38 protein-coding genes (2 of these 38 cut by a window edge) are annotated in these 57,671 nt (G+C 51.7%); 18 read left to right on the forward strand and 20 right to left on the reverse strand.

The genetic code is table 11. The features are described 5' to 3' along the window. Nucleotides 1-300, reverse strand: partial view of a RagB/SusD family nutrient uptake outer membrane protein gene (locus EG028_RS10280; protein ID WP_120516603.1) — the 5' portion only. The gene continues 1,200 nt to the left of window position 1, outside the view; the window shows 300 of its 1,500 coding nt (coding positions 1-300); its start codon is at nt 298-300; the stop codon falls past the left edge of the window. A 10-nt stretch (nt 301-310) separates the two neighbouring features. Continuing rightward, nucleotides 311-3,376 carry a SusC/RagA family TonB-linked outer membrane protein gene (locus EG028_RS10285; protein WP_120516602.1) on the reverse strand — a complete coding sequence of 1,022 codons (3,066 nt, stop codon included), beginning with the start codon at nt 3,374-3,376 and terminating at the stop codon, nt 311-313. A gap of 294 nt (nt 3,377-3,670) precedes the next feature. Here EG028_RS10285 and EG028_RS10290 point away from each other — a divergent pair, with 294 nt between their 5' ends. Next, a complete protein-coding gene (locus tag EG028_RS10290) occupies nt 3,671-4,861 on the forward strand; it encodes an ATP-binding protein (RefSeq protein WP_120516601.1) in 1,191 nt (396 codons plus the stop codon). Between the two features lie 61 nt (nt 4,862-4,922). Here EG028_RS10290 and EG028_RS10295 read toward each other — a convergent pair whose 3' ends face one another. Both EG028_RS10295 and EG028_RS10300 read right to left on the reverse strand, forming a co-directional pair. Further along, nucleotides 4,923-5,948: a phytase gene (locus tag EG028_RS10295; RefSeq protein ID WP_120516600.1), complete on the reverse strand. Its 1,026-nt coding sequence runs from the start codon at nt 5,946-5,948 to the stop codon at nt 4,923-4,925. A 15-nt stretch (nt 5,949-5,963) separates the two neighbouring features. Beyond that, on the reverse strand, nt 5,964-8,756 hold the full coding sequence (locus tag EG028_RS10300; RefSeq protein ID WP_120516599.1) for a TonB-dependent receptor: 2,793 nt from the start codon (nt 8,754-8,756) through the stop codon (nt 5,964-5,966). Here EG028_RS10300 and EG028_RS10305 point away from each other — a divergent pair. Then, nucleotides 8,740-9,021, forward strand: coding sequence for a hypothetical protein (locus EG028_RS10305; RefSeq protein ID WP_123864627.1), 282 nt, complete (start codon nt 8,740-8,742; stop codon nt 9,019-9,021). The two genes, EG028_RS10300 and EG028_RS10305, sit on opposite strands and share 17 nt — an antisense overlap. Nucleotides 9,022-9,114: 93 nt before the next feature. Here EG028_RS10305 and EG028_RS10310 read toward each other — a convergent pair whose 3' ends face one another. From EG028_RS10310 to EG028_RS10345, 8 genes are all read right to left on the reverse strand, one after another. After that, entirely contained in the window at nt 9,115-10,698 is a 1,584-nt protein-coding gene (locus tag EG028_RS10310) for a tetratricopeptide repeat protein (RefSeq protein WP_120516598.1), read from the reverse strand. A 175-nt stretch (nt 10,699-10,873) separates the two neighbouring features. Further along, on the reverse strand, nt 10,874-12,331 hold the full coding sequence (locus EG028_RS10315; RefSeq protein ID WP_120516597.1) for a sulfatase family protein: 1,458 nt from the start codon (nt 12,329-12,331) through the stop codon (nt 10,874-10,876). 98 nt (nt 12,332-12,429) lie between these two features. Then, entirely contained in the window at nt 12,430-13,809 is a 1,380-nt protein-coding gene (locus tag EG028_RS10320; RefSeq protein ID WP_241559110.1) for an alpha-L-fucosidase, read from the reverse strand. A gap of 851 nt (nt 13,810-14,660) precedes the next feature. Then, complete coding sequence (locus EG028_RS10325; protein WP_206614439.1) at nt 14,661-16,811, reverse strand: alpha-galactosidase; 2,151 nt, start codon at nt 16,809-16,811, stop codon at nt 14,661-14,663. Nucleotides 16,812-16,938: 127 nt separating this feature from the next. Next, complete coding sequence (locus EG028_RS10330; protein ID WP_120516596.1) at nt 16,939-18,606, reverse strand: RagB/SusD family nutrient uptake outer membrane protein; 1,668 nt, start codon at nt 18,604-18,606, stop codon at nt 16,939-16,941. 11 nt (nt 18,607-18,617) lie between these two features. Next, the gene (locus EG028_RS10335; RefSeq protein ID WP_120516595.1) at nt 18,618-22,064 is read right to left on the reverse strand and encodes a TonB-dependent receptor; all 3,447 of its coding nucleotides are present in this window, start codon (nt 22,062-22,064) and stop codon (nt 18,618-18,620) included. 184 nt (nt 22,065-22,248) lie between these two features. After that, a complete protein-coding gene (locus tag EG028_RS10340) occupies nt 22,249-23,304 on the reverse strand; it encodes a FecR family protein (protein ID WP_120516594.1) in 1,056 nt (351 codons plus the stop codon). A gap of 76 nt (nt 23,305-23,380) precedes the next feature. Continuing rightward, a complete protein-coding gene (locus tag EG028_RS10345; RefSeq protein WP_241559109.1) occupies nt 23,381-24,001 on the reverse strand; it encodes an RNA polymerase sigma-70 factor in 621 nt (206 codons plus the stop codon). An 834-nt stretch (nt 24,002-24,835) separates the two neighbouring features. Between EG028_RS10345 and EG028_RS10350 the strand changes: the two genes are divergently transcribed. Beyond that, entirely contained in the window at nt 24,836-25,093 is a 258-nt protein-coding gene (locus EG028_RS10350; RefSeq protein ID WP_120516592.1) for an HTH domain-containing protein, read from the forward strand. Nucleotides 25,094-25,478: 385 nt separating this feature from the next. On the opposite strand, the gene EG028_RS10355 is transcribed toward EG028_RS10350, so the two are convergent. Beyond that, entirely contained in the window at nt 25,479-26,075 is a 597-nt protein-coding gene (locus EG028_RS10355) for a hypothetical protein (RefSeq protein WP_123864628.1), read from the reverse strand. Between the two features lie 138 nt (nt 26,076-26,213). Here EG028_RS10355 and EG028_RS10360 point away from each other — a divergent pair, with 138 nt between their 5' ends. The 8 genes from EG028_RS10360 to EG028_RS10395 all read left to right on the forward strand — a co-directional run bounded on the left by EG028_RS10360 (nt 26,214) and on the right by EG028_RS10395 (nt 36,635). After that, entirely contained in the window at nt 26,214-28,637 is a 2,424-nt protein-coding gene (locus EG028_RS10360; RefSeq protein WP_120516590.1) for a glycoside hydrolase family 95 protein, read from the forward strand. 156 nt (nt 28,638-28,793) lie between these two features. Continuing rightward, nucleotides 28,794-29,879 (forward strand): sensor histidine kinase, encoded by a 1,086-nt coding sequence (locus EG028_RS10365; RefSeq protein ID WP_120516589.1) that lies wholly within the window; start codon nt 28,794-28,796, stop codon nt 29,877-29,879. Continuing rightward, nucleotides 29,876-30,592, forward strand: a complete 717-nt coding sequence (locus EG028_RS10370; protein ID WP_206614438.1) for a LytR/AlgR family response regulator transcription factor — start codon at nt 29,876-29,878, stop codon at nt 30,590-30,592. The genes EG028_RS10365 and EG028_RS10370 overlap by 4 nt, the downstream gene beginning before the upstream one ends. 23 nt (nt 30,593-30,615) lie before the next feature. Beyond that, on the forward strand, nt 30,616-31,932 hold the full coding sequence (locus EG028_RS10375; RefSeq protein ID WP_120516588.1) for an erythromycin esterase family protein: 1,317 nt from the start codon (nt 30,616-30,618) through the stop codon (nt 31,930-31,932). Nucleotides 31,933-31,976: 44 nt separating this feature from the next. Next, nucleotides 31,977-33,551 carry a mechanosensitive ion channel family protein gene (locus EG028_RS10380; RefSeq protein WP_120516587.1) on the forward strand — a complete coding sequence of 525 codons (1,575 nt, stop codon included), beginning with the start codon at nt 31,977-31,979 and terminating at the stop codon, nt 33,549-33,551. A gap of 26 nt (nt 33,552-33,577) precedes the next feature. Then, complete coding sequence (locus tag EG028_RS10385) at nt 33,578-34,393, forward strand: alpha/beta hydrolase family protein (protein ID WP_120516586.1); 816 nt, start codon at nt 33,578-33,580, stop codon at nt 34,391-34,393. A gap of 41 nt (nt 34,394-34,434) precedes the next feature. Next, a complete protein-coding gene (locus EG028_RS10390; RefSeq protein WP_120516585.1) occupies nt 34,435-35,568 on the forward strand; it encodes a sensor histidine kinase in 1,134 nt (377 codons plus the stop codon). Continuing rightward, on the forward strand, nt 35,565-36,635 hold the full coding sequence (locus EG028_RS10395) for a response regulator (RefSeq protein WP_120516584.1): 1,071 nt from the start codon (nt 35,565-35,567) through the stop codon (nt 36,633-36,635). The genes EG028_RS10390 and EG028_RS10395 overlap by 4 nt, the downstream gene beginning before the upstream one ends. Before the next feature lie 159 nt (nt 36,636-36,794). Here the strand turns inward: EG028_RS10395 and EG028_RS10400 are convergent, their stop codons facing one another. The 6 genes from EG028_RS10400 to EG028_RS10425 form a co-directional block, all read right to left on the reverse strand. Further along, nucleotides 36,795-39,131: a family 20 glycosylhydrolase gene (locus EG028_RS10400; protein ID WP_120516583.1), complete on the reverse strand. Its 2,337-nt coding sequence runs from the start codon at nt 39,129-39,131 to the stop codon at nt 36,795-36,797. A 158-nt stretch (nt 39,132-39,289) separates the two neighbouring features. Then, nucleotides 39,290-39,682: a hypothetical protein gene (locus EG028_RS10405; protein WP_123864629.1), complete on the reverse strand. Its 393-nt coding sequence runs from the start codon at nt 39,680-39,682 to the stop codon at nt 39,290-39,292. A gap of 143 nt (nt 39,683-39,825) precedes the next feature. Beyond that, nucleotides 39,826-40,299 carry a MauE/DoxX family redox-associated membrane protein gene (locus EG028_RS10410; RefSeq protein ID WP_120516582.1) on the reverse strand — a complete coding sequence of 158 codons (474 nt, stop codon included), beginning with the start codon at nt 40,297-40,299 and terminating at the stop codon, nt 39,826-39,828. A 285-nt stretch (nt 40,300-40,584) separates the two neighbouring features. Beyond that, the gene (locus tag EG028_RS10415) at nt 40,585-41,967 is read right to left on the reverse strand and encodes a RagB/SusD family nutrient uptake outer membrane protein (protein ID WP_120516581.1); all 1,383 of its coding nucleotides are present in this window, start codon (nt 41,965-41,967) and stop codon (nt 40,585-40,587) included. A 47-nt stretch (nt 41,968-42,014) separates the two neighbouring features. Continuing rightward, nucleotides 42,015-45,566 carry a SusC/RagA family TonB-linked outer membrane protein gene (locus tag EG028_RS10420; RefSeq protein ID WP_120516580.1) on the reverse strand — a complete coding sequence of 1,184 codons (3,552 nt, stop codon included), beginning with the start codon at nt 45,564-45,566 and terminating at the stop codon, nt 42,015-42,017. A 194-nt stretch (nt 45,567-45,760) separates the two neighbouring features. Beyond that, a complete protein-coding gene (locus EG028_RS10425) occupies nt 45,761-46,339 on the reverse strand; it encodes an RNA polymerase sigma factor (protein ID WP_120516579.1) in 579 nt (192 codons plus the stop codon). Nucleotides 46,340-46,793: 454 nt separating this feature from the next. Here EG028_RS10425 and EG028_RS10430 point away from each other — a divergent pair, with 454 nt between their 5' ends. Next, nucleotides 46,794-47,345 (forward strand): RNA polymerase sigma factor, encoded by a 552-nt coding sequence (locus tag EG028_RS10430; protein ID WP_120516578.1) that lies wholly within the window; start codon nt 46,794-46,796, stop codon nt 47,343-47,345. A 47-nt stretch (nt 47,346-47,392) separates the two neighbouring features. Continuing rightward, nucleotides 47,393-48,526 (forward strand): FecR family protein, encoded by a 1,134-nt coding sequence (locus tag EG028_RS10435; RefSeq protein WP_120516577.1) that lies wholly within the window; start codon nt 47,393-47,395, stop codon nt 48,524-48,526. 11 nt (nt 48,527-48,537) lie between these two features. On the opposite strand, the gene EG028_RS10440 is transcribed toward EG028_RS10435, so the two are convergent. Then, a complete protein-coding gene (locus EG028_RS10440; RefSeq protein ID WP_120516576.1) occupies nt 48,538-48,954 on the reverse strand; it encodes a hypothetical protein in 417 nt (138 codons plus the stop codon). A gap of 285 nt (nt 48,955-49,239) precedes the next feature. Here EG028_RS10440 and EG028_RS10445 point away from each other — a divergent pair, with 285 nt between their 5' ends. The 5 genes from EG028_RS10445 to bglX all read left to right on the forward strand — a co-directional run. Then, on the forward strand, nt 49,240-50,382 hold the full coding sequence (locus EG028_RS10445) for a glycoside hydrolase family 18 protein (RefSeq protein ID WP_120516575.1): 1,143 nt from the start codon (nt 49,240-49,242) through the stop codon (nt 50,380-50,382). Nucleotides 50,383-50,461: 79 nt separating this feature from the next. Then, complete coding sequence (locus tag EG028_RS10450; RefSeq protein ID WP_120516574.1) at nt 50,462-53,002, forward strand: family 20 glycosylhydrolase; 2,541 nt, start codon at nt 50,462-50,464, stop codon at nt 53,000-53,002. A 123-nt stretch (nt 53,003-53,125) separates the two neighbouring features. Continuing rightward, the gene (locus EG028_RS10455; protein WP_120516573.1) at nt 53,126-55,018 is read left to right on the forward strand and encodes a BamA/TamA family outer membrane protein; all 1,893 of its coding nucleotides are present in this window, start codon (nt 53,126-53,128) and stop codon (nt 55,016-55,018) included. A gap of 118 nt (nt 55,019-55,136) precedes the next feature. Beyond that, entirely contained in the window at nt 55,137-56,531 is a 1,395-nt protein-coding gene (locus tag EG028_RS10460) for a sialate O-acetylesterase (RefSeq protein ID WP_120516572.1), read from the forward strand. A 70-nt stretch (nt 56,532-56,601) separates the two neighbouring features. Further along, nucleotides 56,602-57,671: the beginning of a beta-glucosidase BglX gene (gene bglX / locus EG028_RS10465; protein WP_120516571.1), read on the forward strand. Its footprint extends 1,165 nt past the window's final position; only the first 1,070 of its 2,235 coding nucleotides appear in the window; its start codon is at nt 56,602-56,604; the stop codon falls past the right edge of the window.

The raw sequence follows: 57,671 nt of genomic DNA on the forward strand, positions 1-57,671 counted from the left end.
GGTGAAATTATCTATTTCCAGCGCAGGGCTGTAATCCTGCGGTGTGCTGCCTTTGTCCGCATCGTCGCTGACGATGCTGGTGAGCGTGATGAACTGGAGACCGTGCACATCAGGCCCGAAGCCGCCCAGCCACATCACATTGTACACGCCGTTCGTAAGGTCCACGGCCGCATTCGGGTTCGTGCGTATTTCTTCTTCGGTAACCCTGCCTTGTGGCGGAATATCCAGGAAACCATCTCCGCAGCCCGTATACAAAAGTATGGCCGTTAATAGCAGTGGTATATAGATCAGTTTTTTCATGATGTCGCATTTAAAATGTTACGTTCAAGCCTATCGCAAAGGTTTTTGTAGTGGGGTACGGATAAAGCTCTATACCTGCATCCAGCGGGCTGGTGCTGTTCTGTAAAGACAGGAACCCGTCCCGCTTGGTAGCGCCGGATACCAGTTCTGGTGAGAAGCCGGTGAACTTCTTAATGGTAAAGAGGTTCTGCGAGGTCAGGTATATCCTCAGCCGTTCGAATTTTATACGCTCGAGCACTGCTTTCGGAAGCGAATACCCCAGTGTGATATTGTTCATCCTGAAGAAGTTGCCGGATTCGATAAAATAATCTGAAGCGGGCGTGCTGCCCAGCAGTACCCTTGGGTCCGTGGTGGAGGGCCGGGCAGAGGTCCAGCGTTTGTCCGCATAACTGGCTTCTATGTTATCTGTGATCTCGTAACGGAACGCCTTTTTACCATTGTAGATTTTATTCCCCGCGTTGCCATAAAAGTCCACGCTAAAATCAAAACTTTTGTAGTTGGCGCCCAGGTTGATGCCGTAGTAGAGTTTCGGCTGATAACTTCCGGCGTACACACGGTCATCGGAGTTGATCAGCCCGTCCCCGTTTGCATCGCGGTAGCGCAGGTCACCGGGTGCGGCGTTCGGCTGTATCTTCCCGCCGTCTTTATTCAGGTAATTGTCGATCTCTGCCTGGTTCTGGAACACGCCTTCCGCATCCAGCACAAAAAAACTGCCGATAGGCTGGCCGTTGTCGGTTTTGGTGATATTGCCCTGCTGGCCTACGCCACCACGGAACAGCGGCTGGCCCTGGTTGAGGCCCGTCACTTTATTGTCGTTGAGCGTAAGGTTGCCGCCGATGGTATAGTTGAAGTCATCGGAGATCTTGTCTTTCCAGCCCAGGGTAAATTCCCAGCCCTTGTTCACAAAAGAACCGGCGTTCGTGGTGTATTCATTGTCCGGGTCACCCAGCAGGCCGGGTATCCGCACGGTCACCAGTGCGTCGATGGTTTCTTTGTTATAGTAGTTTACTTCACCGGTCAGCCTGCTGTCCATCATGCTGAACTCCAGTCCGAAGTCGTATTCCTGCGTGGTTTCCCATTTCAGGTTCCGGTCTTTAATGTCGGACAGGTTTGTGCCCAGCGTGGCTGTGCCGTTGAAGAAATAAAGCAGCCCGGAGTTGGCCGTGAGTATATACAGGTTGGAAGCGATATTGTCGTTGCCGATGCGCCCCCAGCTGCCGCGGAGCTTCAGGAAGTTGAACAGCTTCTGGTTCTGCATAAAGTCTTCCTGCGAGATCACCCAGCCCAGGCCTACCGCGGGGAAATAACCGTTCCGGTTATCCGAGGGGAAACGCGAGGAAGCATCGTTACGGAAAGATGCGGAGAGCAGGTATTTGTCGTCGTAACTGTAGTTCACCCTCGCCAGTATGGAGGTACGGGCGTATTTGTCGCCGTCCGAAGTATTGGTGGAAGTGTTTGGGTCACCGGCGATGAGATACCAGAGGTCCGTGCTGTTCGGCACATTCCGGCGGGAGCCTTCGATGTAGTCCCCTGCGTATTTCTGTGCGGTATAACCCGCCAGCACGGTGAGGTCATGTTTGTCAAACCGCTGCTGGTAAGTAGCGGTATTTTCCCACAGCCATTCGGTGCCTTGTTCTTTTACGATGGTCAGCTGGCTTTCAGGCCGCTGCTGGTTGCCGCCCGCCACCAGGAAGGTGACTTCGTCGTTGAGGTATTTATCATTGTATTTACGCCTGTTCTGGAAGCCCTGGTTCACGCCGATGCTGGAGCGCAGGCGGAGCCATTTCCAGGGGGAATATTCGAGATAAGTGGTTCCCTGGAGGCGGTTCTCATAGATCTCGTCATTTGTTTTATCCAGCGTCAGGATGGGGTTGCCTACGTTCTGGAAAGCGGAGGTATTGCCGTAGCGCCCGTCCCGCTTGATGGGGATCACCGGCGCGGCGCGGTAAGTATTGGTGTAAATGTCATCCAGTTGCACAAAGTCTGTTTCATTGTGCATGTACGACAGCTGCGTGACGAATTTCAGTTTGTCCTCCACGATGTTCCACTCATTGTTCGAACGGATCGTGAAGCGGTCGTACTGGTTGTTCCGCACAATGCCCTGGTCTGTAAGGTACCCGACGTTGAAGTAATACAGGAACTTTTCACTGCCGCCGGAGAGGGATATATTATGCGTCTGCTGGAAACCTTTCCGCAGCACATCCCCGTACCAGTCTGTATCGGCGCCGAAGTCCGGGATAGTCACCTGCGGGCCTGCATCCGCCAGGAAGGCGGTGTATTGCTGGGTATTGGCCATTTCCACGAGATTGGCGGCCTGGCGCCAGCCCGCGGTCATGTTGTAGCTCACTTCCATTTTGCCGGCCTGGCCGCGTTTGGTAGTGATGATGATCACGCCGTTTGCCCCGCGCACACCATAAATAGCGGCCGAGGATGCATCTTTCAGTACATCCATGCTCACGATGTCCGCCGTATTGATGTTGCGGATGTCGTTGGTAAGAATGCCGTCCACCACATACAGCGGTTCCGCTCCCGCGAGCATACTACCCGTACCGCGTACACGCACCTGCGGTTGCGATCCGGGCTGGCCAGAACTGATGATCTGCACACCGGCCAGTTTGCCCTGCACACCCTGGGTAGCGGTGTTCACCGGTTGTTTGGCAATTTCTTCGCCCCGCACGCTGCCCACAGCGCCGGTAACGTCCCTTTTGCGGCGGGTGCCGTACCCTACCACCACCACCTGTTCCAGTTCGGAAGCGGAGGAAGTCATCACCACATCCACTGTAGTGCGCCCCGCGAGGGCAATTTCCTGCTGCGTATACCCGATGTACGAGAATTGCAGTGTGGCGTTGGCATCGGGCACATTGATGGAATAAGTGCCGTCCGGCTGGGTGACCGTGCCCGTGGAGGTGCCTTTTACCTGGATGGTAACGCCGGGAATAGGTGCGCCGTCACTGCCTTTGACGGTGCCTTTTATGGTAATGGCCTGCATAAACGCGCCCGAACCACGGGCAAGTGTGGCAAGGGGTTGCAGGAATAGCCATAAGAAAACGGAATACAGTAGTAAGCCTGGTTTCATAATAACGTGTTTAAGCTCATCAATATGGGTTGATTGGGTGTAGGGAGAAACAAGACAGGCCCTGGGTTATAAAAGAATTACACCCATGGTGAATCGAATGTTCAATCTGAATGATAGAAAGACAGTAAAGCGGAATTAAATCTGGTTAATAATACACAGCAATTTACGTACCCGCACTGCGGCATAAGGTCGGTAACAACACAAAATGTCGGGCATAAAAGACAGAAAATCAATAATAATGTCTTTTTAAATCGACACAATAAGCTTATTTTTGCCTTTTACAATCGACAGATCATGGAGATTTTAATCGAGTTCCAGGACCGCCTGCTCAAAAGTACTACCAACGATTTTCGCAGATACCTGCATGGGCAGATCAACTGGAAACAACGGATGATTGCCATAAAAGGGCCCAGGGGCGCAGGGAAAACCACCTTGTTCCTCCAATACCTCAAATTTGACCTGGGGCTTCCGTCAACGGCTTTGTACATCACCGCGGATCATACCTGGTTTTACAATCACAGCCTGCTGGAAACCGCAACTGACTGGTATAAAATGGGCGGCAGAACGTTGTTTATAGACGAAGTACATAAATACCCGCAGTGGTCGAGAGAGCTTAAAAATATATATGACGGACTGCCTGATATGCAGGTGGTTTTTTCCGCGTCCTCCGCGCTTGACATCTACCGGGGCGAGGCGGACCTTAGCAGGAGAGTGATCACCTATACCCTGCCCGGCCTGTCCTTCAGGGAATATCTTTCTTTTATCACCGGCAAACAGTTTGATCATATTGCTTTAGCCGATCTTCCCACCCGGCACCGCGATTTTAGCCGGCAGATATTACATGAGCTGCAACCACTGCCTTTTTTTAAGAAATATTTGCAGAACGGATACCTGCCGATCATAGCGGAAGGAGAAGCCGAGTACCTCTTAAAATTGGAGCAGGTCGTAAATGCGATAGTGGATGTTGACCTGTCCTATATCGCTTCTTTTAATGCAGGCACCGCCATTAAGATCAAAAAACTCCTGGCCGTAATAGCGGAATCGGTTCCTTTTAAGCCTAATATCGCTGCCCTTGCGCGAAAGCTGGACATGAGCAGGGATAGTGTTTACCAGTATATCTATCTTCTCAAAGATGCAAGACTGTTGAATGTATTGTCTGCCGAGGGTTCAGGTGTATCCACTTTGCAGAAACCAGATAAAATATACCTCGAAAACACCAACCTCATCCATACGATGACCGAGCGGCCCGAAACAGGTAATATCAGGGAAACCTTCCTGCTCGGGCAGTTATTAAACAGCGGCAAAGTGGTATACGCCCCTCCCGCAGGCGATTTCCAGGTAGGTGATATGGTCATTGAAGCAGGTGGTAAAAATAAAAAAGCGACCCAGGTAAAGGATACACTTCAGTACATGATAGCCGCCGATGATATTGAAACCGGCATCGGCACACAGGTTCCCTTATGGCTGTTTGGTTTTTTATATTAAAAAGAAAAAGCCGCTCCATAGCTGAAGCGGCTTTCTTTATACAAAATTATCTCCCCCCGGCTTATTTCATCCGTCCTTCGATATCTTTCCAGTTGTAATAATGGAACACTCTCCCGTTGCTCATCGCTACAAATAATCCCCCGGGGAATTTACCGCCGAATGTCACCGGCGTAATGTCAGAGCCATCGCTTTCCACGGTGGACACTGGTACTTCGGCAACAAATTCGTTGGCCCCTTCTCTTTTGAAGATCATGAATGTATTCGCCTGCTGGTTGGACACCAGGAGGTAACCGGTGCTGTCCGTAACGGGGTAAATGGAAATTCCTTCGTGGTCGGATGTGAATCCCTGCTGACCGATGAAGTTCAGCTCGTGGTTGTCTTTTTTGTCGGGGTCCGCGTAATATTTGCGCACGCCAACGGTTTCATCTGAATAATAAACAAACCCCAGCTTGTTGTCCACCGCGATCGCTTCCACTTCTTTTTTGCCGCTGTATTGGCCGAATTTTCTCACCACGTCAGCTTTGAAGTTTCCGCGACCGTCTTCCTGCAGGCGGTATTGCCAGAGGTATCCATCGGCCGGGCCTTCTTTTCTGCCCACAATCACAAATACGGCTGAATCGGTAAGGCGGGTATAGGTAGCGATACCCATCGGGTCCCCCTGCTGCTCGCCGGCGAATACGGGGATGCCGCCATTGTCCAGGGGCTGAAAATCGGGCAGGCGGAATATCCTCATCCTGCGCGTTTCCCTTTCGGTGAGCACCGCAATGTCCACCAGCTGGCCGTTTACGGGCACATCATATGCAATGTCCACATTGTTCGGCCGTTGCAGTTTTACTGATTTACGAACGATCTTGCCGTCCAGGTCAAAGGCGTACAGCGCGCCGTCACTGTCCTTGTCCGTGCCGATGATCAGGCTTTTCAGGGTATCCTTCCGGTTGATCCAGATAGCGGGATCGTCCGTATCATGACCCACCGGTTCAGTCACCAGGGCCGGTTTCAGCGCATTTTCCGCTACGGGCGCATGTTCGTTGCACGCCGCGGATACCAGCGCCAGGGCAATATATGTCAATGTTAATCTCGTCATCATACTGATTTATGCAATTTACAGATCGAATTTAAAACCGAAGTTGTACCGGGGGCGGTAAAACTCTTCCTGCATGGTCCTTTCCCGGATGCCCTGGAAATAACGCAACGGCTGGTTGGTGAGATTGTTCGCCTCGCCGAATACACGCAGGTTTTGCGTCAGTTTCACGGAAGCGTTCGCATCCAGGAAAAACTGGCGGTCATAAAAACGGTCCTCAAAATCAGATCCGCCTAATTCATCGAGATAAGAAGCGGCGTAGTTGCCGGAGATACGGGCGGTGAAGAATTTGTTTTCGTAAGACAATGAAGCGTTGAACATATGCGGGGCGGTGCCGGGCAGGGTTACGCCGATGCGTTTTTCACCGTCGCCGTTGTACACGCCGTCCGCTTCGGATTTGGTATAGGTGTAGTTCACATAAATACCAAAACCTTTGGCGAAGCCCGGCAGGAAGTCCAGCTGGCGCTGCAGGGCTACTTCAAAGCCGTAGACTTTTACTTTGTTGCCGTTGCGGGCCTGTTTGTACGCCCAGGTATCGCCATCGGGGATGGGATTGTTCAGCGTGGGATAGTCCGCCGCAAATTTCGCGGTGCTGTATTGCTGATCGCTGTAGGTGTAAATGAAGTCTTTGATGTTTTTATAGAACACGCCTCCGGAGAGGATGCCCACCGATTTGAAATACTGCTCCGCCATAAAATCGAAGTTGGTGGCGTATGCTGCTTTCAGGTTAGGATTGCCCGCGCTCAGTTCTTCATCATCCGCCACGCTGCTCACATACGGCGCAAGGTCGTAATAGTTGGGGCGTGCAATGGATGTGGTGGCTGCAAGGCGCAGTACCAGGTTTTCAGTGGCGTTGAACTTAAAGGTGATGCCGGGCAACACGTTCAGGTAATCGTTTTTGATGGTACGCTGCCCGGTGAGATTTTCTTCATCTTCCACCACATTTCCTTCGTATTCGGTGCTGGTGTTTTCAAACCGTACACCGGCTATGAAAGACAATTTGGAGGTGATGTCCTGGTCCCAGCGGATATATCCTGCCGTAATGGTTTCTTTGGCTTTGTAGTTCTCGGCCAGGTATTCGGAGGGGTCGGCTTCTTTGTTGAACAATGCGGGATTGTTCAGGTCCAGGCCACCGAGGAAATCCGGGGCGATGAAAGAGCCGGGCACATATTGTTTACCGGGCTGGAAGTTGTGACCGTCCCAGAACACCCTGGGCATTTTGTCCAGTGTTTCAAATTCGGTGATGGGCTCGTACTCAAAGAAATTGTTATCTCTTTTTTTGTCTTTCAGCCTCAGGCGGGCGCCTACGCGCATACGGCCTTTCTGCTGCGGGATCACGCTGAGCGGGAAACGCAGGTTCAATTTCAGGCCCAGCTCGCTTTCGCGGGTGAAGTCGTTGTTTTCGGTCACGGAGTTAAATTCGTAATCGGCGTCCGTGATGCCGGGGGCGCTTACCATCGGGCGGCGGGGATTGGCGAGGTTCAGCGTGAGCGGAACGTCTTCGGCTTCGTATTCAATGTATCTTTCGTGCGCGGCTTTTTCGCTGCCGGCGGAATAAGTGGCGCTCCAGTTCAGGTCCAGCTTGCTGTTCAGCAGGTGATCGCCGCGGAGGGAGTAGTTTTGCAGGCGTTGTGTTTCCAGCCTGCGGTTTTTCCCGCGGTTGCCGCCGATGCCGCCTTTGTTTTCCTTGCTCAGGCTGCCTGTGTAACCGGTAATGTTATCGTCCGCGTCATACTCGGGCTCGATGTCGTTATAACCTTGCGCGTAGCGGTTTTCACGATCGTCTCTCCAGTTGTAGATAGCATTCAGGTAAATGACGTTGTTCGGGTTAAAACGGTAATCCAGCGCGCCGGAAATGCTTCTGCGGATACGTTGTACGTAGTACTGGCGGATGCCTAGCTCTTCCGTGTAAACGTTCCCAAAATCGTCTTTCGCCCATACAGGCTCTATGTTGTCCGAACCGTAATCGTTGTTGTTATAGGAAGCGCTTAATACGGCGCCCAGTTTTTTGTTGAAGAAGCGGTTGCCCAATACGAGCGCACCGTTGTAGATCGGTTTCTCGCGGATGGGGTTGTAACCGGTGGACAGGGTGGCGGATACGCGCGGGCCGTTTGGCGCGGCGCGGGTCACCAGGTTCACGGAGCCGCCGATGGCGTCCGCGTCCATGTCCGGGGTGAGGGTTTTGCTCAGTTCAATGGTCTGGATCATGTCCGAGGGGATCAGGTCCATCTGCACGTTGCGGTTGTCGCCTTCGGCGGAGGGTATACGGTCACCGTTGAGCGTCACGGAGTTCAGCTGCGGCGCGAGGCCGCGGATGATGATGTTCCGGGCTTCGCCCTGGTCGTTCTGCATGGTTACGCCGGGTATCCGTTTGATGGCGTCGCCGATGTTACCGTCCGGGAAGCGGCCGATCTGGTCCGCGCTCACTACGTTGGTCACATTGGGATTGTTTTTCTGCTGGTTCAGCGCTTTGGCCTGGCCGCGCAGGCGGTCCCCCACGATCAGTACTTCTTTCCCTGCAATGCCGCCGGCGTCGAGGCCCAGCTCTACCGCCTGGTTTTTGCCGGAAGTAACGGTCACTTCCTGGGAGATCTTTTCATAACCTATATAGGTCACCTCCAGGGTATACTGCCCGGCGGGTACATTCAGGAACTCAAATTTCCCCTGCTGGTCGCTCACCGTGTAGTGATTACCGGGACTGAGCTTCAGCGTAGCTCCCGGGAGGGAAAGACGCTGTTTTTTATCCATAATATGACCGGTCACCAGCCCGGTGCCCTGGGCAAAGCCGAGGACGCTGATGCAGCACAAGATCATTACAGATAGAATTTTTTTTATCCGTGCAACCTGTCTTTTTAATTGCCGGATAGAACCTCGCGGTTTATCCCCCTGTGCGTTAAAATTTATTACGCTCGGTTTCATTGGTATCTTTTTTATTGGTTTGGATAACACCGGGAAAAAACGGCCGTCATTTTTCCCGATGCCCAAAGATGCGCATGAAGTGGCCCGGCAGGCAAATTTTGAGCGTATACAAAAAGGAAACAGCGTTAACAGCTGCGTGAACAAAGCGGCAACAGCGTGAACAGAAGGTGATTAAGTGACTGATAACCAATATCAAGTTGCGTAACAAAATGTCTGTTAAGAAAATATTACCGTAACATTAAGCGAACATTACTCACAGCGACTGAATAAAGATGCTCAGGCTTTCTCCCTGCCTTAAATTCAGCTTTTTACGCAGCCGGTAGCGTACCACCCGCAGGCTGTCCTGCGATATCCCGAGGAGGATAGCAATATCGTTCGAGCTTAAGTTCATTTTCAGGAGCGCTACCAGGCGCAGGTCGTTTGCCGTGAGCGTGGCGCAGTATTGTTTCAGCTTATCGAAAAAGGACTGGTGTATCTGCTCGAATATACTCCTGAACTCATCCCAATGTTGGTCGTGGTTAAAGTTCTGGTGAATAAGCTGTTGTAATTGTTTGAGCTGTTTTTTCTGGTCACGGCGGTCGTCTTTTACCATTTCTTCCAGCTTAAGGTGTATTTCTTCCAGCAGCTGGTTTTTCTGGATAATGTGGAGGGTATGGGTACCCAGTACCTTTGAGCGCACTTCCAGCTCCTGCTTCAGGTTCTGCTCCTGCATCTGCAGCAGCTCGGTGCGGGTGCGGAACTGCTGCTGCTCCTGCATGCGCAGCAGGGCGGCGTTCCTGATCTTGAGGCGCTGGCGGCTGATGATGAGGACGCCCAGCGCGGCCAGCAGCAAAGCCCCGATCACCAGGGCGATCGCTGTTTTGCGGGTATTTTTGAGATTTACGATCTCCAGGTCCTTTTTGCCGGTGTCGTACATGGTCTGCAGGATGGAGAGCTGTTTGCTGCTTTCCCGTGAATAAATAGTAAGCAGGTTCTCCCGGCTCAGTTCCAGGTAATAAAACGCGCTGTCGTTCCGGCCGAGGAGGTTGTAGGCTTTCGCAATGTCCCGGTAGGCGCTGCTCAACTGGTATTCTTCGCGGGTTTCCAGCGCCAGGTCCAGCGCATTGCGGCTGTAAGCCAGGCTTTCCTGGTATTTGCCGGTTTTGCGCAGGATGTCTCCCAGGTTGTTGTAGATCTCTATCGTGGCGGGGCGGTCCCCGTTCTGAAGGTTCAGCTCCAGCGCCTGCCGGAAGTAACGGTAGGCGGTATCGTATTGCGCCAGGTCTTCGTGGATGCTGCCCAGGTTCTCGTAGATCTTGGCCATGCCGGTGCGGTTGTCCGTATGACTGAATATTTCCAGGGCTTTGTGCTGGTAGAAGTAGGCGCTGTCGTAATGCTGCTGCTTTTCGTAGAGATGCCCGATGCGCCCGTTGGTCTGAGCCATCCCGTTGCTGTTGCCGGCCTGGCGGTAGAGGCCCAGCGCCTCGTCGTACTGGCGGCGGGCCAGCTGGGGCTGGCGGTTGTAATAATAGAGGGTGCCGATATCGTTGAGATTGTCCGCCAGCAGCTGCCATTGTTTTTCTTTCCGGTAAAGTTTACCGGCCTGCAGGTGATAATCCAGCGCCTGCGGGTAATACCCGAGATGATAACACTGGTTGCCCATCCGGCTCAGCAGGCGGGCGGCGGTGAGATTGTCATTGCGTTCGAGCGCGCGGTCCAGGGAGTCTTTCAGCGCAGGGAATTCCGCATCGGCAATAGTGGCAGGGGCGCCGGCGCGGGAGATCATCATAGGCTCGTCCGACTGTGCAAAGACGCGCAACACGGGCAGCAGGAGGAAGATGAGGGCGATAGGCTTCATCCTGCAAAGGAAACCTTCTAATATTATGGAATTGTTAAGCAACCCCGGGGCCATAAAAAGGGGCCGCCAATGCTGACAGCCCCTTTTTGATGAACTAAGTTATATTATCAGCCTTCCGCCGGTACCACTTTACGGCGAATGGACAGCCCTGCCGCAAGCGATATCACCGGCTCATTTAATTCAATACTTTCCCCGGTTCCCGGTTCTCCGTCCCCTTCACATTGGTCAAAGCATCACCAAGTGTTTTACGGTAAGTATCCGCCAGCGCCGAAAGGTCTTTCACCACTTCCGGGAATTGAGCCTGTACATCCAGCGTTTCTCCCGGGTCCATGCTCAGGTCGTAAAGGCCCAGTGGCACATCCACATTCGGCTGCGCGCCGGGGAAGCCGTCGTAACCGGGCAGGTTCAGTTTATAGGTGCGGCCTTTGTGGGGGAACACCAGTTTAAAATTCCCCTTCCGGATCGCCTCCAGCTGGTTATTGCCATAATAATACACGAAATGGTCGCGCGGATTAGCCCCTTTTTCGCCGTTTAACAGCGAAAGGATACTGATGCCGTCTATTTTGTTTTTGGGCAGATTTGCGCCGCAAACGGTCGCTACGGTAGGCAATACGTCTATGGTGGATGCTACCTTGTTCGTCACCGTGCCGGCGGGGATATGCCCCGGCCACTGCATGATGCAGGGCACCCGCTGGCCGCCTTCAAAACTGGTGCCTTTGCCTTCGCGCAGCCCGCCGGTGCTGCCGGCATGGTTGCCGTAGTTCAGCCAGGGCCCGTTATCACTGGTGAAGATCACCAGCGTGTTTTTGCTCAGACCGTTTTCTTCCAGCGTTTTCAACACCTCGCCGATGCTCGCGTCCAGTTCCTGCATCAGGTCGCCAAACAGTCCCGCCCCGCTCGATCCCTGGAATTTTTTAGATACCGCGATGGGTACATGCGGCATACTGTGCGCCAGGTACAGGAAAAACGGTTTCTTTTTATTCTCCCGGATAAAGCTGCACGCGCGTTCTGTGTACAAAGCGGTGAGCCCGGACTGATCCTCCAGCGTGCGGATGATCTTCCGCGTTTCGTTCCCGTCTATCAGCGGCAGCGGCGGATAGTTTTTCCGGCCGTTCTTAGCGGTATCCGCATAAGGCACGCCATCATAGTTAACAGGCCACATGTCGTTACTGTAAGGCAGGCCGAGATAGCTGTCGAAGCCGTTCTGCAACGGCAGGAAAGGCGGTTTGCTGCCCAGGTGCCACTTCCCGGCCATACCCGTCGCATATCCCTGGTCCCTGAGCAGTTCCGCGATCGTTTCTTCCCCGTTCCCCAACGCAAATTTTTCGGTGGGAGACAACGCGCCCCGGATGCCGATGCGGTTCGGATAACAGCCGGTGAGCAATCCCGCACGCGATGCGGAGCATACGGCCTGCGCCGCGTAGAAGTTCGTAAAACGCATACCGTTCGCCGCCAAACGGTCCAGGTTGGGCGTCTGGTAAGGGCCGCCGCCAAAACAGGCAGGGTCGCCATATCCCATGTCATCCATAAAAATGATCACCACATTGGGTTTGGGAGCTTTGGACGGTATAAAACTGTAGACGGCCACACCTGTTGCGGCCAGCAGGCAGAATGCCAGGATTTGTCTGATCATACGGGTTATTTAAAAAGGAAAAGCTGCCTCAAAAGTAACGGCGCCTGTTAGCTACCCGTTTACTTTTGAGACAGCCCGTCTCACAAAATACAAATTTATTAATCCGCCAGTATAAGTTCTATCACCGGTATCTCCACATTGGGTTTGATCACGGGCAGGCTCAGGTTCAGGTCATTTTCGCCCAGCCCGTTAGTCCGGTAGCCGTAGCCGGAGGGCGCGCTGAAGCGGATCTCGGAACCGTCGTGCAGGAACTGTGCGTATTTGATCTTGCCTTTATAACCAGGCAGGGTGAAGTTTTGCAACGGATAATCCAGCAGGTGCACGTATAACCTTTTGGTAACGGGATTGTAGGTGATCAGTGAATTATCAGGACGGGCATACTTTTCAGGCGCCTGTGTGCAGCCGTAGATCGAGCGGCTGTTCACTTCCATCCATTCTCCCATCCCTTTCAATGCGCTCTCCGCGCGGTAGTCGATCTTGCCGCGGGCGGTGGGGCCTACGTTCAGCAGCACATTGCCGCCTTTGCTCACGGATTCTATCAGCAGCACCAGCAGTTGTTTGACGTCTTTCCAAGTGGTTTCGTCGCGGTAATAACCCCATGAGCCGGAGAAGGTCTGGCAGGTTTCCCAGGGCACACGTTTGCCGTTTTCAGTAGGCCATGCGGCTACTTTGTATTGTTCGGGCGTTACGAAATCGCCGCCGTCTTCATAATCTTTCAGGTCCAGGCGGTCGTTCACGATAATGCCGGGCTGCAGCTGGCGTACCATTTTAATGAGCGACTCGGAGCCCCAGTCTTCGTGGCCCTTACCGTTTTTGCCGGGATAAGAAAAGTCCAGCCACAGGATGTCGATCTTCCCGTAATTGGTCAGCAGCTCGCGCACCTGGTTGCTGAGGTAAGTACGGTATTTGGCCATGTCCTTGCCTTTGTTCAATGCGTCGTATTCGGCGTCGCTTTTTGCGCGCTGGGGATGACTGCGGTCTACGGTGAAGTCCGGGTGATGCCAGTCTATCAGCGAATAATAGAAACCGATCTTAATGCCTTCCGCGCGGAACGCTTCCACCCATTCTTTGATCAGGTCTTTTTTGATCGGGGTATTGGTGGATTTATAGTCGGTGAATTTAGAATCGAAGAGACAAAAACCTTCGTGGTGTTTTGTGGTGATCACCGCGTATTTCATCCCCGCGGCTTTGGCCTGCCTGGCCCATTCCTTCGGGTTGTACAGGTCCGGGTTGAAGTATTCAAAATATTTCTGGTACGCGGAATCGGTAAGCTGTTCCCTGTTTTTCACCCATTCGTGGCGGGCGGGCAGTGCGTAAAGACCCCAGTGAATGAACATCCCGAAGCGGTCGTTCGTCCACCACGCCAGGCGTTTTTCTTTTTGCTCCGGTGTTTCCGGGAACAATTTTTTGCCCTGGGCGGATACATTGAGGGCAAACAAAGTGCAGAGTAGCAACAGAAGGCTGTTTCTTTTCATCATATAAGTTTTAACCAAGTACAAGGTAATAGGAAACCCCTGATGGCATTGGTAGGATTTTGCCCGTGGTTGTTGCTATTTGAAATAACCTATGCAGCAAAAATACCCTTTACGCCCACACGCTCCCGAAATATGGGACGGGCTCCCCTGAAATCCGGGATGAGCTTCGGTAAAAGCCGGGACGAACAGCCAGACACCCGCATCTTTATCCGCCGTTCCTTCGCCCATCCTTCGGTGATCCTTCGGCCATCCTTCGGTTAAACACCCTCAAACCCGTACCACGAGCGAACACAACCGAAGGATCACCGAAGGATGGCCATTCAATCTCCCTTCAGCGGGCCTGCGAAAAAACATACCCATCCTTCGGTGATCCTCCGACCATCCTCCGGCGATCCTCCGACCAAAGTACCTCAAACCCTTGCTACGACCGAACACGGTCGGAGGATGGTTGGAGGATGTCAGTAGGATGTCAGTAGCCTTGCCGGGCAATCAGGGATAAATAACATTGATTTTGAATCAGTTACATAAATGCCAATTTACGGCCCGGCTTTATTCTCCAATACGATTATCCGCCTGGTTATACCAACCCTTCGCGTCATTGCGAGATGCAGCGCGGGGAGTGTGCAGGAGCCGCGACGAAGCAATCTCCCAATAATGGAGTACTTTACTTCAATCAAGGAGATTGCTTCGTCGCCCCCTCCCTCTTTGGCCCTGCGGCTCCTCGCAATGACGGCTTTTCCTGTATCGGGTAGGAACTAGCGGAAAATCATTTTTTCAAAAGAACGAAGGGCTGGCCTAAAAGCACCTTTTTGCTTTTTAGCCAGCCCCTTGTTCAAAGCATTATTTCAGGGATCTTATTCCACCACCAGCCAGGTATACCCCTGTGCCGGTATCGTCACTTTCACTTTCGCTTCATATTCCCGGTTGAGCGTGTACTTTTTCGGCGTTCCTTCTTTTTCGCGGATGGAAGCCTGTTTGTCCAGGCCGGTGTAATACAACGGCAGGGCCACTTCCCTTGTCACCGGTGTGGTGAGCGGGTTGTAAAGCATCGCCAGTCCTTTGTATTTCCCTTTGGGATCGGTGTGTAAGATGCCGTCCCAGTCGCGGCCGTCCGCGCGGCGGAGGTGTATGATGTCCGCATTGAGGATGTCACGGTATTTTTTGTACCAGCTGATCACCCGTTGCACAAGGGCTTTGGTGGTATCTGTATCGTACAAACGCGGACCGCGGTAACATGCCTGTACGCCTGCGCCGTAGTATTGCATCATCAGGTTCTCGTAAGCATGCAGGTGGTCTTTCAGCGGCTCCAGCGTGGCGGCGGCCCCGCCGCCCTGGTATTGCGTGAGCGGTACAAAACCCCAGCCCATGGCGGGTGTTTTTTCCCAGGTGCCGTCAAAGATGTTCTGGCGGTTCAGGATCACCTGCTGCTCACGCGGCAGGGAGAAGTTCACTTCGCGGTAACCCAGCCCGATCTTGTGCGTGCCGTCCAGGAAGTACCAGTCCGGCGCATTGATATATACGTCCATCTCGTTCAGCTCGCGGTAAAACTTCTTTTGCTGCTCCATCTGCGTCCATTGCGAATCGTCCAGGCCTTTGTGGCCGGGGTGGGTGGTGGATGCGCAAAGATCACCGGGATATGGGCCGTCGTTTTCGAATATATCAAAGCCGGTACGGCTGATAAAAGATTTTATTTTTTGGAGGTAAGCAATGCCCCATTTGCTGCCCAGGCAGGGCGCGTGCCCGCCGAACATGGCGCCGCCGGGTTTACCGGTCTTCGGGTCTATCACATCGTCTTCGTCGCTGATGCGCCGGCTGCTGAACAGGGAATAACCGCCCAGCAGTACATTTTTTGAATGCGCATAATCCGCCAGTTCTTTGAACTTCTGAATGTTCGCCGCGCTGGTGTCTTCCATATTCAGCCTGCTCCCAAAACTAAGTATCACGCCTTCGTAACCGGTGGCGGCGCACTGATCTATGACGGCCCGTACACGTTCAGGCTCGGTACTGATGAGGTGCATAAAGATGGGATTCTCCGTGGTCCATGGCGCGATGGTGCGGTACATGGCCCGTTGTGCGAGGCCGTTCCTTTCCCTGTCGTAGCTGTCCAGCAGCAGTTCGTAAGTCCGGATGGAGGAATAATCCTCTCCTGCCGCCACGCTGATGTTCACGCCTTGCACGGGATATACTTCCAGCAGGCAGGGCGTGGTGTAGTTATAGTTTACCTGCGAGCGGTAGGTACTGTCTGCTTTCCAGTGTGTGGTCTGATCGCTGAGATTGGCTTTCATGGCATTGTTGAAAGCATAATTACTTTCGATATAAATGCTGTGCGGCGTAGCCATCTGTTCCACTTCGCCCACTACGGCGGATTCTTCTTCGGGTGTGGCCAGCACTTCGTTCACCACCTGGTCCACCCGCAATGCGGCGCCGGAGCCGTTCCGGATGCTCACCCATTTGCATACGAGCGGAATACCGTCGTATAATTCATAGTTCACCTGCACGGTCACATCTTTCAGCGCGGGCTGGCTGGACGTATAGATAAAGCTGAGCGTTTTACCGGAAGGTTGTTGTTTGTTCAGCGCCCAGCGTTTGGGTTTCCAATGCACATATGGCGCGATGGGTGTAACGGTATGGGATGAATACCGGAAGTCCGCTTCATTGTTTTTCATCTCCGGTAGCCAGGCGGGCAGCAGATAAGCCTGTTGCGGCTGGCCGTAGAGCCCGCCCACGTTGTAGGTTTTACCGTTGAGGGTGATGCGCGCTTCCGGTTTCACAGCGCGCAACATTTGTTCCCCGCTGCTGAGGTTACGAAAATCCGTGCAGGCGGCGTTCGGCGCCAGCACAAAGCTGCGGCTCAGCAGGCCGTTGGAGATTGTCACTGTTTTGCCGGTTTCGTTCACGGCGACTTTGTAACCGGTGTTGTTCACCAGCCAGTCCTGCTGGGCAAATCCGGTGGCGGTTGCCAGCATACATCCGGCCAGGAGCGCCAGTTTCTTTTGGATCATCATGCGTGTAAATTACAGTTTTTAAGTAGACGTACAGGTATAACAGGTAATGGGAGAAAGGCCGGCGAAGGTGTAGATCGGAAAAAAGGAAAGGGGCGCCGGACAAGCGGCACCCCGGAAAAATGGACAATTATTGTAACGGATCGAAGGTGCCGTCTTCCCAGCCCAGTGTTTGCAGGAGCTTCGGGTTGTTCCGGATCTCCGTGCGGTTCATGGGCGCGAAATAAATGTTTTGGTTAAACACGATGTCACCCGCAAGGTCCACATCCACGATCTCGTAGGTGAAAGTGAGCGGGGCGTCGTTTGTTTTGGTGCCTGCCAGGCCGTGCCTGCGTTTGCCGTTCAGCTGCGTGTGCAGCATACGCCAGCGGCGCAGGTCCCAGAAACGTTTTTGTTCAAATGCGAATTCAACGAAACGTTCTTTTTGCAGGCGCGTACGCATAGCGGGCACGCCCATTGCGGCATCCAGGCCATAGAGCCCATCCGCGCCGGCTTCTATCTTTGCGCGCTGGCGGAGCAGCTTCAGCACATCGTAGGCCTCCGCGGTGCGGCCGGTTTCGTTGGCAGCCTCAGCAAGGTTCATCAGCACTTCCGCATACCGCATCTCGATGAAGTCCGTGCCGGAAGCGGTGGCTTCGGAGGCAGTAAGATTTTCATTGATGCCCTTGCGGGAATAATAACCGGTAGCTGTACCGTTCGAGGCGCCGAATGCGTCGATGCCCGAGTTTTTATAAGTCCACTGGGGGCGGCTGAAAAACTGATCGCCGTTGTATACGATGGTGCCGCGGAAACGCGCGTCACGGTTGGCCCAGAGCTGCTGTTTAGGTGTGGCTGCGTCCGGGTCCTTACCATTGGCGAGCGGGTAGGCGTCCACCAGTTCCTGCGTGGGTTTGTTTTTGCCCGTGCAGTTCAGCGAGACTGAAATGGGGCGCACACAGGCGTCGCGGTTCTGCGTTCTGCCCGGTGCATTGAAGCGGATGGCGAACACTACTTCTTTATTCATTTCATCCAGGAAGAGGTTGCGGTAATCTTCGTAAAGGCCGATGCCGTATTTCGCGAGTGTATCCGCCGCGGCTTTGTTCGCCTGGTAAGCCTGCTCCCAGCGGTCCGCGAGATTGCCGGGGTTAAACTGCGGGCTGGCGTAATAAAGCAGCACCCTGCCTTTGAGGGCCATGGCGGCACCTTTGGTGGCACGGCCTTTGTCTGCCTGGCCGTACGTGCCCGGATTTGCGGCAGAGCCGGAATAATCTTTCGGAAGTACCGCCGCTGCTTCGTCCAGGTCTTTGATGATAAACGCGATGCACTCGCTGGTTTTGTTGCGCGGCACATTCAGGTCGTCCTCCAGGGTCTGCGCGGTGGTGACGATAGGCACGCCGCCAAACCGTTTCACCATTTCGAAGTACTGGAAGGCGCGGATAAATTTCACTTCACCGGTAAGTCTTGCTTTCAGGGCAGCGCCCAGCGCGGGATTGTCGGCCGTGTTTTCCAGGAAGGAATTGATCTTCCGGATATTGGCATATGGCCAGTACCAAAGCGGGTTGTTGTCCGCACTCATGGTGCCGTTGTTCACGGCGGTACGCTCATGCGATTCATCCGCCCAGCCGGAGAGGTCCGCGTTCCAGTTAGGCACATCTGTGTAGATATTGTTCACATACGCCGTCATCAGCTGCGGGTCCGTCCACACCGTCTGGTCCGTAATGGCGCCAAGGTCTTTTTTATCGAGCACGCTGCTGCAGCTGTAACCGGCCGTGATGGCGGCGCCCAGCGCAAGCGTGTATATTATGATCTTTCCTTTCATGTGTTCAGTTTTTAAAAGCCAAGGTTCACACCAATGTTCATGCTCTTCATAATCGGGTACTGGAACGCCCCGAAGTCCGTCTGGAATTCAGGGTCGTAGAGGTCCACCTTATCCCAGGTGAACAGGTTGTTGCCGGACACATAGAAGCGGCAGCGTTCTATCTTCAGCCTGTTCAGGATGTGCTTAGGCAGGGTATATCCCAGCTCTATGAACTTGAGGCGGAGATAACTGCCGTCGCGCAGCCAGAAGTCCGAACCGGGGCCCTGTGTACCGTTCTGCCCGCTGATCTTGGGGTATGCGGCATTCACGTTCTCCGGCGTCCAGTGGTCCGCCCAGAAGCTGAGCACCGCCTGTTCTCCCCACTGGTCGCGGTTGGGGAACATGATCTTGCGGCTGGTAACACCCTGGAAGAGGAGGTTCATATCAAACCCTTTCCAGCTGAAACCGCCGGTAACACCAAAGATCACGTTCGGATCGATGCCTTTTTCTGAAAGCACCACACGGTCGTAATCGTCCACGATGCCGTCGGGCTTGCCCGCCGGGCCGTTCACGTCCCGGAAGATGATGTCTCCCACTTCAAAGTTGCGCGCACCGTATTTGGGAAGGCCCTGCAGGTCTTCCGCCGTGCGGGCGATGCCATCCGCGTAATAACCGGTGATATAACTAACGGGCTTGCCTGTACGGATATCAGGATATTTGGCGTTTGCGGCTTCGAAGTATTTCTCCACCTTGTTTTTGGTGTAACTGAAGTTGATACCCGCGTAATAGTTCACCTGCCCGATCGTATGATCGTGGCGGAGCGATACTTCCAGCCCTTTGCTGTTCACCTGCGCGGCATTCACCTGCGCCAGCGGTATGCCGAAGGTGCCGGGTATCACGGTCGGGTTATTGACGAGGATGTCTTTTGTCTGTTTGAAGAAATAATCCACTTCGGCGCTCAGCAAACCGTTCCACAATCCTGCTTCCAGCCCGATGTCCGTGATCGTCACCGTTTCCCAGGTGATGTCCGGGTTCGCGTAACGCACCGGCGCGATGGTATTGCTTACTTCACCGAAAATGGCGTTCGTGCCTTTGTTGAAGGAGGAATACCACTGGCTGAGGCGGCGGTTGTCCCCGCCATCGTTGCCCAGCTGGCCGTAAGATCCTCTTAGTTTGAGGTTGCTCAGCGCAGGGATGGCATTTTTCAGGAAAGGCTCTTCGGATATCCTCCAGCCCGCGGACACGGAGGGGAAAAAGCCCCAGCGGTTATCGGGCGGGAACACGCTGGACGCGTCGTAACGGAAGCTGGCTTCCAGCAGGTATTTGTCTGCATATTCATAACTGGCGCGGGCAATGTAAGCGGCGCGGCCGTCTTCAGCCGCGGTGCCGTCCAGCGAGCGGCGGGCGGGATCGCTGTCTGTAATGAAGAGCTCGTCGATCACGGCAGACATCGGCCGTTCTCCTTTTGCCCAGAAATTATCCGAGTTGGATTCAAACTGCTCGTACATCGCGAGTACGGAGAGGCCATGTTTGCCGAACTTTTTATTGTAGCGGAGGCTTGCGTTCAGCGTGTATGCATCATACTGGCCATAAGTGCGCTGCAGGAAATTGTAAGGCAGCTGCGCGGCGGTGAACGATTCGGTCACGTGGTCCCCGATGACGTGACTGTGCTGCCCTTCGCGGTTGTGCCGGTAAAGGGTGTAGCTGGTATATTTTGTTTTGGTGAGGGCGCCGCTGCGGTTGTAGTTGTAGCCCACTTCAGCGGTGAGCCCTTTCAGGAAAGGCGCTTCATAAGTGAGTTTCAGCTGGCCATTCAGCAGGTTCTGGCCTTTTTTGAGATAACCGCCCTTGTCTATCACTTCCTTCGCATGCCAGTGGTACATGGAGCCGTCCGGCAGGCCGTTCACATAAGCGGGGCTCATGGGCGGCTGGTTGAGGATGCCGCGGTAGAAATCTTTCATCTCGGCGTTCTCCCCGTCCCAGGGCCAGTACGGGCGCTGTTCGTTGCGTATGTTTCCTTCCAGGTTCATGCTCATCTTCAGGTTGTCCGTCAGTTTGATATCGAGATTGGAGCGGAGGTTAAAACGTTTGTAGTCGATGTGGTCAAACACGCCGCTTTCGTAGTAGTAGCCGAGGGATACAAAATAGTTCACACGGTCCGTGCCACCGTTCACGCTCAGGTTGTGCTGGGTGAGCTTGGGGTCTTTCTGCACGAGTTTGAACCAGTCCGTATTGATCCTGCCGGACTTGTATACTTCCAGTTCATCGGGTGTGAACCAGCGGGGGTCTGTTTCGGGGACGTTCTGCGTGCGCAGGCCATCATTCTGATAAATGGCGTGCTGGTAGCTGTTCAGTCTTTCCGGGATGCGTGTGGGCGAAAGAGTGCCGGCATACGCTGAATAGCTGAATTTAGGCGCGCCGTTCTGCCCGCGTTTCGTGGTGACCATGATCACCCCGTTGCCGCCCCGGGAGCCGTAAACGGCCGCGGAAGCAGCGTCTTTGAGCACGGAGATGGTCTCTATATCATTCGGGTCGATGGCGTCGAAGTCTGCTTTGATGCGTACGATCCCGTCTATTACGTAGATCGGGTTGTTTGCACCGGCTTCCAGTGTGCTGCGGCCCCTTACCTGTACGGGGGAACTTACGCCGGGGATGCCGCTGGGGCTGTAGGCGAACAGGCCCGTGAGGCGTCCGGCGAGCGCGTTGGAGATGTTGGACACCGGTACGTTGGAAATATCTTTTCCTGAAATGGCGCTCACCGAGCCCGTCACATGCGCGCGTTTCTGCGTGCCGTAACCTACCACTACCACTTCATTCAACCCTTTCTGATCTTCTTCCAGCACCACGCCTGTCTCGGACTTTCCGTCCGGTGTAATGGTTTTGGGCAGGTAACCGATAAAAGAAAAAAGCAGGCTGGCATTGTCCGGGATCGTAAGCTCGTATATCCCTTCCCCATTGGTAACAGTACCTGTGGCACTGGCCTTGCCGGCGTTTCCCCCGAGCTGTACTTTTACCGTCACGCCGGGCAGGGGCTCGCCTTTGGCGTTGGTCACTTTACCGCGCACGGTCTTGTCCATCACCGCCTGGCCTTCCGGCGTGATCACCACCAGTTCTTTCCCCACCAGTTTGAAGGTAAGAGAGGTGTTTGCCAGGATGCTGTTGAGCACGTCGCGGAAAGGTGCGTCCGTATATTGCAGGCTCACCCTTTTGTCCGCCGGCAGCGTCTTTTCGCTGTAGAGGAAACGCAGGCTGGTTTTCTTTTCCAGCTCAGCAATAGCCTTCCCGACGGTGACCCCGTCCAGGGCGAGGGTCACCTTAACGTCCTGCGAATACACGCCGGCGCTCACTTTCATACAAGCCAGGAAAACGATCAGGAAAGAAAGCTTCATACAAAGGAGTAGTTGTTTCCGGGAGACGCCGGGCCAGGCCAATACAGGCATGGCACGGGCTTTCCCCGCATGAAATCGTGGTTTTTTCATAAATTCACCGTTGAATTAAGTTAAACAATTGGTATAGGGCCGGCCTATCCGCCGGCCTGCTGATTGAAACAATTCGGCGGAGGGGGTTGCAGCTCTCTCCGCTTTTAATTTCAGCGCATCGTACAGTTTCTACGTGGTGTTAGTCATAATAGTCAGTTTAAAGCCGTTAGCCGGCTGATCCTGGTTAATAAATGGTTACAATACCGGAGGCCGGTTCCCGGGTTATACGATAACGGAAAGGATGAATCAGCTGCATGGCTTTCAGCGCTTCTTCCAGCGATTCGCCGGCGAAGGCGCCCGTGAGGCGGAAGTCTTTCAGCTCTTCGCGCTCAAACCGGAACTTCACATTATACCAGCGTTGCAGACGTTTGGTAAGCTCCTCAAAGGATTCGTCGCGGAAAGTGAGACGGTTCTGCACCCAGCCTGTTTCCACGTACACGGCGGTGTCTTCCACCGGCAGCGGCTCCAGCGCGGAAACGGAGAATACTTCAGGGCCTTGTGGCTGGTTGCCCGCAGGGCGGTTGAATATGGTAAGTTTTTGTTTTGGTTCCAGTAAGATCTTCCGGTTTGCCTGCCCTGGCAGCAGCACTTCAATGCTGCCGCGGATGAGCGTAGCTTCGGCGAACCGTTCATCGGGATAAGCGCGCACGTTAAAAGCGGTGCCCAGCACATGAATGCGCAGCTTCGGCGTCTCGATCACAAACGGCCGTTCCGCATCTTTCGCCACATCAAAATAGGCTTCGCCGCTCACCTGTACCTCGCGGACGCTACGTTTGTTCATATCATTATCATACACCAGTTTGCTGCCGCTGTTCAGCATCACCACAGAGCCGTCCGGCAGGGTGATGCGGGTGCGGGCGCCGTAACGGGCATGTACCTCGCTTATGTGCTCACGTTCCGCCAGCGGAGCTTCTTCTTTTTTGCCCCAGTGCAGCCAGGAAAAACTCCCCAGCATCAGCAGCACTGTAGCGGCGGCCGTCATCCAGGGCCAAAGTTTGCGCTGCCTGGCCGGTTGTGCTTCTGTTTCGTCCAGCATGCCCCACTGATGCCGGAAGGCCTCTTCCGCTTCAGCATCCGCATCGTCCCGCGGCGGTGCCGGCCACAGGCTGCCCATTACTTCCATGGTGAAACGTTCCTCAGGGTGCCGGCGCGTCAGTTGCTCCAGTTCCTCAAGCTCCTCCGGGGTGGCTTCCCCTGCTATTTTACGGCTCATCAGTTGCCATATCCTGTCTTTGTACATGTGGTTTTACAGCCCGTTTATATCTATAAGGACAACGGGAAAAGAAGAATCTACCAAAAGGAAGGAAAAAATATTTTCAGCCCTCGGTACGGGGCACGGGGCGGCGGGTCATGTCCAGGTGAATGGCCTGGCTGATCTTTTTAAAGGCAATGGCCATCTGGTTGTCTATCGTGTTCACGGAGATATCTAGGATGCTGGCCACTTCTTTGTATTTCAGGCCGTCTTCGCGGATGAGTTTGAAGATGAGCTTGCAGCGGGGCGGCAGCTGGTCTATGGCGGAGCGCACGCGGTTCACCAGTTCCGCGGAAATAAATAACTGTTCCGGATCCATGGCAAGCGGGCCCATGCTCACGCTTACGTCGTCCAGGCTGAGGGTGGCCTGGCGGTGCTGTTGTTTGAGATAATTGAGGGAAATGTTCCGGGCGGATACGTAGAGGTACACACGGATATTGTCTATGCCCGGCAGCTGCCCACGGTTTCGCCAGATGTTCACCAGCACGTCCGCGGCGATCTCTTCGGCCTGTTCGGGAGATTTCACGATGGCCAGGGCAAACTGTTTCAATGGTTTGTAGAACCAATGGAACAGCCGCCTGTACGACTGCTGGCAACCAGCTGCCGCGATCTGCCGCAGGCACATGTCTAATTCTTCACCGCTGTACATAAAGGCTCTTGCTACGTGGATGTGTGTGTAGGGCAAAATAGTAAAACCGGTCTGGCGGGGCGTATAGTATTTGCGCGAATAGTGATCTGATTTTAACGCATTCAGTTAAAGCGGGTTAGAGGCGGTATTGGCCGGTAAAGTGTAAAAAACGCATTTGTTAACGCGTAAAAAGTAGCCGTTGGGCCACTGCCCTGCAAATTGTTAAAGGCATCACCGTTAACAACTGATTAACATAAATGATGTTTCTTTGCAATTATACTTGCAACGATATTCTAACCCCAATTTATCCAAATAGCAGAGCGCCTGCGCATCTTATAGTCCAATTTAACTTGAGTAATCCGGCCGCCTGTCCCACAAGGGAAGGCGGCTTTTCTTTTCCTTGTAATGCTGTACTGCAATGCTTTATGTGAAAACTGAGCGGGTGGAAATGCGGCGGGTTCATGCCGGAAGAACGGATTCAGCGGGATCGTGAAAACTTGTTAATACCTATTTGGGGTTACCCTCTGGGTAGCCTCTTATTTTGTTAATGATAACGAAAAAAATGACATTTCTTTAACACTGCATTAACATCAATAAGGAAACTCAAACTGTAATATTGACCTCAGATTTTCGCTCCAAGTTAACCATCAAAAAGGCAACCATACTTCTGAGTGGTTGCCTTTTTATCAAAGTTCCGTACTGAAAAAATAATGCAGTGTGGTATGTTAACTTAGAATATGAGCCATTAAGAGAACAACATTAGAGTTAACCAAATTTAAATACATGCGTATGTCAATTACCGTTACATTATGAACAAGACACAGTGAATAATTTCCGGACACAGCCTGACATAACTATTTTTCCAATTTAGCTAAACCCCCAGTTGATCCAATGCCAAAGCGTTATTTTGAAAGACTACAGACCATCGACTACCTTATCCGCATCAAAGGCACGGGTAAACCCGCGCAATTAGCGAAACGCCTGCGGATCTCCGAACGCACACTTTATGAGTTCCTGAAACTCATGAAAGATCTTGGAGCGCCTATCGAATACGACAGGTATAAGGAAAGTTATTATTACGGAGAAAAAGGCGGCTTTAATATCAAGTTCACCAAGTTGCTCGCCGGTTTAACCGCCGCGGCCACCTGAAGTGTTTTGCCCGGCCTAGAGGATCTTATCTGAGAGACGCCGGGCACACATCCCGCTGGTTAACAAACAATTAACTCCGCTATTTTTAGCAGTAAGCTATTTTGTTGCCCGTTATTCACGTAACAAGCAACAGAATAGCTTTTGTTTTTTATCACACCGGAAGATATTTCTCATACTTACAGACATCCATCAAGTGCTGGCCCCAAAAGCATCACTGCTTTTCCGAGCAATCCTTTTTATACTGTACCAGTATAAAACGACAGGTTCCTTTCCAGTTACCTGTACACCTTTTTGCGGATCAGCCTTCCAGGGAACAAAAAGGCTTTTTCACACACGGTTCAGATCAGATGATCTATCTATGATGCAAGACAATGCAGGTTTCTTTTCAGTCACCTGCCGTCTTACCTTCCGATCCATTCCCCCGCCTCCGCCACTTCACCGGCGCGGCGCTCCACCTGGGGCCGCGCACCAGGGCATAGTCATGCCGGTCCAGGTAGATCTTCATCAGTTTCACCTCCCTCCCGTTCACCCGCCAGATATAGTTATCCGCCAGCGGGTACCAGGGCTTGCCTCCAGCCGTGTCTGACAAGTGACGCGGAACGATACGGAGATGCAGCAGGCTGTCTTCCACAGAAAAGTCCTCCAGCGAAAAATACCACTCCCGGCGCGGGTCTTTTACCACCACCGTCAGTATAAAATCATTGCCGAAACGCATGGGAAAGGTATCTGTTACCGAAGCGCCCGTGGGGTCTATACAATCCGCCACCTGCAGGCTGTCCCGCAATACATACACGTAAAAGTCTCCCGGCCTGGAAGCGGCGCCCGCGGCGGGCAGGGCGCCATTCAGTACGGGCTGGCCGCAGGGCGTATAAAAGCGGTAGCCCATTACCATTTCATAGCTGACCAGGGCGGGCGCTTCCATTTTAGGGGTGCAGGCGAATAAAAACAAACTGCCGCAAATAACAGGGATGAGCCGGTGCATCTTGTAATTTAACGATAAAATGGAATAACAATTTATTGACAAAGGAAATGGTGTGCCTGCTAATGGGATTTTCGCTTTTTTCGGGCCTGCATTCGCAACTGCTTCTGAATTCAGGGAATAGCCTTTACATTTAGTAACATGAACCACGTGCTACTAACGGCGGCGTTACTGACCGCCGGCCTTACCGCGTCCGCCCAGAAGCCGGACGCCATTCTGCGTTTTAATGAACCGGCCGCCCATTACCAGGAATCCCTGCCGCTCGGCAACGGGAAAATAGGCGCCATGATCACCGGCCACCCCGTAAAGGACAGGATCATGCTGAACGAGATCAGTATGTGGTCCGGCGGCGTACAGGACGCGGACAACGATACCGCTTACCGCATCCTTCCCCGTATCCGCGAAAGCCTGCTGGCCGGCAGGAACAAAGAAGCGCAGCAACTCCTGCAACAGTATTTTGTCTGCAAAGGACAAGGCTCCGGCCATGGCAACGGCGCCAACGTACCGTTCGGCGCTTACCAGACCTTCGGCGATCTCACCCTTCAATGGAAAGACACGCTCAGCCCCTGGACCGGCTACCGCCGCAGCCTCAACCTCGAAACCGCCGTGGCCCGCACCACCTGGCAAAGGAACGGCGTCACTTTCACACAGGAAGCCTGGGTGAGCATCCCGGACAATATCCTGGCGGTAAAGATCACTGCCAGCCGCAAAGGCAGCATCTCGTTCACCGCCGCGCTCAGCCGGAAAGAACACGCCAACGTGCAGGCGAAAAACGGCCTGCTTGAAATCCAGGGGCAACTGCCTGACGGCAACCGGCCGGGGCTGAAGTTTGCCGGCGCCCTGCAGGCAAAGATCACCGGCGGCAAACAACTGGCGCAGGACGGCGCGCTCCGTGTGGACAATGCGGATGAATGCCTGCTGATCTTCAGCGCCGCCACGGATTACAACATGGAGGACTATACGCAAAAACTGGCGGAGCCCCTGCCCCGCGTGCTGCAAACCATCCGGCAATCCGCCGCGCGCCCTTACGCACAGCTTTACAAATCACAGCAGAACGGTTATCTCCCCCTGTTCAACCGCGCCCGCTTCAGGCTGGATGCGGTGGCCCCGGGTACAGATACGATGTCCACCCCGGCGCGCCTGGCGCGTTATTACGACCGCCAGCCTGACCCGCAGCTGCCCGTGCTGTATTACAACTTCGGCCGGTACCTGCTCATCGGCTCGTCCCGCCCGGGCAACCTCCCGGCCAACCTGCAGGGCCTCTGGGCGCCGGAATACCAGACACCCTGGAACGGTGACTATCACATCAATATCAACCTGCAAATGAACTACTGGCTGGCACCCATCACCGGCCTGCAGGACCTCTCTGAACCGCTGCATCACTACATACGCAACCTTGTAACACCCGGCGCCAAAACCGCCAAAGCATATTACAACGCACCCGGCTGGGTAGCGCATGTGATCACCAATCCCTGGGGCTTCACCTCCCCCGGCGAAGGCGCGGACTGGGGCTCCACGCTCACCGGCGGCGCCTGGCTCTGCGAACATCTCTGGGAACATTACCGGTTCACCAAAGACACCGCTTTCCTCCGCCAGTACTACCCCGTCATGAAAGGCTCGGCCGAGTTCCTGAAAGCCATCCTCATCGAAGAGCCGCAGCATGGCTGGCTGGTGACGGCGCCTTCCAACTCGCCGGAGCACAGTTTTGTAATGCCTGACGGCACCAGGGGCAGCACCGTGATGGGCCCCACTATCGACATGCAGATATGCCGCGAGCTGTTCGGCGCCTGCATAGAAGCAGCCCGCATCCTCGGCACCGATACCGCCTGGAGCAGGGAACTGGCGGCAGTGCGCAGCAGGCTGGCGCCTAACCAGGTAGGGAAAGACGGCGACCTGAACGAATGGCTGCACGACTGGAAAGACGGCGAACCGAAACACCGCCACGTATCCCATGCATACGGCCTCCATCCTTACGACGAGATCACCCCCTGGGGCACGCCGGAACTGGCAGCTGCCATCCGCGAAACGCTCCGCCAACGGGGCGATGACGGCACAGGATGGTCCCTGGCATGGAAAATAAACTTCTGGGCGCGCCTGGGCGATGGCGATCATGCGCTGGAACTGATCCACAAGCTGCTGCGCCCGGTGCCTCCGGAGAAACCACGCGGCGGCGGTTCTTACCCTAACCTGTTCTGCGCCCACCCGCCTTTCCAGATAGACGGGAACTTTGGCGGTGCGGCAGGCATCGCGGAGATGTTGCTGCAAAGCCATGGGGACACCTCCGTGATCAGGATGCTGCCCGCCCTGCCCACCGAAGCCGGATGGCAGAAAGGCAGCGTAAAAGGCCTGCGCGCACGCGGAGGGTTTGTGGTGGATATGGAATGGAATAAAGGGGTTATCACCAAAATGACCATCCTTTCTGAAAAAAGCAGCACCTGCCGGCTGCTGCTGCCGGCAGGAAGGCGGATAAACGGCTTTAAGGGAAGCATTATGGCCCAGCCGGCATCCACTGCCCGCGTGGTGGAATTCCCGACCTTAAAAGACGTGAAATACACACTACAGTAGATTTAAAACTGACCATCATACCCGGAGGCTGCTTCATTTTCCCTGAAAGCAGCCTCTTTTGTTTTCCCTCCCTCAAAATCTTCCACCCGCCGCCCCGATCTTCCGTTCATTCAATTTCCCCTGATTCATTCCGGCCGAACGCATAGTTTTGCCTCCATGAAGATCAGGTACAGATACTGGGCATGTCAATTGGGAGGCTGGGGCCTTTTCACCTACCTCTGGAACAATATCCGGGCGGGTGATGGTTTTGCTTTCAGAACGGACGTGTTTGGCGATAAGGACTTTTATTCCGCTTTTGCCATCGGCGTTTTCGCCACACACCTGCTGTACCTGTACCTCCGCAAACAACAGATCCAGCGTTACCGGCTGGGAGCGGTCTTTATGAAAGTATGGGCTGCGGTATGCCTTACCGCCCTGCTGATCGTATCGCTGATGACCGGTATCACCATCCTGGAAGAAGGCGGATGGACCGCTTTTTTTTCATCGCTGGACAAGTCTATGAACACCCAGGACATGAAGGGGCTGGGAAATTCATTCGTGCTGGGCATGATCTACGTAGCCTTATGGTTCATCTGGCAGCTGGTGGTCTGGGGCTGGGTGATCATTTATTTCAGCCTTTTGCAGGGCCGGTTCAGGCGCATAGAGCTGGAAAATGAAACCAGGCTGAAACAGGCGGAGCTGGACAATCTCAAAACAAAACTGAACCCGCATTTCCTTTTCAACGCGCTCAGCAGCATCCGCAGCCTGATAGGCGAAAACCCCGCCAGGGCGCAGCAGGCAGTGGGCGAACTGGCGGAAGTACTACGCAGCGCCATGCTTTCCGGGCAGCAGCAGCTCATTCCATTCGGGAAAGAACTGGAAGTGGTACAGCATTACCTGGCCATTGAAAAGATCCGGTTTGAAGAGCGGCTGAAAGTTCATTACACTACCGACCCGTCCATTCATACCCAAACCATGCCGCCCATGCTGCTGCAAACGCTGGTGGAAAACGCCATCAAACACGGCATCTCAAGGCTGGCGGCAGGTGGGGAGATCAACATCACTGCCGCCCGGGAAGGCACGATGTTCGTACTCCGCGTGGAAAACACCGGGCAACTGGCGGATACCGTATCCGGCACCGGGTTTGGCATCGAGGGCACGGTCAAAAGGCTGGCGCTGCTGTATGGCGACAAGGCATTTTTCACTATTCATAATACCGCGCAGCACACCGTTTGCGCCACCGTAAAACTCCCCGCCGCATGATTGAAGCAGTGATCATAGACGATGAAAGGCTGGCGCGAAAAGACCTTCGCGCAGTGCTTGAAAAATTCCCGCAGGTAAAAGTGACCGGTGAAGCGGCGAACGTGGCCGAAGCCCTGGTACTGTTAAAAGACCTCCGCCCCCGGGTGATCTTCCTGGACATCGAAATGCCGGAAGCCAATGGGTTTGCCTTGCTGGAACAGCTGGAAACCGTGCCCGAAGTGATTTTCACCACCGCCTACGATGCGTACGCCATCAGGGCTTTTGAGGTGAACGCGCTGGATTACCTGCTGAAACCCGTAACGGAAAAACGGCTGGGCGAAAGCCTTGACAGGCTGGAAACCGCTACGGCCACCACTACTTCCTCCGCTTCATCCTACCTGGACATCCACGAAAAAATATTCGTAAAAGACGGCGACCGCTGCTGGTTTGTACCGCTTTCCGAGATCCGCCTCCTGGAATCGGCCGGCAACTACATCCGCCTGTGTTTCGGGAAACATGCGCCCCTGCTGGGCCGCAGCCTGAACTCGCTGGAGCCGCGGCTGGACCCGAAACACTTTTTCCGTACCAGCCGCAAGCATATCGTGAACCTTGAACATGTACAGCAAATCACCGCACTCGATAATTCCCTGTTGGAACTGGAACTGACAGACGGCACCCGCATCCCGCTGAGCCGGCGGCAGTCCATGCTTTTCCGCGAGCTGCGCGGCATCTGATCATTCATATTAAAACGCTACTGATGAAACGACACCTCCTGCCGTTAATGGCACTGTCATGCCTGTTATTCTCCGTTGCAAACGCCCAAACCACGGGCACGCCTACACAAAAATCCGTGACCGCTCCGCTGAAAAAAACATCCGAAGCGCCATCCACCCGCACATCGCCCCGTAAGCCCGCCCCTGCCCGTCTGCAGCCGGCGGATATCCGTAAAATATTGCCGTTGCGGTGCATGGCTCCGGGCCAGGGATACGAAGACCTGGTGCCTCTGAAAAAAGGACTCGCTGATGTCCGCATCCTCGGCGCGGGCGAAGGCACACACGGTACACATGAATTCTTCACCTTCAAACACCGCCTTTTTGAATTCCTCGTGAAAGAAATGGGATATACCGTATTCGCTATTGAAGACGGCATCTACGGCTCTGCGCTTATCCAGCGTTACATCACCACCGGAGAAGGCGACCCGAAAGCCATCCTGCAAAACGAATTCCATGACGTATTCCAGGTGCGGGAACTGCTGGACCTGGTGGAATGGATGCGCGGCTACAATGCCACCCACGATATCAAACTCACCTTCACCGGCTTCGACTGCCAGCAGCTGGATGCCTATGTACGCGGCATCAGGGAGGTGACGGAGAAATACCAGTTTACCGGCTTCCTTCCCCTCACCGGTTACATCGCGCCTGAAAACGATTCGGCATGGCAGGCTTATATTGAAACGAGGATCATCGCGGACAGTATTGCGCAGCACATGCCCGCGCGGCCCGTCAATATTCCAGAAAAAGAATGGGAACTGGCGGTGTGTTATCTTCAGAACATCCAGGCGGGGCTGCACCAGTTCACGGCCAAAGACTGGCTGCCCATGCTCAATACACGCGACTCTATGATGGCGCTCAATGTACAAAGGATCGTGACACAACACCCGGGTGAAAAGATCATGCTTTGGGCGCACAACGGGCATGTAGGCAGCTGGCACGGCTCCCTGAAAGACTTCAGCACACTCGGCGGGAACCTTAAACAACGTTATGGCAATACCTACCAAAGCCTGGGCTTCAGCACCGGTTCCGGTAAGTACCGCGCGAGGTCGGGACAAATACAAAAAATGACAGAAGATAATCAGCTTGCCGCCCCGGTGCCCGGCAGCATTGAATTGCAGCTGCATCAAACAGGCATCTCCCTGTTGTATTTCTCTACGCATGCACTGCCTTTGGATGGGAAGTTGCGCATGATCGGTTCAATAGCTGACACGAATCAATTCACACAAGACCCGGTAGCTATCACCAGTTTGTTCGACTGGCTGGTGTATGCGGACAAGACCAGCTTTGCGCAAGGGCTCTGAATACAAGCTCTTTTCGTTAAATTACATACAACCAAATCCCTTGTATGTACACCTGCAAAATATTAAGGCTCCTGCCTGTCCTGTGCCTGCTGGCGGTAATGCCCGCCAGGGCGCAGGACAGTATAGCCGCTCCCGTTACCTTCCGGGAAGACACCCTGTTCAGCTTTTTATCCGCCCCGCACAACCTCAGCCTCAGGGAACGCGCCGTACTCGTGACCGACCGCATCCGCACGATATACGAAGAGCCGGACTTCAGCGCGGATTCCATCCTGTTGCAGCACGACAGCCTTGCTTCCCGCATCACGTACCGCGGCCAGGTGATCGCCACGATCACGGACGCGGACGCCTCCTTCTCCGACCTGGACCGCAAAGCACTGGCGCAGAATTACCTGCTGGTGATACAGGAAAAACTGGACACGCTTAGTTCTTTCACCGGCATCAAACACATCCTGACCTTTACAGCCGAAGCTCTGGCGGTGATCGCCGGGCTGATACTGATCATCTGGCTGCTGAACCGGCTGTTCAAACGCATCCGCTCCCGGTATGCGCGTAAAAATTATAAACCCTTTGTGGCAGGCGGCTACACCCTGCTCACAGCGGACCGTGTGCGCAGCGTCATGCTTAAAGTGCTTGGCATCATCCGCATCCTGCTGATCCTGATTATCATATATTTTACCCTGCCTATCCTCTTCAGCATCTTCCCCTGGACGGAAAGGCTGGCGGACAAACTGCTCGCTTATGTGCTGAACCCGTTAAAAAGCATCCTGAAAGGCATACTGGATTATGTCCCCAACCTGCTGACCATACTGGTGATCTATCTTTTCACCCGTTACATCATCAAAGGCGTGAAGTTCATGGCCGGGGAAATAGAACGCGGTGTACTGAAGATCAAAGGTTTTTACCCGGACTGGGCGCAGCCTACTTATAAGATCGCAAAAGCTTTGCTGTATATCTTTATGTTCGTGGCCATATACCCTTACCTGCCGGGCTCCGGCTCTGGCGTATTCCAGGGCGTAACGGTGTTTCTCGGCCTCCTCGTCTCGCTGGGCTCTTCGTCTGCCATCGCCAATATGGTGGCGGGCGTAGTGATCACCTATATGCGCCCCTTCCGTATCGGGGAACGGATACAGGTAGGCGATGTAACCGGCGATGTGGTCGAAAAAACGCTGCTGGTCACCCGGCTGCGCACGATCAAAAACGAAGACATCACCATCCCGAACGCCGTGATCCTGAGCGGCCGTACCATCAACTATTCCACCTGCTCCGAAGATCGCGGGCTGATCCTGCACGCGGCCATCACCATCGGTTACGATACGCCCTGGCGCAAAGTGCATGAGCTGCTGCTCAATGCCGCGGCCAAAACGGAAGGCCTCCTCCAGGACCCTAAACCCTTTGTATTACAGACGGCCCTCGGCGACTTTTATGTGAATTACGAGCTGAACGTGTATACGCACAACGCTGCGCAGATGGCTGTGTTGTATTCACATCTTTATGAGAACATCCTGGACAGTTTTCATGACCAGGGCTACGAGATCATGTCGCCCTCCTTTCATGCCATCAGGCAGAATACGGAGCCGGCGGTGCCTGGCGGCAAACCGGAGCCGCCCGCTTTCAAATAGAAAGGAATTATTGTACTTTGCTCTTTATGAAACGGACATTGCTGTTCTTACTCCTCCTGGCGGGAAGCGCCCTGTATGCGCAGGACAAAAAAAGCCCCCTGCCCTTCCTCGATTCCGTGACGGACTTCCACGGCTTCACCTGTTACGAAGGCCGCTTTGAAGGCCGCAAAGCCTGTGTGGTAGTACCCAATGGCGAACCGGCCAAAGGCAAACCCTGGGTATGGCGAACCCGTTTCTGGGGCCATGAGCCGCAGTCGGACAGCGCGTTGCTGGCACGTGGCTATTACGTAGTGTATTGCGACGTGGCGGAACTGTTCGCCAACGAAGAAGCCCTCGGCATCTGGGACCGTTTTTACCAGCAGCTGCAAAAGGCCGGCCTTCATCAGAAAGCAGCCATGTTTGGCATGAGCCGCGGCGGCTTCTACGCTTACCGCTGGGCCGTGCGATACCCTGACCGTGTAGCCTGCGTGTATGCGGATGCGCCCGTGCTGGACATCCGGAGCTGGCCGCTGGGAGAAGGGAAAGGCCCGGGAAGCGCCGAAGTATGGGAAACATTTAAAAAGGATTTCGGGTATAAGACCGAAGAAGAAGCCCGCCGGTTCAAAGGCAACCCGCTGGACCTGGTGCCGGAGATCGTAAAAGGCGGTTACCCCATGCTGCATATCTGCGGCGATGCGGACGAGTTCGTACCGATCGACGAAAACACCGACCCGTTCGAGAAAAAAGTGCTGGCAGCGGGCGGCAGGATACAGGTGATCCGCAAGCCAGGCGTAAAGCACCATCCTCATAGCCTGAAAGACCCGGCCGTAATAGTGACTTTCGTCATGTCTGCCTACAGATAGGCCCGCATGCGTTATCTTTGCCTTTAACGCAAACGAATACCATGTTCCACTTCGGCCAGCGGCAAACCCTTGTTATTTCCATCTTTATCATGCTGGTAACGGCATGCCTGCTGGTGTGGCGCCCCGATTACAACTTCTTCGACGGCGGGCTCATCACAGCCATCCTGCTGACCATTTTTATCAAAAAAGACGCGCCCACACGTTTTATGGGCATTGCGTGCACCATACTGGTAGTGGTGATAGCCTGCCTGCCCCACAGGAACCCGAACCTCGCGGAAGTATTCATAGAACACTTTTTCTCGCTTATCCTTGTGATCAGTTCCACCCTGCTGGTATTGTTCCTCAAACGGTTGTACCGCACCATGCAGGAGCTGAACCAGGCGCTGGAAAAGGAAGTGGAGAAAAGAACCGCCAATCTTGAGCTGGCCCTTTCCCACCTCGCCTCTTCGCAGGCCGAGCTGAAAGATGCGCTGGAAAAAGAAAAAGAACTAAGCGAGATCAAATCCCGTTTTGTATCCATGGCCTCCCACGAGTTCAGGACGCCGTTGAGCGCCATCCTTTCCTCCGCGGCCCTGATCGGCAAATATCCTTCTTCCGAAGACCAGCCCAGGCGCGAAAAACACGTGCAGAAGATCAGGGATTCCGTGATACACCTCAATGAATTGCTGGAAGACTTCCTATCGCTGGGGCGCATCGAGGAAGGGAAGATACACGTGCATCCCGAAAATATTTCCATGTACAACTTCTCCCACGAAACCGCCGAAGAAGTGCAGGGCCTGCTGAAACCCGGGCAGGTACTGGATGCCGATGTACAGAACGACCTCCAGGTAACCTCGGACAAACGGTTGCTGAAACATATTTTTGTGAACCTGCTCACCAACGCTTCCAAATTTTCACCCGAGGGAACGTCCATCCACTGGAAGGTTTGGGAGGAAAACGGTCACATCCACGCGATCGTGCAGGACCATGGCATGGGCATTCCCGAGGAAGACAAAGCATACCTGTTCAGCAGCTTTTTCCGCGGCCGCAATGTGACCAATATACAGGGCACGGGCCTCGGGCTGCATATCGTAAAACGGTATGTGGACATGCTGCACGGCCGCATCAGCGTGGAGAGCGAGCTCAACAAAGGCACCAAGATCATTATCAACTTTCCAAATCATCAGACCATATGACAGCCACAGCCACCATCCTGGTAGTAGACGATCATCCCGGCATCCGCGAGAACGTTGCGGAAATACTCACGCTCGCAGGTTATAACGCACTGGAAGCAGAGAACGGCAAACAGGCGATAGAGATCGCGCGGGATAAGCAGCCGGACCTTATCGTGTGTGACATCATGATGCCAGAGCTGGACGGCTACGGCGTATTACACATGCTTCGCAAGTATCCCGAAACAGAACATATCCCTTTCATTTTCGTCACCGCCAAAACGGACCGCAGTGACTTCAGGAAAGGCATGGAAATGGGCGCGGATGATTATATCACCAAACCTTTTGAAGACGTGGAACTGCTCACCGCCGTGGAAACCCGGCTGAAAAAACAGCAGTTCCTGGAAGAAAAATTCGCGGCGGCCCGTACACAGTCTATCGGCACCATGCTGCAGGACTGGCAGGCCTCAGGCCTGTTGCAGCTCAACCTGGATGCCTACGACGTGCTACAGTTCTCCAAAAAACAACCCGTATACCGCGAGGGCAAACACCCGCAGTTCCTCTATTACGTCAAAAGCGGCAAAGTAAAAGCCTACCGCATGAACGACGACGGCAAGGAATACATCACAAATCTTTTCGGCGCGGGCGATTACTTCGGGTATGTCCCCCTCCTGGAAGACCATCCCTACGATGAAAACGCCGAAGCCCTCGATAACACCGAGCTGGTGCAGATACCCAAAGAGGTATTCCTGGAGCAGCTGCTGAACGACATCAGCGTGGCGCGCACTTTCATTAAACGGATTGCGATGGAGGTAAAAGAAAAAGAAGACCGCCTGCTGCAGCTCGCGTACGATTCCCTGCGCAAACGCGTGGCCAACGGCCTGCTGGCTATCCACGACAAACTGCACCTGGAGCAGCAGCCCGACGCCCTGATAGAGCTTTCCCGTGATGATATCGCGCGGTTTGTGGGCACAGCCACGGAATCACTGATCCGTACGCTGAGTGATTTTAAGTCCGAAAAACTGATCGAGATGCAGGGGACGCGGATCAGGATTGTGCAACCGGAATTGTTGAGGAAGTTATTGTATTGAGGCTAGTCTGATACTATTTTAACCATTCTTCTCCTTGCTCTATCGTTGCTCTCTCCTTCGACGATCCTTGCTCTATCGTTCGACATGGCATATAGTGAATATATTATCACTTTACATAAAAAAGGAAGGCCGCCCAATGCAGGCGGCCTTCCTTTTTTATCAATCTTTCCATTTCACATTGTAAACCTTCAATTCCTTTATCTGTCCCTTAAAGGCATTCTTCGTATCCCCGATGCGTTGCAGCGGGAAGTACAACGTCTGCACTTTCGCCATCTTGTCTTTTGTATTGGTGAACGTATAGAACTGGCCACGCAGATCGTCCTGCTTCTGCCCGTCCACGTACAGCGTGGTGCCGTATGCATCGCCGGTAATGCGGATCTTTGTCCAGCGGCCTTCCGGTACGGTATAGTTAAAATTATAATTGATCCCTTCGCGCGAGAAACCCAGTTTATCCGTTCCTTCCTGCGTAAGTTTTACGACCGCATAATCCGACGAAAACAATACCGCTCCCGGTTGTTGCGGGCCCTGGGGCATGATCTCGAACTCCACAGTATAATCATAACCCATGCCTTTCAGCGGGGAAGTCACATAACTTTTACCGCCATTCAGGTGGAGGATATTTTTTGAGGCAGTGGCATTTTCTCCTTTTTCAAGATGAAAATTATCCTGCGCGCTGTTCTTCAGGTCATTGAATTTGTAATACAGCGCCAGTGAATCTTTTGAAGGTATCTTCCCAAACAGCAGGCCTGGGGCGGGAAGCAGGGTGGAGCCTTTTTTGATGAACGTTTCGAAAGGAACAGATGAGTTTGCACCGGACCACATTTTCTCGGCCAGCGTCTGCATGCTTCCAAATACGCGGTAATGCACGTCGTATTCGGTGATGCCGTTGCCGCTATGATCGTTCCACACAGCAAAGGAGCCGCCCCTGATCTTCGGGTGTCCGTAAGCAAAGGTCTGGTTGCCGATGCGGATGGGCTCCCACTGGCGGTACAACCGGTTGTTGTTGAGGAAGTCGTAATAATAACCAGCCGCGGGCACGATGTACAGCCAGCCGTCCGGTGTACTGATCAGGTCATATCCTTCCGCGATCATTTCTTTAGGGTCAGCATAACCGTTGTACCAGGCGTTGATGGTCACGCCCTTGTTACGCACCGGCGTTTCGCCTTTTGCATGCGTGAGCGAGCCCCAGAAGCGCACCTTTTTCCCAAAACCTTCCGCGTAACGGATAAAATGATCCGTGAACCTACGGAATGCCTCCGCTTCTTTTTTCGCGTATTCGTCCGTGCCGATATGCACTTCATCACCGGTAAATACAGGGTTAGGGCCGGAAAGATATTCCTTGAAGATATTCTCCACCACCGTATAGGTTTCGGGATTATTCAGATCGAGGTGATCCATGCCGTATTGTTTGCTGCCCACGGCGGGTACCGCTTTGGCGATGGATAATGAATGCGCGGGCACGTCTATTTCAGGGATGATGCGGATGCCGTAGTCCCTGGCCATCTGCTGCAATTCGATAAATTCCTTTTTGGTCCAGAAGCCGTCTTTGGCGGACAGGCCGGGATAGGTATCGTTTTCCAGCCTGAAGGCGCTGTAGGTGCTGTCCCAGTTGTCGTTAAAGAATTTCTTAAAACCGTTATCGTTCAGGTGAATGTGGAAATCGTTCATCTTGAAGTACGACATAAAACGAACGTATTGCCGCACAAATTCCATGGAGAAATATTTCCGCCCCGCGTCCAGCATAAAGCCGCGAACTTCGTATTTAGGATAGTCCCTTGCTTCTCCTTTCGGGATGCGTAGGCCGCCGGTGGAGTCTTGCGCAAAAAGCTGCAATACGGTACGTGTGCCTGCAAACAGGCCCTGGTACTGATTTGCTTCCACCCGGATGTACTCCCCGATGTTCAGCCGGTAACCTTCTTTCCCCAATGATTTATCCGCGCTCTGAAGCGTGAGATAAATATCGCCACGGTCCGGCTTGCCGGTCCTTACCTGGAAACCATGCTGGTTCGTACGCTTAAAGTCTTCGCTGGTAAGCTGCGCGGCTTTTTCCAGTTCATTTTTATAAGCAGGGTCTATGACGATGGAAGAAGTTTTCCGCACCTGATAGTACCCGGAATCACCCGCCCATTCCCGGAGGGAAGGGATCACGAACGGCTGGGCATTGCCCTTTGCAGGGCGGCTGCCGGGTATCGTTACGGCGATGTTGGGGAGTTCCGTAAGAGCGCCGTCCGATTTTTTTTCCGCAATCAGGTAGAGCTGTACGGTAGTTTCCTGCAGGGGAACGGTGATGGCACCGGTGGTATCCACTACGGGCAGGCGGTCTGTACCTTTCAGCAATAACCGGTAATCAGGATAAGGCTGCGGAAGGGATAATTGGCGCTGGCCGGGTTGTACGGCCACTTTGATGTCCTGCCTGAGCTGCAGGGTGTCCTTTAAGTTCTGGGAATAGGCCGCATACGGAATACATAGTATGCCGGCAAAGAGTAGCTGCTTCATCTGCTAAAGATTAGCAATTTTCCCGTACCGGCAAAGCTAAAATTTACAGGGAAAGTTGAATTTTTCTTTATGATTTTTGTATTGGCATGATATACTAACTGAAATGAGTTAGTCAGCTGTGCTGACTAACTCATTTCAGTTAGATATACCGACTTGAATTAAGGTTTGCAGAAAACCTGGGTAACTTTATATTTTCTGAGACCACTTCCCAGATTCAGGAAAGAAGCAGATGAATAACCAGGATCACCAACTGCAAGTTCAGCAATCTTAACGCAGCAATACTTAACAGTTGACGGAGGACATGTAAGTTGGTCCGGCTGAGAAGATGCGGTAGTTGCGGCAGTCAAGAATATTTTGCCTTGACTAAAAGCAGTAGTAGCAATGCTGCAATTGTCAACCTGAGCCAGGCTAACAGCAGGGTTAGTACCGTCAGTTACAGTAATGTTGATAAAACAGTGGGTAACGTCCCTGCTACCTGCTTTTGTAATTACAGTAACGCCAACTGCGAGTACAGCAATAAGAAAAGCAAAGCTCAATTTTAAATTTTTCATTTTGTCTTTTTTTAATGTTAACTAATAATGGTTTGTACCTGTTTTGATCAAGACGGGTAAACTTGGTTATTGCGCAATTATTTATATTAGATGATAGTTGTCAGGGTAATACTATAGATGTGTTGGAGGATACTGGGTTGAAGTTATTTTTTTGCTGCCTTTACTTGCTGCCTATACAGCACTATCCCTATAGCGGAAATTACTGTGAGAAATATATTGAGAGCCAGATGTTGAGGCCAATTTAACCATCCTACAATTCCGCCACAGTTACAGGGCAGGTTCGGCATTGTTACCATTAAATAACTGACGTACCAGGTAAAAAATACCATTAACAGGAATGAACCTATGAAGCCCAATAACCGGGTTCTTTTAAAGATTAGCAAAATAGACAAGAGGATTTCTAGCCCAGGCCCGGCTATTGCAGCTAACGTCGTAAATTTGTAAAATACCGGCGATTGCGACATTTGAATTTTGAGCGACGAAAAATCCATTAATTTACTAATAGAGGTGTGCAACCAGACGATTAAAAGTATGCCAACGATAACCTCAACAATTACTTTATTGAATTTTTGGGCCCGTTGCGGAATCGGACTTAAAGGGACTGCCTTTTCTCTCATATGAAAAAAATATGGTTAATGAATATAAACTGGAATATTCGCTTTGAAGTAGTAGAAGGATCATAAAATCAAAGTGCCTCTATGGCTTTGTTTTGTATTCTTTAGTTAGCTATTCATGCGTTGTGTCTTTTGAGCGTTATCCAAAAGTAGCTCTAGTTACTGCAGAAAGACGTCAGGCTGAGAAATATTCTGGAATATTTATAATGCGGCTATTAAATCATGAAAAAAGGGAGCGTATTACTACACCCCCTTCATAAACTATAAACAGATGATACGTATCAGGCACTATTTTTTCCATCCTTTATTTTGCTCAAGGGAAGTTTGTTCAATGACATCATCGGGTATAGGAAAAGTATATTTGTAACTATTGGGATCAAGTGTATATACGTTACCTTCTACGGTCCTAGTAACTACTTCAGCAAACTGCGGATCTTTATTTAATCGTCGGAGATCCATCCAGCGCACTCCCCTGAGAATGAGTTCTTTTTTCCGTTCCAGGAGTATCTGCTGGAGGGCTTCTTTTTGTGTTGACGCGGTGCGGTCAGTATAGTCGACAGTGTCCGACCATCTTGATTTGAGCAGCAAATTAAGATCAACCATGGCCTCCTGAACGTGATTTAGTCTGGCATTACACTCAGCTCGAATCAGATATGCTTCATCCGTTGCAAAACCGTTGAAATTATTAAATGAATAAGAGTCATAGTTCCCAATAAATACAATAGCTCCATCTGTTGGATTTTCTCTGAAAAAAAGACCTTTTCTCAAATCATTCTCGGGATACAGGTCAAACAATGATCTATCTATGAGGCCGCTGATTAAGAATGCATTTGTAAAATTACTATGAAGTATTACTTCCGGGTTATATCTCCCAATATAGTTTCCATTTGCCGGCAGGCTGTTATAATTGATTAGGGTTGATTTTATTGACAAACAATCTTTAATATATGCAAGTGACTTTTCGTATTCTCCCATACACAAATACACTCTGGACAAAAGAAAAATTGTGGATAACTGGGATGGTCGTGTAAGAATACTCTGCTGGGGAGGAAGGAGGGTAAGCGCCTCTTCCAAATCCTGTATTATTTTCTTATACGTTTCTTCAACCGTGCTCCTTTTAGAAGGTACGGACAGATCAGTATTGAGTCTGATTACAATCCCCAAATCGCTCTTTGAAGTGTTTTTATCATATTGTGGTGCATAGACATGCAAAAGTTCAAAGAACACTCTTGCCCTGTTAAAAAGAGCCTGCCCCTTTACACTTTTCCACCTTTCAGTATCGGAAGGGTTACCTGGTTCAATTTTACCCAGGCCATCCAAAATGATATTATCCCAGAGGACTTTTTCATATGACTGATTCCAGTCAGACACTGACTCATGTCGGGTTGTATAAGACCAGATATAGGCATCGGACGTACTGCCTTTTTCCGTAGACTGGTACATTACGTCCGATATATAGTGCAAATCGGATGATACTTCCCCCAATACAGGATATTGTTGAAACATACTTGGATTGTCCAGCATCCCCTGAAAGTCATCTAAGGTTTCGGGGATAACCATTCTTTTGTCTGGCTTTTCCTCCAGCCATCCTTTTGAACAGCTCGTAAGGAAAACAGACAGTGGAAATAAAACCCCGTATATTACAAATTGATAAACCTTTATCTTTATCATAAAATGTTAATTCAAAATCAGTAAATAGAATAGGTCAAAAACCTGCGTTAGAAATTGACACTTGCCCCGATCGCTATACTCCTGGGAGTAGGCAAGCTGAATCCGTTAACGTCAGGATCCAGTTTATATTTGTTAGCTCTCCATAGAATGCCGACGTTATTTGCATAAGTAAATATGGAGATATTATTAAAAGGTAATGACTTAAACTGCTGTTTTCCTAATTCGTAAGAGAGTCTGATGTCTTGCAATCTAATATGATCACCTTTTTCTACAAGAGCGTCTGAATATTTGTAAAAATTGTCTCTTGTTGGATTTATTGCAGCTGGCATTGATGGAACAGATGTTTTCGTTTCATCTCCAGCTTTTTGCCAACGAAGCGAATAATCTGAATGTCCTCCAAAATTGTTAAACAGATTACTATATGAAATTGAGTTTCTCACAAAGTAATACTTGAATTTGTAAGTGATATTGAAGGAAAAGGAAATATTTTTGTAGCTCAACGTGTTGATAAGCGAGCCAAATACACGGGGAGTTATTGAGCCTATGTATAGCAGGTCTTCTGGTTTTGCATTTTGAGACATACTTAAATAGTCTTTCTTTTCGCCTTTCAGGAACCCCATGGGATCTCCGTTTTCAGCATTAAGTCCCGCATACGGAAATGTAAACAGTTTGACAACGGGTTTTCCGATTACCGGAATGTAAAAATTTGTTAAATAACTGAACGCAGTAAGGGATTTCTGGTCGTAGTCTGTGATCTTGTCTGTATTGTAACTCAAAACTAAATTAGAACGCCAATTGACAGCCCTCCGTATGTTAATGCTATTTAATATTAAATCCACACCACTCCCCTTCATACTTGCATAGTTCCCTGTATATATAGTGGTTCCTACAGTAGGTTCTATGTTAATAGTGCCAATTAGGTTCTCTCCCGTTTTTTTATAATATTCAAGAGAACCATCCATTCGATTGTTAAAAAGTTTGAAATCTATTCCTAAATTATATGTGCCAATTCTTTCCCAAGTCAAGCCGGGGTTAGGCGCTGTCAGAATCGAAACGTAAGGTTCATTGTGGTATCCGCCAGCACCTGTAGTCGTAATTATCGCCGTTGGCAGCGCAGTGGCCTTATTATTCAGATTTCCATTATACCCATAAGTTGCTCTAAGTCTTAAATAGGGTAGCCAAAGAAGTTTATAGAAGCTTTCATCAGAAATATTCCAGCCCAATCCAGTCGACCAGAGCGGAACTATTCTTTGATTGCTTTTTGCGCCCAGGAAATTACTTTTATCAATTCTGCCGCTCAAGGTTAGGGAGTAGTTGTTATTAAAGGTATATGCGGCGTTTCCCAGATAACTTTCGAATCTGTTAAGTGAACCGCCCGCGTATTGATCATTGGGGATCCTGCCGCTTCCCAGCATTCCATTTGGACGGAGCATAAACTGGGTATTGTAATCAATGTAAGTGGCAGAACTTAGCGTGGAAGGATTATAACCATATTTCCCCTCTCCATTGAACGTATATTTTGATTCACTTGATTCATAAGCGAGGATAGCATTAATCTGATGTTTATGCCATGATTTGTTGACATTTATTTGTGTTCTTATATTCCACAAAGTGTTGTCAGAATTGTCCAAGCGAAGAATTGAGCCTAATGGTATCGGGTAAATAGTTTTTCCCGTTGGATCCTGATATGCATATGTATTGATAAGGTTTCTCGTGTTGTAGGTATTCATATTAAACTCGTTCGTAATTCGACCAATCCTTTTTTCGTACTGCCCTCGTACTTCGGCACTTATCCCCTCAAAAAATGTGTATCTGATAACCCCACCCAGACGAGTGTTGTACCGTTTGCTGCTGTTATTATTATTTTTTAGTTCATCCAATGGCCTATAATGCCAATCCAGCAATCCTGGATATCTCGCCGTATCAAGATAGGGAGTGCGGTAAGTGAAAGGCATTGGAACATGCAGGGAATTTCCATTGTTATCAGCAAGTTGAGTATACGGGGATGCCATTGTTAAGCCTGTTGCTAAGAATTGCTCGTAGCCAATCCCATTCGACTTGCTATCACTTTGAACATAGGAGATATAGGTACTTAATTCGATTTTGTCAATGGGCTTTAATGTATTTTCAAAACGTAGAGAATATCTCTGGTCTTTGTCCCCTTTTATGCTGGATCTGTTTGCATCATAACCCAAAGATACATAGTAGCTGTTTCTAGGTGTCCCCCCACTAACGTTCAAATTATATTGCTGATTTATACCCGTCTGTAGCAAGTATTTGTTGATATCATCCCTGGCGTCATGCTGGGAAAGCTCATTTAGTTTTGAGTTAGCATCCTGTTCTGTAATTTCTCCTCGTCGCTGAGCCAACATAATTTCCATTGCAGGCGAAAGCGGGAGATAGAAATCGAATAATGGGTACAGGTCATCATATTCATTGTACAGCCCTTGCTTAAATCGAGTTCTTTCGACCTCAATCGCATCTTTTGGATCAATGATATTTAAATATCCAAGATCAGGCTTCTTGATAAAATTTGTACTGGCGTTTAATTGAATGCTTGTTTTTTTATTATAGCTTCCTTTCTTCGTTTTGACAACAATAACACCATTACCTGATCTCGCTCCCCAAATTGAAGCTGAAGCAGCATCCCGAAGTATGGTAATTGATTCGATATCATTTGGATTTAAATTATTGAGCAATACCTCACCATCATTAGGATTTTCATCATATGGAAATCCATCTACCACCACCAGAGGCTTCATATTCGCATTGATGGTACTAAAGCCTCTTATAGTAAAACTAGTTCTGGCACCTTTTTCTGTTTTTAAACTGCTCGTTACATTAAGTATTCTGTCTATTATACCTGTTGAAACCGTCCGATTCAATAGTTTATTATCAAGCTGTACGAATGAACCTGTAGACCGCTCCTTGGGGATATCCTGATATCCAGTTGAAACCACCTCAAATGATTCTATTTCTCTTATTGCAGAATCAAGAACTATTTTAATCTCGGTTTTTCCGCTGATTTTCACCTGCTTTGGATCAAACCCAATAGATGAAATAACCAATATTCCATTGGCAGGCACCTGGGTAAAGATAAACCTTCCTAGCGCATCGGCACCTTGTCCTCTTGGCTGTCCTTTTAGGGATACAGTAGCACCTGGTATCGGATTTCCCTTTACATCCATCACATTACCACTAACTGTGATCTTCGGCACCGTATCCCCCACAACACCCGTCACCGTCTTCTCAGGCACCACCTCCGCCTTACTCAACACCACGCCCTTATCCTTCACCCTCCAGCTCACATTTTTTCCTTTCAGCAACACATTCATCACCTCCGCAAGCGAAGCTTTCGTGACGTTCACACTGGCGGGAACAGAGCCGTCAATAATGGAACGGCCGTAATAAAAAGTAAGCCCAGTCTGTTTCTCAATAAGTTTAAAAATATTTTCAATTGGTTGGTTCACTACATGCAGCGTGATACTGGATGTATCGTCTAATGTTGATGAAGAGGCTGCCTGTGATTTCAACGTGAGCAGGAGCAGGAATAGAAATGCCCGCCTAGCCCATGTCTGGCAAGGGTAGTGTTGTTTCATAATAAATCGTATAATTTAACAGGTAATGCTAGTCGTTTATCTGCAATGTCTAATTAGTATGCCTGGAACGTATACACATGACTGTTATAAACGAATGAATTGGTTGACTAATTTTTTTACGTTTTTTTCATGTCTGATAAAATAGCTTTCATACATCTGCGTGAAATTGATGGAGATCAATTTGTAAAGCAGCATCAGAAGAGGAAAAAAGAAGAGAGGCCAATTAAAAGACGCAGCAGGTGGCGCATTTCCCGGAAAGCACTCCGGGCCAGCGCTAACTGTGTTTTTATCGTGTCTTTCGTAAGGCCCAGCTTCGTGGCTGCCTCCTTGTACGATAAATTCTCATAGTAGTACATCAGTACCACCCTGCGCCGTTTAAAAGGTAACTTCGATAGCAGGTACTGGATCTTGAAATCAAGGTCCTTCTGTTCATCTATCGACGCTGCATCCTGAGATGAGCCGATATTCAGTAGGTCTGTTCCGCTGTTATATTCATTTCTGATAATATCACTTTTGTCCGACCGGATATACACCAGGCACCTGTTCCGCACAGATTGGTAAAGATACCCGCGGATGTCGTCAATGTTTCCCCATAGGTTAGGCGACGAACACAATTTGGTAAATACATCCTGGACAGCATCCTTGGCGTCTTCTTCGTTATGCAGAAAACTATGTGCATAGTTGCACAAAGGTTTATGATAAGCCTTGAACACCGATGTGAATACTTCCATATCTCCCGCCTGTAAGCAGGACAGTACATGCGCATTGTCCATTCCGTAGCAATGTTGAGGTAAAGGTGAACAAATAAGGGAAGAGGGGGAATTTTTGGCTTAAGTATAACTTGAAGAAAGTATTCTCAAAACATACAAAAGTTGCGCTTGAATTTGTTCCAGTCCGCACTTCAAAACTGCAAAAAAAATAAATAACAAAGGTTAACCGAATGTTAAGCCAACAAGAAAGCATCTAAGTAGGCTTGTGGCTTATGTTATTATAACAGGATTGGCTTTAACTGCTGTTTTATAGGATAATTATCAGGAATTTTACCCCTCCCGTTCACCCTTTTTTAACAGTTTTGTGTCCAGTGGTTTTCTGGGAAATTACCCCCGGATTGACAATAAATTACTGGTTTGTTAATGGTAAATTAATGACTCACATGTTTGTATCTTTGTAATGCCATCATTTACACATCCACACAACTTGCATCATTTCACATAACCTGTTACTTTTATGAACATGTTAAGCAAAGATGATCACAGGCTTGTAGTGGCTTGGAAGAACGGAAGCCAGGATGCGTTTAATGCATTATTTCAAAAATACTACGAGCCGCTGTGCCATTACGCGTACAGCTTTATCCGTGACAAAGAAGCAGCGAAAGACCTTGTACAGCAAGTGTTTACAGGTATTCTCGCGGGGCGGTTATACCTCCACCTCGATACCGGTGTAAAGAGCTACCTATACACATCCGTACACAACCGCTGCCTCCGGGAACTGGACAATCGTAAACGTCATAAATTCCACCTCACCCGGTTTGAACAAACCATCCCCCTTGCCGAATCCCCGGATTTTGACATGGAGGATGAACAAATGAGCCACCACACTGCCTTAAAGGAATTAATTGCCGGGTTGCCCAAACAACGGCGCACCGCTATCGAACTATTTTACCTGGAGGGACACAAACAAGTTGATGTAGCCCGGAAAATGGGTATCGCGCTGTCCAGCGTCAAAACACACCTCCAGCTGGCCCTCGTCACCCTCAGAGAAAAATTACATAATTCCTGAGTTTAGGAATTTTTCACCCTGAAAGGGATAGTTTTGCATCTTATATAATGATGAAAGATAATTTGCGTTTATACGAGCTCCTGTTAAAGCAGCATTATGGAGAACTGATACCCGATGAAGAAGAGGAACTTAAGGCCTTCGAAGCCCTTAATCCCCGTTTCCACGAATATCAGGCCGAGGTGCAGCGGGTGCCTAAAGAAGAAGCCGTAGCTTTTTCCAGCAGCATCGACTCTGATGCGGAGCTTCAGAAGATTTTCCGGCGGGTCGCAAAGATGAAACAGAGAGGCAGGGTAAGAAAGATTCTGGCTGGTACTGCCGCAGTTGCCGCGGCTGCCATGCTTGTTATTTTTCTTCGTCCCGAGAGAGAAGTGTCTGTATACCAGGCATCTACCCCCCCCCCCTATTCCGGTGCCACCCTCACTCTGGCTAACGGCGAGCTGATCGCCATGAAAGATACCGGCCATCAAACCGTCCTTGCAGGCTCAACAGCCCTCAACAATACCAACCGCTCACTCACCTTCGGCGACGGCCAACCGGAAGCCGGAAACGGCCTGAATACGCTTACCGTACCCGCCAAACTCGATTTCCAGATAGAACTTGCCGACGGCACCAAAGTATGGCTGAACAGCACTACCCGATTCCGTTTCCCTTTCCACTTCAACGGCGAAACCCGCGAAGTATACATAGACAAAGGAGAAGCCTACTTCCAGGTGGCGCAGAATGCGAACAAACCGTTTACTGTTCATACGCCGTCAGGCCCGGTAAAAGTTCTCGGCACCGAGTTTAACGTAAATGCCTATGCTGAAGAAAAAGTGATCACCTCGCTGGTTTCCGGTAAAGTAGCCGTTTCAAACGGCGCCCGCACCATAGAACTGGCACCCGGCACCGAGGCTGTGGCTCAATCCGGCGAACTCACCAGGAACCGCGATTTTGACATGACCAACACCCTCAGTTGGAGAGAAGGCATTCACTACTTTAATAATACCACCATCACCGAAGTCGGCGTTATGTTGAAACGCTGGTTTGATGTTGACCTCGTCATCGATAATCCGCACGCCGCCGGTATTGAAATACGCGGTAAACTATTCCGCAATCAGCCCCTGGATAATTTCATCACACAGATCAACGATACCCGGCTTGTTACCTTCTACTGGCAGAATAATGAACTGCACTGCCGCTAACGATTGCGACCTTAATGTATAACCCTTTTGCAATACACTGCTTCAACCCTATATCTTTTAAAACCCTCTCCCAGATCAAGAAAAGGAGTGCAGTTAATATCCGGATCGGACGGTGACATTTCACTCACTGTCAGGCAGCAAAAAACCTCACCACCGCCACAAGCCTCTCCACTGGGAATAGAGTTCGTAATCGACGCTGATGCAACGATCGGATGGCTGGCAGCCAGTTCCTGAACGGTACTGCAGGAAGTAGACGGATTGGAGTTTCCATCCACTATGACATAACTGCCCTGGCAGTTAAATAAACCCACCTCTGTGAAACATCTTGTAATCGTCCTTTTACCAAAAATACCCGCCTGCGCGGTAAGTGTAACGGCAATAGCCAAAATTGCAAAGAGAAAGGAAACGTTGAACTTTAAAATTTTCATGTTATTGTTTTTAAGGTGAAGGAAAATATCATCCCTCTCCCGGTGAGGAACAGGGCGAATAGAAGTTCGTCATTGATGTATTTGTGGGAAATGAACGTGCGGTTAGTATTATTACCCATGTATTTCGTGGAATCATTAAAGACAAAGGTGAATAGGGACTGTACGTGGTTACAGATTCAATACCAAAATAATTCCCGCTACTGCAACCGCGCAGCAGTCCGGAATTCCGCGAAACCCCGTGCCCGTGAGCTTGAATTTCGGCCGTAAATATCCTATATTTAGCCCATGCGTTATCCAGCCAAGACCATCGCCGCCCTGTCGGCAGCCTTTCTGCTCACCATAGCCCTGGCATTCAAAAAATCAGGCCCTCCGGCCCCTAAACCCGTCGTGATCGCATACGTCGGCGGGTTCCGCGGCCTCATCGCCAATCCTGATTCCATCGCCGTGGAAAAACTCACCCACATCAACTACGCTTTTGTGGACGTGAAAAACGGCCAGGCCTGGCTCACCAACGAAAAGACCGATACCGTCAACTTTCGCAGGCTGAACGCCCTCAAAACACGTAACCCCGAACTGAAAATCCTGATCTCCATCGGCGGATGGGCCTGGAGTGAAAATTTCTCCGACGCCGTGCTCACCCCCGAAGGCCGCGCTCTCTTCGCCCACACTTCCGTGGACATCATCCGGAAATATAAACTGGACGGGGTGGACATCGACTGGGAATACCCCGGCGTACCCGGTGAGGAAGGGAATATTTACCGTCCGGAAGATAAACAGAACTATACGCTTATGTTCCAGGCCATCCGCGCTTCGCTGGATTCCCTGGAAAAAGAAACCGCGGGCAAATACCTGCTCACTACAGCAGTAGGCGGCGGCAAATATTTCATTGAACACACGGAGATGGACAAAGCGCAGCAATACCTGGACTTTGTGAACATCATGAGTTACGACTACAAAACAAACGGCACCGGCATCGCCGGTCATCATACAAACCTCTATGGTTCCACCAAAGACAGCACCGAAGCATCCGCCGACCGCTCCGTACAGTATTTCCTGCGTGCGGGCGTGCCTGCAAACAAGATCGTAATGGGCTGCGCATTCTATGGCCGCGGCTGGCAGCTGCCCAACGGCGACAAACGCGGGCTGAACCAGCAGGCCGTGAAAGGCGCCAGGAGCGGGGGATACACCCGCCTGAAAGACAGCCTCATGGTACAGGGATATAAACGCCACTGGGACAAACGTGCCAAAGCCCCCTATCTCTGGCATCCCGGGCAGAATATCTTTATCACCTATGACGACGAACGCTCCGTCCGCGAAAAATGCCGTTATGTGAAAAAACATCACCTTGCCGGGGTCATGTTCTGGGAATATTCCAGCGACCCGAAAGGTTACCTGCTCAGCAGCATCCACCAAACTTTTACCAAGTAATTACGCCTGTCCGGTATGGAAGGCCGGCCCGCTCAAGCCCGGCTTTCCTTAAGATTTGTCGTAATTAAATCCTGATTATATGCACCAACGATTCACGTTTATTCTTTTGTTGTTATCCTTCTCCGCATTTGCGCAGACGCCCCCATTCCCCCGGAACGGGCTGAAGCTGAAATGGGAGGTGAAGGAGAACGGTTTTATGGGGGAAGCCAAAACATTATCTGTTTTTACCCTTACCAACACCACCAAAAAGGCGTTTCCAGCCACGGGGTGGACGATTTATTACAATTTTATCCGCTTCACGACGCCGCTCAGAACGGAAACCAGTCCCGCAGTGGTGCCCGGCCATATAAACGGGCATCTTTACACCCTGAAGCCCACATCGGCTTTCAAAGGGCTGGCGCCGGGAGATTCCATCCAGATCAGCATCGAATCCGGTGCCTGGGTGACCAATATCACGGACGCACCGGACGGGCCGTACATCGTTTGGGATGATGCGCCCGCCAAAGGGTACGCCATTGCGGATTATACCGTGGTGCCTTCCACGCAGGACAAACAGCTCCGCCGCCAGGCGAACGACACGCAAGTGCGCACATCGCTGGAAGACATCTACAAACGCAACAGCGTGATCAGGGATATCCCGGAGGATCAGCTGCCGCGTATATTCCCGACACCGGAAAGCGCCAATAATACCAGCGGCGCTTTTACGCTGGATGCGCGGGATGTGATCGCCTATCATCCTGAATTTAAACAGGAAGCAGCCTACCTCGCCGCCATACTCACGGAGGCATTGGGTAAACCGGTGAAGACGGCCGAAGGCTCTGAGGGTTCTGTGGTGTTGGGAAAACTGCTGAAAAAAGAAAAGACCGCGCCTGATTCATACACGCTGAATGTGAACAACGATAAGGTGGCTTTGTACGGAACGAGTGCCGGAGAAGTGTTTTACGCCATCCAAAGTTTCCGCCAGCTGCTGAAAACACCGGAAAACGGCGTTATCACAATCGCGGGCATTGACGTGAAAGACAAACCCCGCTTCGGTTACCGCGCATTTATGATAGACGTTTCGCGCAACTTCCAGACCAAGGCTGAAATACTCCGCATACTGGATGTACTGGCCCTTTACAAACTCAATGTGCTGCACCTGCACATGAGCGACGACGAAGGCTGGCGCATCGAAATACCCGGCCTCCCCGAGCTGACGGAAGTAGGCGGCCGCCGCGGCCATTCAGTGGATGAGCTGGAGATGATCCAGCCTTCCTACGGTTCCGGCCCGGATGTAAACAATACCACCGGCACCGGCTGGTACACCAAAGCAGACTACATCGAGATCTTACGGTATGCCAAAACAAGGCACATTAAAGTGATCCCTGAAGTGGAAATGCCGGGCCACGCCCGCGCCGCCATCAAAGCCATGGACGCGCGTTATGCAAAATTCATGAAAGCCGGGAACGCCCAGGCTGCCAATGAATACCGCCTCAGCGACCCGGACGACAAAAGCCAGTACCGCTCCGTACAGGAATGGAAAGACAATGTGATCAACGTGGGCCTGCCTTCCACCTACAAATTCATTGAAAAAGTAACGGATGAGCTGGTGGCCATGCACAAAGAGGCCGGCGCCCCGCTGGACATCATCCATATGGGCGGCGACGAAACGCCGGCCGGCGTATGGGAGCGCTCTCCCGTATGTCAGCGCCTGCTGGATTCCAGCGAAACGCTGCATACCGTGGACGACCTATGGCCTTATTTTTACGATAAAGTAGCACAGATCGTGAATAAACGCGGCTTACAGCTGTACGGCTGGGAAGAAGCAGGCATGCGCAGGACAAAAAGGGACGGCCGCGACGTAATGATCGTAAACCCGGATTTTGGCCCCCGCAACTTTATGGTGGACGTTTGGAACAACGTAATGGGCGGCGGCATGGAAGATCTTTCCTACCGCCTGGCAAACGGGGGCTACAAAGTAGTACTCTCCGGCGTGTCCAATTATTACTTCGACATGGCTTATCTGCGCGATTATTATGAGCCCGGTTTTTATTGGGGAGGATATGTGGATCTGGATAAACCCTTCTATTTCATTCCTTTGGACCTTTATAAGAACTCCAAAGAAGACGGTGCGGGCAATCCGCTGCCGGCCTCCACATTCGTCGGGAAAGACCGCCTGACCGAATATGGCGCCGGGAATATCACCGGTATCCAGTCCGCGCTATGGGCTGAAACGCTGAAAAGCCCCCAGGCCCTGGAATACCTGTTGCTGCCCAAACTACTGGGCATGGCGGAGCGCGCCTGGGCAAAAGACCCCGAATGGACCAAAGACGAGGCCGGATACAACGAAGCGTGGAGCATTTTCGCCAATGTGACCGGGAAAAAGGAGCTGCCGCGCCTCGCAAAGCTGAACGGCGGGTATAATTACCGGATCCCCACGGCGGGCGTGGGCCTGGCAGACGGGAAAGTTTTGGCCAACGTACAACTTCCGGGGCTGGTGATCCGTTATACAGTTGACGGAAAGGAACCGGACGCCAAAAGTGCCGTGTATTCGGCGCCGATAGCGCAAAAAGGGACCATCCGTTTCAGGGTTTTTGATCAGCAGGGACGGGGAGGGAGAACCGTGACAGTACAACACTGATACCTATTTTGAATCGTCATACAGAAAGGGAAGGGTACTAAACGGCAGCGTTTGGCCTTCCCTTTCTTTTTGTCCCCGCAGTTAATTGGTTAAAAATTTGTATTGTTGCTGAGATCAAAAGAAATGTTGAAGGGGTTAGGAAAAATAATATTCATCACCCTAAGCTGTTACCTGACACTGTGTTGCCTGCCACAGAGAGCCTCTGCGCAAAAAAAAGATACCATACCCGCGCAGGGTAAAAAGTGGTTTTCAAAGCTGAATACCTATGTAGACTCCCTGAAGAGCCGTCGTTACCGGGACTCCGTTTTATTCAAGATCTCCCGTCACAACGACCCTCCGCCTTCAACGGACGATAGTAGCATGACCAGGAGCGAACAGGGCTTTTTGCCGTACAGCGGCAAAGCGATCCGTCGTATCCATTACCGTAAAGTGGCCACCTTCGGCCCCCGCAACATCAACGACACCACCTTTTCCACCAGTATGCGGCTGATCCATATCGCCAACCGCCTGCATTTCGACTCCCAGGAATGGGTGATCCGCCAGAACCTCTTTTTCCGGGAAAAAGATACCATCAACGCCTACGAACTCGCTGATAACGAACGTTACCTGCGTAACCGCCCCTTTATACAGGATGCCCGTATCCACGCCATACAAACCGCCTGGCCCGATTCCGTGGACATTCTCGTGGTGACCAAGGACGTATTTGAGTATGGGGTGGACCTCCGGAAACTCACCGCTACCTCCGCGGCCGCCAAAGTGAGCAACAATAACCTGTTTGGCGCCGGGCAGGGCGCCCAGTTCGGTTTCCGCTGGGACAAAGACTATACCCGCCCCTGGGGTACGGAAGCCCAGTATACCAAATACAACCTGTTGGGCAGTTTTATGGACGTAGCCGTGGGATACTCCGAGCTGAACCCCGGCATGCCGCTGGATACCGGCGTATACGAAAGCTCCGTATACCTCAGGCTGGAACGCCCGCTCTACCGTACATCCGCCAAAGTAGCCGGAGGGCTCACCCTGGCCAAGAACTATTCCGTGAACATATGGGACTACCCGGACAGCACATACCGCGATTACATGTATAAACTGTTCGACGGCTGGATCGGTTACAACTTCCGTAACCGCTTCGGCTCCGATGGACATATGGACAACTTACCCAATATGGCGCTGCTTTTCCGGTATTCGAACATCGCTTTTGATAAACGGCCGGACCAGGAGATCTACGTGGACGATCCGATTTACAACAACAGGCACTATTACCTCGGGCAGTTCAAGCTGTTCAAACAGGACTTCTTTAAAGCGCATCATTTCTTCGGCTTCGGGCGTACGGAGGATATTCCCTATGGCTACAACGCCAGTCTTTCCATGGGCTGGGAGAACTGGGTGGGCAGAAAACGTTTTTACACGGCGCTGGAAGGACAGAAGTTCTGGCATACACGGCTGAACGGCCTGCTGAGCCTCTCGGCGGGCATTGGCAGTTTCTGGCAGGCTGGCGTGTCCGAAGACATGGTGATCCATGCCAATGCCAGCTACTACAGCAAACTGATGGCTGTGGGAGGGAAAGGCCACCTCCGCCAGTTCCTCACGCTCGACTATCTCGGCAACCCGAACAATTACTTTTATCGCCCGCTGAACATCAATATGGAACAGGGCATATGGGGTTTCAAACGGTCGCTCATCAATGGTTTTCACCGCCTGGTGGGCCGTTCTGAAACGGTCTATTACAGCCCATGGAAATTATACGGTTTTAAGTTCAATTTCTTCGGCTCCATCGAAGCCGCTCAGCTTTCACACGAAAAGAGCTATATGCTTGAGAATCCGGTTTACACAGGGTTTGGGCTGGGTGTACGGATCAGGAACGAAAACCTTTCCCTCAATACGCTCAAAGCAGGGGTGTACTATTACCCGAGAACGCCGGACCGTGTGCCGGGGCTGTTTTTTGAGCTGACCACGGTTACAGACCTCCGCTTCGACATTTACGGCCTTAAGGCGCCATCTTTCCTCAATTTCTGGTAAAATTGCCCCGCCACCAGGTACAAACCTCATATTCCGGGGCATTTTCATCATTACGCCGCGGGGTATGATATCTGCGGCCCCTTTTGTATTTTGATGCGCTTAAAACCGAATAAATTCCATGCTACGTTACCTTTTAACATCCCTTTTATTGTGCTGCTGCCTGTTTGCCGGAGCGCAGATCCGCCTTCCAGCTGTAATTGCGGACAATATGGTGCTCCAGCAGAACGATTCCGTAATGCTCTGGGGCTGGGCCGGCCCCGGTGAAAAGATCAGGGTCACCACCTCCTGGAATGGCCGGGTGGATTCAGTAGTGACCACACGCGATGCCAAATGGCAGCTGAAAGTAAAAACACCGGCCGCCGGCGGTCCTTACGATATCACATTGCGGGGCAATACCACCGTGAAACTGCAGAACGTACTGATCGGTGAAGTATGGGTGTGCAGCGGGCAAAGCAACATGGAATGGTCCGCCAATCACGGGCTGAAACAAATGGCCGCGGAGATGCCCATCTGCGCGGATGCCAACATCCGTTTTTTCCACGTGCCTAAAACCACCGCCACTTATCCGCAGGACGATGCAAAAGCCAGCTGGACCGCCTGCGATTCCAATAATCTGAAGCGTTTCAGCGCGGTAGCATACTTTTTTGGCAAAAAACTGAGGAAAGACCTGAACGTGCCCATCGGGCTGATCAATACCAGCTGGGGTGGTACGCCCGCCGAAGTGTGGACGCCCGCACAGGAAGTGACTTCACAGCCCGCCCTCGTGGAAGCGGCCGGCAAACTGACGCCCAGCAATGGCTGGCCTAACCAGCCGGGGTACACCTACAACGCCATGATCGCGCCTTTTATCCAATACAGCATTGCCGGGGCCATCTGGTACCAGGGCGAAAGCAACGCCGGTACCGCGTCAACCTATGATCAGCTGATGAGGACCATGATCGGTTCCTGGCGCAAAGCCTGGGGACGGGAGTTCCCCTTTTATTTTGTACAGATCGCGCCGTACAACTATGGCAAAGAAACCATCAAAGGCGCCCTGCTCCGCGAAGCGCAAACTGTTACCAGCGCCTATGGGCATACCGGCATGATCGTGATCACGGACCTGGTGAACGATACGGCGAACATCCACCCGCAGAATAAACAGGATGTAGGTATCCGCCTGGCCAACTGGGCTATGGGCGATCATTACAGCAAAACCGGCATCGCGTATAAAAGCCCCATGTACGACAAAATGGAGCAACGCAACGGCAAGATCGTTGTATATTTTAAAAACGCGGAGAACGGCCTGAAAGTAAACGGCGGCAAACCCACCCAGTTTTACATCGCCGGGGCGGACAAACAATTCTGGCCCGCGGATGTAAAGATCGAAGGCAATACGGCCATTGTGTCCGCCAAAGCGGTAAAACAGCCGGAAGCGGTACGTTTTTCGTTCACAAACACGGGTATCGGCAACGTTTTCAGTAAAGAAGGCCTGCCGGTAGGCCCCTTCCGTACGGACAACTGGCAGGAAAAATAAACATACAGCCCAAACGGACTGAACAAAGCAATTTAACCGGCGTTGATTAAGAAGTCAACGCCGGTTTTTTATGAAATCTATCCTCACCATATGCCTGCTTTTGTCCGTTACTGCATACGCACAGCAGCCGCAGCAAACGCGACAAACTTTCCTCCGCAGCCTGCTGCAAAAGATGACGCTGGAAGAAAAGATCGGGCAGCTGAACCTGCTCACCAGCGACATGGACGTTACGGGCCCGTTCATGAAAGAAAATTATAAACAGGACATTCTCAGCGGCGCATGCGGCGCCATCTTCAACGCATATACCCCGCAGTACACCCGCATGCTCCAGGACATGGCGCTGAAAACAAGGCTGAAGATCCCGCTGTTATTCGGCTATGATGTGATACACGGCCACAAGACCATTTTTCCCATTCCCCTTGGTGAAGCCTGTACCTGGGATCTTGGGCAGATGGAAAGAAGCGCGAGGATCGCGGCGGAAGAAGCCAGCGCCGACGGGCTTCACTGGACCTATTCCCCGATGGTGGACATTGCCCGTGATCCACGCTGGGGCCGCGTTGCGGAAGGCGTAGGGGAAGATACCTGGCTGGGCGTGCAGATCGCCAAAGCGAAAGTACGCGGCTACCAGGGCACCGATCTTTCAGCACCCAATACCGTGCTGGCCTGCGTGAAACACTTCGCGCTGTATGGCGCCATTGAAGCGGGCAGGGATTATAATACGGTGGATATGAGCCGCCGGCAGATGTACCAGTTTTACCTCCCCCCGTATAAAGCCGCCGTAGACGCGGGTGTGGCCACGGTAATGACTTCTTTTAATGAAATAGACGGCATCCCGGCCACCGGTAATAAATGGCTGCTGACGGACCTGCTGCGCAAAGAATGGGGCTTTAAAGGTTTTGTGGTAACGGATTATACCTCCATCAATGAAATGATCAATCACGGCATTGTGAAAGATGAATACGAAGCCGGCGAGCTGGCGCTGAAAGCCGGTGTGGATATGGATATGCAGGGCAGCGTTTATGCCACGCAGCTGAAGAAACTGGTAGCGGATAAAAAGATCAGCATACAGACGATCGACCAGGCAGTGTACCGCGTACTGGAAGCGAAATATAAACTGGGCCTGTTCAAAGACCCTTACCG

It is taken from the genome of Chitinophaga barathri, from assembly GCF_003807585.1.
Taxonomy (GTDB): Bacteria; Bacteroidota; Bacteroidia; order Chitinophagales; family Chitinophagaceae; genus Chitinophaga; species Chitinophaga barathri.

What these genes read in the sequence shown, in the direction of transcription:
- EG028_RS10445 (WP_120516575.1), top strand. Translation starts at nt 49,240, where the DNA reads ATGCGTTATCCAGCCAAGACCATCGCCGCCCTGTCGGCAGCCTTTCTG.
- EG028_RS10370 (WP_206614438.1), top strand. Translation starts at nt 29,876, where the DNA reads ATGATTGAAGCAGTGATCATAGACGATGAAAGGCTGGCGCGAAAAGAC.
- EG028_RS10410 (WP_120516582.1), bottom strand. Translation starts at nt 40,299, where the DNA reads ATGAGAGAAAAGGCAGTCCCTTTAAGTCCGATTCCGCAACGGGCCCAA.
- EG028_RS10450 (WP_120516574.1), top strand. Translation starts at nt 50,462, where the DNA reads ATGCACCAACGATTCACGTTTATTCTTTTGTTGTTATCCTTCTCCGCA.
- EG028_RS10335 (WP_120516595.1), bottom strand. Translation starts at nt 22,064, where the DNA reads ATGAAAAAACCACGATTTCATGCGGGGAAAGCCCGTGCCATGCCTGTA.
- EG028_RS10315 (WP_120516597.1), bottom strand. Translation starts at nt 12,331, where the DNA reads ATGATCAGACAAATCCTGGCATTCTGCCTGCTGGCCGCAACAGGTGTG.
- EG028_RS10395 (WP_120516584.1), top strand. Translation starts at nt 35,565, where the DNA reads ATGACAGCCACAGCCACCATCCTGGTAGTAGACGATCATCCCGGCATC.
- EG028_RS10330 (WP_120516596.1), bottom strand. Translation starts at nt 18,606, where the DNA reads ATGAAAGGAAAGATCATAATATACACGCTTGCGCTGGGCGCCGCCATC.
- EG028_RS10350 (WP_120516592.1), top strand. Translation starts at nt 24,836, where the DNA reads ATGCCAAAGCGTTATTTTGAAAGACTACAGACCATCGACTACCTTATC.
- EG028_RS10435 (WP_120516577.1), top strand. Translation starts at nt 47,393, where the DNA reads ATGATGAAAGATAATTTGCGTTTATACGAGCTCCTGTTAAAGCAGCAT.
- EG028_RS10430 (WP_120516578.1), top strand. Translation starts at nt 46,794, where the DNA reads ATGAACATGTTAAGCAAAGATGATCACAGGCTTGTAGTGGCTTGGAAG.
- EG028_RS10300 (WP_120516599.1), bottom strand. Translation starts at nt 8,756, where the DNA reads ATGATCTTGTGCTGCATCAGCGTCCTCGGCTTTGCCCAGGGCACCGGG.
- EG028_RS10425 (WP_120516579.1), bottom strand. Translation starts at nt 46,339, where the DNA reads ATGGACAATGCGCATGTACTGTCCTGCTTACAGGCGGGAGATATGGAA.
- EG028_RS10390 (WP_120516585.1), top strand. Translation starts at nt 34,435, where the DNA reads ATGTTCCACTTCGGCCAGCGGCAAACCCTTGTTATTTCCATCTTTATC.
- EG028_RS10460 (WP_120516572.1), top strand. Translation starts at nt 55,137, where the DNA reads ATGCTACGTTACCTTTTAACATCCCTTTTATTGTGCTGCTGCCTGTTT.
- EG028_RS10405 (WP_123864629.1), bottom strand. Translation starts at nt 39,682, where the DNA reads ATGAAAAATTTAAAATTGAGCTTTGCTTTTCTTATTGCTGTACTCGCA.
- EG028_RS10290 (WP_120516601.1), top strand. Translation starts at nt 3,671, where the DNA reads ATGGAGATTTTAATCGAGTTCCAGGACCGCCTGCTCAAAAGTACTACC.
- EG028_RS10400 (WP_120516583.1), bottom strand. Translation starts at nt 39,131, where the DNA reads ATGAAGCAGCTACTCTTTGCCGGCATACTATGTATTCCGTATGCGGCC.
- EG028_RS10385 (WP_120516586.1), top strand. Translation starts at nt 33,578, where the DNA reads ATGAAACGGACATTGCTGTTCTTACTCCTCCTGGCGGGAAGCGCCCTG.
- EG028_RS10355 (WP_123864628.1), bottom strand. Translation starts at nt 26,075, where the DNA reads ATGCACCGGCTCATCCCTGTTATTTGCGGCAGTTTGTTTTTATTCGCC.
- EG028_RS10440 (WP_120516576.1), bottom strand. Translation starts at nt 48,954, where the DNA reads ATGAAAATTTTAAAGTTCAACGTTTCCTTTCTCTTTGCAATTTTGGCT.
- EG028_RS10420 (WP_120516580.1), bottom strand. Translation starts at nt 45,566, where the DNA reads ATGAAACAACACTACCCTTGCCAGACATGGGCTAGGCGGGCATTTCTA.
- EG028_RS10360 (WP_120516590.1), top strand. Translation starts at nt 26,214, where the DNA reads ATGAACCACGTGCTACTAACGGCGGCGTTACTGACCGCCGGCCTTACC.
- EG028_RS10340 (WP_120516594.1), bottom strand. Translation starts at nt 23,304, where the DNA reads ATGTACAAAGACAGGATATGGCAACTGATGAGCCGTAAAATAGCAGGG.
- EG028_RS10305 (WP_123864627.1), top strand. Translation starts at nt 8,740, where the DNA reads ATGCAGCACAAGATCATTACAGATAGAATTTTTTTTATCCGTGCAACC.
- EG028_RS10285 (WP_120516602.1), bottom strand. Translation starts at nt 3,376, where the DNA reads ATGAAACCAGGCTTACTACTGTATTCCGTTTTCTTATGGCTATTCCTG.
- EG028_RS10325 (WP_206614439.1), bottom strand. Translation starts at nt 16,811, where the DNA reads ATGATGATCCAAAAGAAACTGGCGCTCCTGGCCGGATGTATGCTGGCA.
- EG028_RS10365 (WP_120516589.1), top strand. Translation starts at nt 28,794, where the DNA reads ATGAAGATCAGGTACAGATACTGGGCATGTCAATTGGGAGGCTGGGGC.
- EG028_RS10380 (WP_120516587.1), top strand. Translation starts at nt 31,977, where the DNA reads ATGTACACCTGCAAAATATTAAGGCTCCTGCCTGTCCTGTGCCTGCTG.
- EG028_RS10320 (WP_241559110.1), bottom strand. Translation starts at nt 13,809, where the DNA reads ATGATGAAAAGAAACAGCCTTCTGTTGCTACTCTGCACTTTGTTTGCC.
- EG028_RS10455 (WP_120516573.1), top strand. Translation starts at nt 53,126, where the DNA reads ATGTTGAAGGGGTTAGGAAAAATAATATTCATCACCCTAAGCTGTTAC.
- EG028_RS10375 (WP_120516588.1), top strand. Translation starts at nt 30,616, where the DNA reads ATGAAACGACACCTCCTGCCGTTAATGGCACTGTCATGCCTGTTATTC.
- EG028_RS10295 (WP_120516600.1), bottom strand. Translation starts at nt 5,948, where the DNA reads ATGATGACGAGATTAACATTGACATATATTGCCCTGGCGCTGGTATCC.
- EG028_RS10415 (WP_120516581.1), bottom strand. Translation starts at nt 41,967, where the DNA reads ATGATAAAGATAAAGGTTTATCAATTTGTAATATACGGGGTTTTATTT.
- EG028_RS10310 (WP_120516598.1), bottom strand. Translation starts at nt 10,698, where the DNA reads ATGAAGCCTATCGCCCTCATCTTCCTCCTGCTGCCCGTGTTGCGCGTC.